Raw genomic sequence first — 57,671 nt, forward strand, 5'->3', positions numbered from 1 at the left:
GCAGAATGCCTACCTACTGGAACAACAATCTTATATAAGTCTCCTAAAGTTATATTTTGTCCATACTTGTGCCATTTAGATTAGCGCTTTATTAAACCGTTTATTCTGTACCTCAGGACTAATTAAAATTTCATTTGACGCTTCTAGTCCATTATATTCTAATTATGGATACAAAAAAATGGTATTTAAGATTTAACAATTCATGAGTGGGAATGCCCAATTCCATTAGAGTTCGATAGAACTTTGTGCCTAAGAATCTTTCACTTCAAACTACCCATGAAGACGTTACGTGGTGAGTTGTTCAGCAATTACAATAAATATTATAATTAAGCAACAAAGAATTATATGATAAAAAACGAATTACTATAAAAAACTTTTCTGTCTAAAACTAAATTATCCTTATCAATTGCCTATTTAAAATTACTATATTAAAATTACTTTATACGTTATCATGGAAAGGCTTTCATTTTTATTGATTCCGTGTTAACATTATATCTATAAAAATCTTAATATAATTTTTTTTTATTGTGAGAGAATAATATTTTTTGTCCGAATTAAATTAATAGCTAAAATATCAATTTAATTTCTTAATAAATAGAGAACTAGAGTATCAGATTGTAATAGAATGGATGATTTTATGTTATGTTGATGGGGAATAATAGGAGGCACAGCGTGCGAAATTTCTTTGAAGACAAGTACATAAATGTTGAACTTAAAAGGCAATTAATAAACTTAATTAGCGAAATTAGTGAGTATAAAGGAAAGTTAGCTTCTTATCAAGAACAGAGGCCAGACATATTTAATAATTTCGAAAAAATTATACCTCTACACTACATGAAAAATTATACTACTATTTATACAGATAAAAAAATTTCAAAAAAAAGAATAAAAGAACTCATTTTTAATAACAAGGTACCTGAATCTGTTCCGGAAGATGCGATATTTTGTTACTATCAGACTCTGGCTGTTGTACATCAAAAATCTTGCACTTTATCTATTAGTCCAGAAACTATACAAGAATTACATTTTCAAGTAATGAATTTTTATACCTCAGATAGTGGAATGTGGCGTCAAAAACCACTTTCTATACCAGAATTTAAAGATAGCGGAATACACATAACCAATTACCATCCGCTCCCTCATGAACTGATTCCACAAACTGTAGACGACTTGTGCTACCAATACAATTTATTATATAAAAATAAAGAGCTACATTCACTTTTACTAATTGCTCGATTTATATTGAGTTTTTATTGCATAGTCCCTTTTAGCCATGGAAATGGTAGACTTACTCAGATATTAATGCATTTATTATTAATAAAAAATGGACATACATTTGTAAAATATGTTTGTTTAGATAAATATATCAATAAAAAACAATCAGAATACTACAATGCTATATGTAAATCTTCAGTTAATTGGTATTGTAATGAACATAATATTAGTTTCTGGTTAAAAAATTTCTTAACTATTATTTTAGAGGCATATAAAGACTTACACAACAGAATACAAGATTCTATATGTAATCAAAGTAAAGTTGAACGCATTCAAAATTTTGTATACAACCAAAAACAGCCATTTACTCAAGAAACTATCAGTAGCATATACCCTGATATAGCTAAGAGTACAATTAGTAAGACATTAAATACCTTACAATTATCCGGCGAAGTTAAACTTGTTTCAAAAGGAAGAAATGCACATTGGATGAAAGTCTCCCCATAAATCAAATAGCCCTTTCCCCATATAAAAAGGCTATAATATTATTTCTCTTCTAATTGTTTTTAAAATCCGATCAGACCAATATACTATGCATGATACTGGTCTGATTAGATACATGTTTTTTCAGTTTTTTCTCTTTTTAGCTAAGTAGGAATGGGAAAAATCACTCTATATTACATTGAGTTTTTGCTTTTCTTTACAAAAAATACTCATTGATCCACTAATTAATAATAGGGCACCTGGCAATAAATAAAAGAGTGTGATACAAATAACACCACCAATAGCGGCAATAATCATTAAAAACCCACCTATTTTAGCATTAAATGTAACAATTAAACAACCAATAATTTCAATAACAGATAATATAATAGGGAGCCAATTTAAAACGATTATCCCATTTGCACCTTCTACTTTGAGAGTCTTACTTAGATTATCAATAAATATAGTAAAAATGAAAAATAAGATACCCATAATTCCACCGGTAAGCCCTAATATGAAATCTGTTATTCTTCTCAAGATTAACACTTCTTAAAATACAATATTATGGGAAGTTATTCTATTGAGAGTAAGATACAAATTATTTACTTTTATAGCTATCTTTACAATGGTGAGATATAATTTTATGCTTTCTCACTCTTAAAACATATTGCAAATAAAGTGTACTAACTACCTCAAGTGAATTCATATGTGCTAGTTTAAGCTAGCCTCTTTCTAAAATTTTATCGGAGTATTTGTTCAGAGAAATATCAAATACTTCTTTAAAGATCCGTTTATACTCTTCTCTATTTATGGTACGTTTATTTTTTTCCTTTTCTAATTTCTGTAAAACTTTATTTAGTAAGTAAAATATGTCCATCTTCAATAAAGTCTTCATGTCTTGAATATAGCCAAGCTGTGTTCTTATCTTCTTCTGAAATAACTTCTTTAAGTTCGCATTCTAATCTTTTGAACTTTGCAAAAAAAGTCCTCGAATTCTTGTCGTTCAATCTTTTTATTAAAGTATAATCTTCGAGATTCTAGATACGTGCTATGAGCATTATTTACAAATTCTAGTGCTGTTATACTTTTTATCGTTTTCTTTCTTAGTTACAACATCATACGCTGTACAAAGATCACTATATATAAGATGCAATAAATGTTTTAACTCAAAAACGCTAAATCTATAACTAGTATCCATAATTATCTCTCCAACTTTAAAAATGATAATTTTCGCATCTTGATTCCATTATAACAAGAGGCACATCGTTCCCCTACTAAATTTATGCTAATGACTATTTATCAACGATTGTTCATGAGATTTTAGTTTATACTTTAATGTCTTTCTATAACGTTATTACTCAATATTAATTTCTTCTAAAACTATAGATGGATTAACAACAAATATAATGAAGTTTAAGTTTGTAGTATGTATCAGTATTCTATTCTTTGAGGAAGATGGAGTTCCAATATAAACAACATGATCGAGCTTGTTATGAGGAACGTCATTTGTAGATATAGTAATTATATCTTTTAAAGGGATGGTAATCTCTGCTGATTGCCATGCAATCATTATACTATCTTGGGACTTTGTTATGCTAATTCTTGACATTTTATATCAATCCTTTATTAGTTTTAGATAAATAATTAACCAATTATCTAAATTACTTTAAAATAAACTTTATATTATTATATATTAATTTAAATAATTTATGCTTATGTATGCAAAATTGCATGTATAAACTTCATATTCCCATAAAAATAAACTATATTAAAACCGATTTGATTACTATTAATCAATTTCATTTCTTTTCAATTTAACAGTAATTAACTAAAAAAAGCTGCTATTCTATTTGTGAATTAAATAAGTCTTGAACTACCCCACTTTCACTTCGTTTAGAAGTGAGGGATTCCTAAGTAAAGAGTTCTATCGAACTCTAATTGATTAGGCTAACCCCGCAGTCCTTGCGGTTAGAAGCCTTATCGCTTCATTTTTTAGATTGATACTTGCGTTAATATCCCTATCATGGTGTGTACAACAAGAAGGACAGTCCCATTCACGTAGGTTTAGATTTTTAACGTCTTTATTTTGATATCCACAACAAGAACATAATTGGCTGGAAGCAAATGTTTTCGATACGACAATAACTTGTTTGCCATACCATTTTGCTTTGTATTCTAACATGGATCGAAATTGCGACCAAGATACCTCACTAATTGCTTTTGCTAACGTATGATTCTTTAACATATTCGATACTTGCAAATCCTCTATACCGATAACATCGTGGTTTTTGATGATTTCAGTTGAAATTTTGTCCAAGTAATCTTTTCTAGTATTTGATATGTATTCATGAATTTTAGATACCTTTACTCGTTGTTTATTCCAGCGAGAAGATCCTTTCATTCTTCTAGAAAGCACACGCTGTGCTTTTGCCAACTTATCTTCTAATGATCGGAAAAACTTCGGATTTTCATAGTGTGTTCCATCTGACAAAATAGCGAAATCTTTTAGTCCTACATCTATTCCAATGTAAGAATGTGTTTTCGGAAGTTCTTGTACTTCTGTTTCAACTAATAGTGACACCAAATATCTACCAGAGGGGTTCCGTCTAACTGTAGCATTTACAATACGCCCCTCTACTTCGCGACTTTTGGCAAATCGAACAAGGCCTAGTTTCGGCAACTTTATTTTGTTCCCTACAACGGCAATGTTTTCATTTGTTTGTTTTGTGGTATAAGATTGTACGTTGTTCTTCTTAGATTTAAAGCGCGGTGCGCTGTTTTGTTTTTTGAAAAAGCGCATATAAGCATCCGCAAGGTTGCGAACAGACGACTGAATCGCAATACTATCCACTTCTTTTAGCCAAACAAGCTCTTTCTTCATGGCAGGTAGTTTGGCAGAGCATGTACCATAGGTCAAGCCTTTTCCTGTCTCTTTGTATGCGCGATCCCATAAGGATAGGAAATGATTGAATACAAAGCGAGAACACCCAATCGTTTTGTTGATTAGAATTGCTTGTGCTTGATTTGGATAGATACGAAACTTATAGGCTTTATTAATCATTATTTAATTCACCTCCATTTTGGTATATGACTATTACACACCGAACGTACATTCGATAGATAGTGGAGCAACACTTTCTGTATGTCGAACAATTAAGATGGCTTCCTTCCATCCCTTGTTCGACGCCAATTCATCTCCCACCTACTCACTGGGCTGTGACCCTTCACGCTCCTTGAGGAAGGAGTCTTCTTGGCTAAAATGATAAATTGATGAAAACAAAATCTTTGTAGACAATAGTGTTGTGATTTTTAACGTATCCCACGAAAGAATACTCCTTCCTCAAGCGTAGCCCAACGATAGGTAGGAGATGAATTTCAGTTTGACGGAGCAAAAGGGCTTTGCTTTTGATATTTCCCCTGATAAAATCAGTCTTATAAATAATAAGGACTGGTATATTAATGAAATTAGATAATATTAATTATTCAGTGTTCTTGTTGTATTATCGTCTTGTATTGGTTGTAAAATACAGAAGAAATGTATTCAATGATGATATATCAGATTATGCAAAAGACATGTTTGTCAGGTTATCCGAGAATTACAACATAACATTGGTAGAGTGGAATCATAATGTTGACCATGCTCATATTTTGTTCAAGGCACATCCGAATACAGAAATGACAAAATTTATTAATGCTTATAAAAGTGCAAGTTCTCGACTAATCAAGAGAGACTTTCCGCAAGTGAAAACAAAACTTTGGAAAGAAATGTTTTGGTCAAGAAGTTTTTGCTTATTCACTACTGGTGGTTCGCCAATAGACGTAGTAAAGAAATATATTGAAAATGGGTGTTTTTGCCCATCCCCTCGAAAAGGGGGAATAAGAAAAAATAGGATGTTTTTGTAGATGGAGCGCCAGAGTTACTGTCGTGGACTGAAAAATATCATTCAATACAATTGTGCAGTACATTTTTTTAAAAATTTGTAGTAAATATTTTGGTAACAGTGATCTGTGTGTAAATGTCAAGATAAACATGTACATTTTCGCTTGTTTAAGCATGTACAAAATCAATCATTTTCTTTGCTAAAATGATCTTTAATTCGATAGGATTGTCCTACAATACTGACCACCGTGGCATGATGTAAGACACGATCTAGTATGGCATTGGCGAGTTTAGGGTCCTGGAATACTTCGTCCCAAGACTTGAAGTTGATATTGGTCGTTAGGATGGTACTACGCTTTTCATAACGCATATCGATTAATTGAAAGAATAATTTTGCATCCTCCGGATCAATAGGCAAGTACCCAATTTCATCAATAATAAGTAATTTGTATTTTGTATAGTGCTTTAAACGAGATTCTAGGCGATTCTCAATCTTGGCACGTTTTAAATTTTGAAGTAAATCATGACATTTAATAAAATAAGTACTTGTTCGCTTTTTAGCTGCTGCTATACCAATAGACGTGGCCAAATGGGTCTTACCAACACCACTAGGTCCTAAAAATACTATGTTTTCTTGTTGCTCTAAGAAACGTAGAGAAATAAAATCTAAGATTTGTTGTTTATTAATACTCGGCTGGAATTCGAAATCAAACTCATCAACCTCCTTTCTATGAGGAAATGCGCCCATTTTCACCATAGAATGAATCATATTTTGTTCTCGTACATCAATCTCATAGTTTGTCAGTTTAACAAGTGTCTCTACGAAGGATAATTCATTATTAATGCTAAAATCGACTACGTCACCTAAATGTTGTGCCATTTGTTTTAATTTTAAATACTCTAGGTTTGTTGTTAATTGTTGATAGCTATTCTTCATTTCTATATACCTCACCAATTACTGATAAATTTTGTTTCGCCAAATTGTCAATGTTCGGATATTTAGGTAGTGACTTAGCCAATGCTTTTTTATAATGTTCTTCTTTATAATTGAGCTTAGATTGGCTGATTTTATGTTGTACAATTAACTTCATGTTATGATAAACATATATTTGATTATCATATACTTGTAAACCGACGGTTTTACCTTGATATTCAGCTGGAACTGAGTATTGATTCGATTTGTAAGATATCATGCCTGATGTATTAACTTTTACAAGTTTATGCTTAATCATATAGGAATCTCTTATCGCGCTCTTCGGGAGTGGTTGTAGGAGATTCTTTTCCTGTTTTAGGGCAAACACTGGAATCTTACCAGTCCCTTGATGAAATGTTTGATTAATTCTTGCACATAATTTTTGCACAAATTCATGTAATTCTTCAAAAGTGAATCTTCCTTGATAAGCATGAATTTCGTCTAGAAGTTTCATTGGCGCTTCTACTTTCCCTTTGGTATTTGGTCGCCCTGCGATACAAGGTTGTACCTTAAATCCAAAATCTTGAGCGAATTGGGCAAACTTATTGTTAATCGTTCCTGTAAAGTGTTCTGTTCGAGCTTCATCCATTACCGTCTTCATATTATCCGTGACAATTACCTTCGGTACACCACCAAACATTTCAAATGCCTCTGTCATAAATGACATTAAAACACTTTGTGATTTTGAAATATTCAAATGAAAAACTTTAAATCTCGAGTAGGACAATAAAAGTACAGCTACATTCACATATACGATTTCGCCACTTTTGGTTTCAAATCGTATGCTTTCTTTCCAATCTAATTGAGCTTGTTCTCCTGGAGGTGTCTCATAACGGACACCCACTGAATGACCTGATAAAATACGCTTCCCCTCATCAAAATATGTTCTAAATTCAGGCTTTCTATTAATATAAGCACGAAATGCAGACTGTGAACATTTTAAACCGTGATTGTCTGTTAGATACTGCCATAACACTCGTTTGTAGTAGAAGATTTGTTTAGAATCACTAGATAAAAGAGCTGCAATCACTTCATAATATGTATCGATTTTCGATGTTTTATTTTTTGTCCCTTTTGGTGTAAAACCATTCAAATACTTATCTATGGTACGCCGATCCACATTCAATTCTCTGGCTAATTGACTTTTATTTATCTTCATTTTTAAGTTCCCCATTAGTTTTTTAAAATTTGGTAAGTCTGAAAGACTTTTAACCTCAAATTCTGTTTGAATATCTAGCTTAATATACATACTAACCACCTCAGAGTCAGTATGGAGAATCCAATTGAAAATGTACATATTTATTCAAGCGTTAATGTACATATTTAAGTTAGCATTTATACTTAAGAACAAAAATAAAATGAACTTTCGTTCAAAGCAACTAAAAAACTCGTAATGTACTTTTGGTATTGAAAAGTACACACACCAAATAAACTCTAACGAGTTTCATTTTAAAAATTATGCAGCTTTCTTTTGTTTTCCAAACCCATTATACTCATAGACAACACCCATAATATCAAAGATAGTTTTCCTCTCATATCGATGAGATTTCCGTCCATTCTTCTGTAGGAGGTCGAACAAACGGATTAAAATCTTTGTTAGATCTTGGGTGTTTCTCTGTATCGCTTGATATAACAGCGATACATGATCTTGAATCATCCCAATAGCTTTATATTCACTTAATTCTCTTTTGTTCTTTTGCAACAGAAGTTTACGCATCTTAAACATCGTAGAAGAACAGATAAAAATGGCAATAAGCCTTCCATACACATGACATTCTAATCGCTCTTGTTTGATATTTTGCCAATGATGAATTTGAAATAAGGATTTCCAAGTTTTAAAAATGATTTCTATTTGCCAGCGAAGGGAGTAAAAGTCATGTATTTGTTCCATCGGAACAATCCCTTCAGGCGTATTTGAGACATATATGTTGATACCCGTTAATCGTTTACTCTTTTCTGAAAACGTAATACCCTTTTTACTTTCCGTATAGGCTTGTTTTTTTCTACGTTCCTGTATCTGTTTTTCTGTTAAACGATAGATAATTACGCGCGTGAATAGTTTTTGATTCTTTCCAATGTAAGCTTCTTTTATTTCATATGTTTGACCGGGTTTTAAATGGTTCATGATATGTTCTAAATCAACTTGAATATACTGTGATTGCTTTTTTACGGTTCCGTTTCGAAAGTATTCTGGAGACGGATTTTTTATATAAACAGTATGGTTTAATTTTAATCTGGATATATAGTAGGCACCTCGTTGATCCATTTGATCTAAGTCTTCTAATGAAAAATAACCTAAATCACGAATGCACAAGTCACCTGGACGTAAGGTATCTAAACATTCCGTTCCAAAGGTCTTATCATTATTTTTCCCTGGACCCACCTGAAAGTTTAAAAATTGACCGCTATGTAAATCATACTCTAATTGAATCTTGATACCCGCTGTTTGTGCGCAACCACCGGATCCAGGATATATACTAGCTAAATGTTTTGGGATTTGAAAAATCGTCGCATCTAAAATACGAATACGTTGAAAGTGGGTAAGCGCCGTGCTTGAAATAGCCGATGTTTTACAAAGTTTACTTTTCCATAATGTAGAAAAAATATATTTCAGAAATTCAACAGCTTTTTTATCAAAGCGTTTATTAAGTCCTTCTGGACTCATAAGAGTACCTGTAGCTGCATGTAATTGGCTACATAATCGAACGAGGGAATCACTCGCTGTCCTTTGACTTATCCAAATAAAAATGGTAGCTAATTCACTTCCTGAAAATTTTCGTTTTCTTTTTACAAAACCTAATTTTTTTGCGAGTTCTTCTAAAAAAGAAGGGGTTAAATGACGGCACAGCTCTTCAGAAAATAGTTGTAATTCATCTTGAATCGAAAGATTCATAAAAAACGTCATCCTTTCTAGTTAGCTTTTTAGAAAGAATAACGTTTTTTTACACTTGGGGGTAGTCTAGATTCTTAAGTTGATGGGCATGTGGAACAATCTATATTTTGATTAATTTTTCGTTGGGGTTACTATATGGATTTTTGATGAGATTCCCTTTATTAGAAACTTTGATTATAGCGGGGGTTATTACAATTTCTTCTAGTGCTATCGTTGCAAAAGTGCTAGTTGATTTAAAAAGAACAGGGAATAACGAAACGGAGCTAATTTTAGGAATTATCATGTTTGAGGATATATTCCTTGCTGTATATTTATCAGTGGTTTCTGGCTTAGTACTTGGTGATCATGCTTCATTTTTAGGTGCTCTTACCTCAATTGGTATAGCTTTGGGATATATGCTCTTATTCTTTATTGTAGCTAGATGGGCTACTCCGTTATTAAATAAATTGTTGAATATTAGTTCAGATGAAATTTTTATTATAGTAGTATTTTCTTCTTTATTCTTTATCGCTGGTTTTTCTGAAACAATTCATGTTGCGGAAGCAATCGGAGCGCTTCTGTTAGGTTTAGTTTTTTCTGAAACAGAGCATAGTGATCGAATTGAACATCTTGTTGTTTCATTTAGAGACTTTTTTGGAGCTATCTTCTTCTTTAGCTTCGGTTTAGGTATAGATCCGTTTTCGTTGGGTGGAGCTATATGGCTAACGTTAGGTGCTGTACTACTGACAATCATCGGGAACTTTGTAGCAGGGATGATTGCAGGAAGGCAAGCTGGATTATCTCATAAAGCATCAACAAATATTGGGTTAACAATAGTGTCAAGAGGGGAGTTTTCAATTATTATGGCTAATATTGGTATAGCGGGTGGTTTAATGTCAGTGTTGAAACCGTTCTCAGCACTATATGTACTTATCCTATCTATTTTAGGACCACTCTTTACTAAAGAATCGAAAAAAATATATAAATTTTTAAATAAAATATTTAGGTGGGATACAAAATCTACTTAAACTTAGGACATTGAACTACTCACCACTTAACGTCCTTACAGACTTTTTGAAGTGGGAGATTCCTGCTAAGATAACCAATGTATCCACCGGTTATCTTAGCAGGCGCTACCCGTAGTCCCTACAGTGAGAACATAAGTATCTTGTACATTGACGCACCACACTCCCTACTTTAGTTTGGTTTTCGCAACTTCGGCAAGCATGGGGCGAAAGAACGTTGAAGATTTTACAGTTGCAACGTTTTTCTGAAACCAACCTCATAACTTCAGTTTTCGAAGAGCAATCTGTATAAGTAAATGATAGCAAATATGTTGGCTTATGCCTATCGATATTCATATCCCACCTAAAATTGGTGTTTCACACCTTGACATTTTTGAGGAAGGAGTCTTCTGTTGGAAAACGATAAAATCTTTTTAATTACTTGAATTCTAAGTGTAGAAACTTTGTAATTTGTATGAATTGAGGGATTGAATTCCTTGTGTTAATTAACATATATATCGATTTGATATAAAGATAGGATCTAAAAGGAGCTAACAAACTGTTAGCTCCTTTTAGATCCTTTTTAAGTATATCGCACAAAAATCAAATCATACATCACGAAAAGTAGCTTTTAAGAACCCCTATTTTAAATGTTTTGTCTAGAAAAGTATGGATAACTTCATGAATGGGTGAAAATATCTATGCTTTTTTATTACAAGACAAAGATATACTGTACTCATAAATGTAGAAATATCTATTTAAGAAAGATTGAAATCATATCCAATAATCTGATAGGAGATGTAGCTATATGACAGTATTCAATACTAAAGAAATTAATAACACACCTTTTGAAAGTAATATCATTCCAAAAGGAAACCGTAACCGTCCTGCATATTCCATGAATCCAAGATATATCACAATTCACACCACCGCGAATCAAAATGCAGGTACTGATGCAAGAGCGCATGCTAGATATGTTAACAATGGTGGTGGATCATCCAGCGTATCTTGGCACTTTACGGTAGACGATAATCGGATTGTACAGCACTTACCACTAAATGAGAATGGTTGGCATGCCGGAGACGGGAATGGAGCGGGTAATCGCTCGTCTATCGGCATTGAAATTTGTGAAAATCGTGATGGTAATTTTGAAAAAGCCTTAACCCATGCTGCGGGTCTCGTTAAGTTTCTCATGGCTCACCTTGGATTAAAGATTGGGAACGTAGTTTCCCATCAACATTGGAGTGGAAAGAACTGTCCACGTCCGATATTTAATCGACCAGGTGGATTTGAGGGTTTCAAGAGGATGATTGAAGATAGTCTAAACGATATGGTTGTAGAGAATCATAACAAGGATGCGGGTACACAAGGATTAGGAATTGCTTACATGGAAGGTGTAAATATTAACCTTCGCAGAGGACCTAGCACGAGTAGTGATGTAATTCGTAAATTGAACAAACCTGAATCTTATATTGTTTGGGAAGAACGTGAGGGCTGGCTGAACCTAGGTAATTCATGGGTGAAATATGACTCTTCCTATATTTACTTTGCCCGTAGACAAACGAGTAATATTGGTAAATTAGTGGTTGTAGATACAAACGAATTATGGGTCTATGGTTCTGCTAATTGGAATGATAAGATTAAGACTGTAAAAAAAGGGGAAGCATTTACAATTCAAGATGAATTGCAGGTAAATGGTTCTAACATGTATAAGTGTAAGTATTTCTACATTACCGCAAATTCTCAATTTGTATATGTAAAATAGGAAAAGTGGATTTTATATATAAGTATAAAAAGTAATAAGACTTTAAAATAAGTTAACGGAATACAAACCCTTAATGCATTGGTTAAACATTGTAAAGTCTAAAGCATGGATAATGGGCGAGAAGTAAGTAGATTGTTAACACCCTGGGTCAAAAATTGATATTTAGTAAAATTAGTTGCACTTTGTGCATTTTTTCATAAGATGAGTCATATGTTTTAAATTGTAGTAATGAAAAACAGTATTATATCATAATGAATTGGTATCTTAATAAAAGAGATGGAGGTAACTTATGGATAACAATCCGAACATCAATGAATGCATTCCTTATAATTGTTTAAGTAACCCTGAAGTAGAAGTATTAGGTGGAGAAAGAATAGAAACTGGTTACACCCCAATCGATATTTCCTTGTCGCTAACGCAATTTCTTTTGAGTGAATTTGTTCCCGGTGCTGGATTTGTGTTAGGACTAGTTGATATAATATGGGGAATTTTTGGTCCCTCTCAATGGGACGCATTTCTTGTACAAATTGAACAGTTAATTAACCAAAGAATAGAAGAATTCGCTAGGAACCAAGCCATTTCTAGATTAGAAGGACTAAGCAATCTTTATCAAATTTACGCAGAATCTTTTAGAGAGTGGGAAGCAGATCCTACTAATCCAGCATTAAGAGAAGAGATGCGTATTCAATTCAATGACATGAACAGTGCCCTTACAACCGCTATTCCTCTTTTGGCAGTTCAAAATTATCAAGTTCCTCTTTTATCAGTATATGTTCAAGCTGCAAATTTACATTTATCAGTTTTGAGAGATGTTTCAGTGTTTGGACAAAGGTGGGGATTTGATGCCGCGACTATCAATAGTCGTTATAATGATTTAACTAGGCTTATTGGCAACTATACAGATTATGCTGTACGCTGGTACAATACGGGATTAGAACGTGTATGGGGACCGGATTCTAGAGATTGGGTAAGGTATAATCAATTTAGAAGAGAATTAACACTAACTGTATTAGATATCGTTGCTCTGTTCCCGAATTATGATAGTAGAAGATATCCAATTCGAACAGTTTCCCAATTAACAAGAGAAATTTATACAAACCCAGTATTAGAAAATTTTGATGGTAGTTTTCGAGGCTCGGCTCAGGGCATAGAAAGAAGTATTAGGAGTCCACATTTGATGGATATACTTAACAGTATAACCATCTATACGGATGCTCATAGGGGTTATTATTATTGGTCAGGGCATCAAATAATGGCTTCTCCTGTCGGTTTTTCGGGGCCAGAATTCACGTTTCCGCTATATGGAACCATGGGAAATGCAGCTCCACAACAACGTATTGTTGCTCAACTAGGTCAGGGCGTGTATAGAACATTATCCTCTACTTTTTATAGAAGACCTTTTAATATAGGGATAAATAATCAACAACTATCTGTTCTTGACGGGACAGAATTTGCTTATGGAACCTCCTCAAATTTGCCATCCGCTGTATACAGAAAAAGCGGAACGGTAGATTCGCTGGATGAAATACCGCCACAGAATAACAACGTGCCACCTAGGCAAGGATTTAGTCATCGATTAAGCCATGTTTCAATGTTTCGTTCAGGCTTTAGTAATAGTAGTGTAAGTATAATAAGAGCTCCTATGTTCTCTTGGATACATCGTAGTGCTGAATTTAATAATATAATTGCATCGGATAGTATTACTCAAATCCCTGCAGTGAAGGGAAACTTTCTTTTTAATGGTTCTGTAATTTCAGGACCAGGATTTACTGGTGGGGACTTAGTTAGATTAAATAGTAGTGGAAATAACATTCAGAATAGAGGGTATATTGAAGTTCCAATTCACTTCCCATCGACATCTACCAGATATCGAGTTCGTGTACGGTATGCTTCTGTAACCCCGATTCACCTCAACGTTAATTGGGGTAATTCATCCATTTTTTCCAATACAGTACCAGCTACAGCTACGTCATTAGATAATCTACAATCAAGTGATTTTGGTTATTTTGAAAGTGCCAATGCTTTTACATCTTCATTAGGTAATATAGTAGGTGTTAGAAATTTTAGTGGGACTGCAGGAGTGATAATAGACAGATTTGAATTTATTCCAGTTACTGCAACACTCGAGGCTGAATATAATCTGGAAAGAGCGCAGAAGGCGGTGAATGCGCTGTTTACGTCTACAAACCAACTAGGGCTAAAAACAAATGTAACGGATTATCATATTGATCAAGTGTCCAATTTAGTTACGTATTTATCGGATGAATTTTGTCTGGATGAAAAGCGAGAATTGTCCGAGAAAGTCAAACATGCGAAGCGACTCAGTGATGAACGCAATTTACTCCAAGATTCAAATTTCAAAGACATTAATAGGCAACCAGAACGTGGGTGGGGCGGAAGTACAGGGATTACCATCCAAGGAGGGGATGACGTATTTAAAGAAAATTACGTCACACTATCAGGTACCTTTGATGAGTGCTATCCAACATATTTGTATCAAAAAATCGATGAATCAAAATTAAAAGCCTTTACCCGTTATCAATTAAGAGGGTATATCGAAGATAGTCAAGACTTAGAAATCTATTTAATTCGCTACAATGCAAAACATGAAACAGTAAATGTGCCAGGTACGGGTTCCTTATGGCCGCTTTCAGCCCAAAGTCCAATCGGAAAGTGTGGAGAGCCGAATCGATGCGCGCCACACCTTGAATGGAATCCTGACTTAGATTGTTCGTGTAGGGATGGAGAAAAGTGTGCCCATCATTCGCATCATTTCTCCTTAGACATTGATGTAGGATGTACAGACTTAAATGAGGACCTAGGTGTATGGGTGATCTTTAAGATTAAGACGCAAGATGGGCACGCAAGACTAGGGAATCTAGAGTTTCTCGAAGAGAAACCATTAGTAGGAGAAGCGCTAGCTCGTGTGAAAAGAGCGGAGAAAAAATGGAGAGACAAACGTGAAAAATTGGAATGGGAAACAAATATCGTTTATAAAGAGGCAAAAGAATCTGTAGATGCTTTATTTGTAAACTCTCAATATGATCAATTACAAGCGGATACGAATATTGCCATGATTCATGCGGCAGATAAACGTGTTCATAGCATTCGAGAAGCTTATCTGCCTGAGCTGTCTGTGATTCCGGGTGTCAATGCGGCTATTTTTGAAGAATTAGAAGGGCGTATTTTCACTGCATTCTCCCTATATGATGCGAGAAATGTCATTAAAAATGGTGATTTTAATAATGGCTTATCCTGCTGGAACGTGAAAGGGCATGTAGATGTAGAAGAACAAAACAACCAACGTTCGGTCCTTGTTGTTCCGGAATGGGAAGCAGAAGTGTCACAAGAAGTTCGTGTCTGTCCGGGTCGTGGCTATATCCTTCGTGTCACAGCGTACAAGGAGGGATATGGAGAAGGTTGCGTAACCATTCATGAGATCGAGAACAATACAGACGAACTGAAGTTTAGCAACTGCGTAGAAGAGGAAATCTATCCAAATAACACGGTAACGTGTAATGATTATACTGTAAATCAAGAAGAATACGGAGGTGCGTACACTTCTCGTAATCGAGGATATAACGAAGCTCCTTCCGTACCAGCTGATTATGCGTCAGTCTATGAAGAAAAATCGTATACAGATGGACGAAGAGAGAATCCTTGTGAATTTAACAGAGGGTATAGGGATTACACGCCACTACCAGTTGGTTATGTGACAAAAGAATTAGAATACTTCCCAGAAACCGATAAGGTATGGATTGAGATTGGAGAAACGGAAGGAACATTTATCGTGGACAGCGTGGAATTACTCCTTATGGAGGAATAGTCTCATGCAAACTCAGGTTTAAATATCGTTTTCAAATCAATTGTCCAAGAGCAGCATTACAAATAGATAAGTAATTTGTTGTAATGAAAAACGGACATCACCTCCATTGAAACGGAGTGATGTCCGTTTTACTATGTTATTTTCTAGTAATACATATGTATAGAGCAACTTAATCAAGCAGAGATATTTTCACCTATCGATGAAAATATCTCTGCTTTTTCTTTTTTTATTTGGTATATGCTTTACTTGTAATCGAAAATAAAGCACTAATAGGGTGTTTTTGCCCATCCCCTCGAAAAGGGGGAATAAGAAAAAATAGGATGTTTTTGTAGATGGAGCGCCAGAGTTACTGTCGTGGACTGAAAAATATCATTCAATACAATTGTGCAGTACATTTTTTTAAAAATTTGTAGTAAATATTTTGGTAACAGTGATCTGTGTGACAATAGAACCGAATCATGAAATAAAGCGTTAGCGGAGATTAACGAGCAATAATAAGAGGCGTTTACTATCTTTTCAAATAAATGTTTTTGTACTTATGGTATACTATATGTACTTTCGTTTTTACGAAATCCCTAGAAAGTATGTAGAAAAGGTTCTGACTTTTTTGTTAGAACCTTTTCTTATTTTTTCGTAACAAATGCTTCTTTTAAATTTCTGATCCAAACAGCTTTATGTAAATCGGTATGAGAAATCCAATTCCCTGATTCATGAGAACCGACAAATTCCTTATAAATGGGATGCCAAATAATAAGATATGTTTCATTTTCATATTGTATCTCATCAAATTGCCGCAGCGATTTTCCTAATATATCGGATTGGCCGATAGGTATGGCCCCTTTTTCTAAAATTTCTTTAAACTGTTTCAAAGGCATCACACTCCTTAGCATAGGTATATGTATATATTTTTTAAAGATGTATTTTTTCCTCTTTTATTATAGTAAATGAAGAGTGGATATTTTAAAAATACATGTAGAAAATGCCCTCTATACATAAGGGGTGAATGTCAGCTTTGTTATATTACTATGTATATAATGAAAGATTTATTGATAGGTTGATAGGTTATTAGATAAGTAAATTAGTTATAATTAATATATAGTTTTAATTATATAAAAAACCATAATAAAGAAAGGAGTTCAATCTTCATTAGAGTGAACTCCTTCCTTTACTATATTTTATATTAAGACATAGAAGAACCTTTAAATCTTTGTTAGGGGTAAAGATTTAAAGAAAAGTTTAGCTTAATGTCATTTTACATCATTGCGTTTCTAATAAAATTGATAATTAATATTCTCATTATTAAGATTATTTAGGTGTATAATACAAAAGCACGTTCTATTGTAGAACGCGCTTTTCCTGAATGAGTCTATACTAATATTTCAAACCATTTTACATGTACATTATCATTATAACACATAACTGACAAAAAATAACGAAAAATCAAATTATTTAAAGGGGATTTATTTGACTTTTAATAATTTCTCTTGAAATAGGGTAGTATGTAAAAAGAAGCTTTTCTATTTAAGAGAGCTTCTTTTCTTCCAAATTATGTTCATATTCTTTAACTCTTCTATAAAATGTATTACTCTTCATGCCTACTCTTTGCATTGCTTCTACTGCAGTAATTTTATGATTTTTCCATTCTTGATAAGCTTCTTTAAAATTATCATCAATTTCAACTTTTTTGCGGCCAAATTTAACTCCTTTTTGAAGTGCAATTGTAATTCCTTCTTTTTGTCGTTCGCGGATTCTTTTTCTTTCATCTTCAGCCATATAGCTTAATAACTGTAAAATTAAATCTGAAATAAGAGTTTCAATTCCATTTAAATCTTTATATTTCATAGTGTTAAGAAGTGGCATATCTAACACAACGATATCAATCTTTTTTTCTTTAATTAATTCTTGCCATTCATCTAAAATCATTTGTTTATTTCTTCCCAAGCGATCTAAGGATTGAATATATAAAACATCGCCGTTTCTCAACATACGTTTCATAAGTTGATATTCAGGACGTTTAAAATCTTTTCCACTTGCTCTTTCTATAAAGATGTATTCTTCAGGAATACTTATCTCTGCTGCGGTTGCGAGTTGTCTCTCGATAGATTGATCTTTACTACTTACTCTAATATAAAAGAATTTCCTCATTATGTATTCCTTCCCCCATTTCAAATCACACACAATCTATATTTATAAAAATTTGTTGGTTATAAGATATAATTATTATATTTTAATGTCAAATTCTATACAACTCTCATGACATATTTCAAAAATAATTATGTTATAATTGTGAAACATTAAAAACTACTCAAACTCACCGTGTCAAAAAGTATACTTTTTGACACGGTGTAATCTATTATAATTATAATTCATAAGGAGATGTAGAAAACGATTAAATATGAATATTCAAAAAAGATTAACTATTTTAACTACAGATGAAATAAATCAACTTTATAGTAGACCTCTTTTTACAACTAAAGAGCGCGTACAATATTTTTCTCTTTCTCAAATGGAAACTGAATTGTTATATACTTTACGTTCAATAAAATCTAAGATTTATTTTATTCTTCAACTTGGATACTTTAAGTCAAAGCACTTATTTTTTCAATTTAACCTATGTGAAGTGGAAGAAGATATTCAATATATTCTTAAAGTTCATTTCAATAATGCTGACTTCTCAGATTTTGGATCTATTGATAAAAAAACTAGGCTAAATCAACAACAACTTATTCTTAAGCGCTTTAATTATTATCTTTGTGATTCACAATCTCGACTAGATTTAAAAGAACAAGCTCGTAGAGCTGCAGCTATAAGTGGGAAACCGATTTTTATTTTTCGCGAACTTATAAATTATTTAACTACTAAACGAATTATTATTCCTGGTTATAGCTTTATACAAGAGGTTATAGGAAATGCTATTACATATGAACAAAACCGCCTTATAAGGGTTATACAAAAACAGCTATCCGAGGCGGATAAACAGCATTTAAAAGAATTATTATATAATCCTTCTGGTTTATATAAGATTACTCGAATCAAACATGAACCTAAAGACTTTAGTATGAATGAAATTAAACGGGAAATTGAATATGGGAAAGAAATGTATCCTCTTTTTCAACTGGCCAATTCAATTTTGCCACAACTAAAAATTTCTAATGAAAGTATTAAATATTACGCTTCTTTAGTAGAATATTATTCCGTATATAAATTAAAAAGGTTTAATGAATCCCTTGTAAATCTTTATTTATTGTGCTTTATTTTTCATCGATACCAAAGAATGAATGATAATTTGATCAATAGTTTTATTTATAAAATGAGAAAATACAACGATGATATTTTATCCTTTGCAAAAGATCAAGTATATAACTATTACACAGAAAACCAGGAAGATTTCAAGAAAGTCGGAAATATTTTACAAGTTATAATAGATGAAAACATTTCCGAACATACAGTATTTAAAGACATACAAAGACGTGTATTTTCTATCCTAGACCGTCCTAAATTAACTGAGCTAGCAAATCAAATCCTGAATACTTCGAAGATAGATGAAAAAGCGTTCCGTTGGGAACGTATTGATACATTAGCTTTACAATTCAAGAGACAAATTCGTCCTATTTTTATGACGATTGATTTTGTTACAACAGATATTGAAGATCCTCTTATGGATGCAATACATTTTTTAAAAGAAGTTTTTATGAAACGAAAAGCTTTACTTAAATATGATATCGAAAATATTCCACAAACCTTTATACAAAATGGGGCCAAACGTTACCTTTACACGAAAGATGATGCGCATTCAAAACGTTTACTAATAGATCGATATGAATTTTTAATTTATCATTCTTTATGGTACCGCTTACAATCAGGAGATGTTTTTTGTAGAGATAGCATACAGTATAGAAGTTTTGAAGATGATTTAGTCGATGAAGATACGTGGGTACATAAAGAGAGTATGATTCAAGATTTCAATTTAACTAAGCTACAACAGCCCATCGAACAACATTTAAAAGAACTTGAAAACAAATTGGAAGCTCGTATCATCTCTATTAATAAAAGGATTACTTCTGGAAAAAACAAATATGTTCAAGTGAAAAAACATAAAAATCATCATTCTTGGACACTTCCATATACTCGATCTTCATCTCTTATTAATCATTCTTTTTTCGATGTATTACCACAAGTTGATATGAGGAGTATCCTGTATTTTGTAAATCAGCAATGCAATTTTCTAGATAACTTTGAACATATTCTGGGACGCTATGCCAATCAAAAAGCAAAGGATTATACTCTCATTCCATGTTTAATAGCTTGGGGAACAAATATGGGGTTATATAGAATGGGAGAAGTCTCTGATATAGATTTTTCAAAATTAGCTACTACATCAGCTAATTTTATTCGATTAGAAACATTAAAAGATGTAAATGATTGTATCAGTAATGCCACAAGTAAGCTTCCTATTTTCCCGTATTTTAACATTGATGATTTCATCCATTCAAGTAGTGATGGCCAAAAATACGAAACACAGATTCATACACTACAGTCTCGTCATTCTTCTAAATATTTTGGAATGAATAAAGGAATCACTTCGTATACAATGGTGGCTAACCACATTCCAATTCAAGCAAGAATTATTGGTGCAAATGAGCATGAAAGCCATTATGTATTTGATATTTTATACAATAATACAACCAATATAAAACCTACTATCCATTCTACAGATACACATGGAACGAATGAAGTTAATTTTGCTATTTTAGATTTGTTTGGTTACCAATTTGCACCTAGATATAAAGATATTCAAGCAACGATATCTCGAAATTTATATGGTTTTCAACATCCAAGCCATTATGAAGAATTGCTGATTAAACCTGTGCGTAAAATTAATACAGATCTCATTGTAAAAGAATGGGACAATATAAAACGAATTATGGTATCTCTTGCTTTAAAGACGACGACTCAAAATGTTATTGTTCGAAAATTAAGTTCTTATGCACGGAAAAATCAAACCAAGCGGGCACTATGGGAGTATGATAACATCATTAAAAGCCTATATTTTTTAGAATATATTGATTCATTATCGTTACGTCAAAATGTTCAAAAATCACTAAATCGTGGAGAAAGCTATCATAAATTACGTCGATCAGTATCCTATGCAAACTTTGGGAAACTTCGTTTCAAGACTGAACAAGATCAGCACATCTGGAATGAATGTAGTAGGCTGCTCAGCAACTGTGTTGTTTATTACAATGCGAGTATATTATCGAATTTATTAATAAAATCCAAAGATACAGGGTTTGAGATGAAAATGTTACAGTATATTTCACCAATTGCATGGCAACATATTAATTTTTATGGTCGTTATGAATTTAGTAAATCCCCAACAGTAGTAAATATAGAGGAAATTCTTGAGAGTATCAATAAAGATGATATTCTCACCAGCTTAACACGAGAAGACTCCTTGGAAGAATAAAGTATTGTTGTCCTTATTCCCCCTTTTCGGGGGGATGGGCAAAAACACCCAAAATCAAGGTGAAAAGTGAGGTAAAATGATATGATAAAGCATATAAATTCCGTTTGTATCCAACAGAAGAACAAGCATATCTTATGCGTAAAACCTTCGGTTGTGTACGTTTTGTGTATAATAGAATGTTAGCTGAACGAAAAGAAGCGTACGAAAAATACAAAGATGATAAGGAACAACTAAAGAAACAAAAGCCTCCAACTCCCGCGAAATATAAAGCAGAATTTGAGTGGTTAAAAGAAGTGGATTCATTAGCTTTGGCAAATACTCAACTTGCAAACTGCCTATAAAATTTCTTTAGTAGTCATAATGATTTTCCAACATTCAAAAGTAAAAAAGACAGAAAGTCTTATACAACGAATGTAGTAAACGGAAATATTATGTTGCTTCATAGTCATATCAAATTGCCAAAACTGAAAATGGTACATATCAAACAACATAGAGAGATACCACAAGACTATAGGGTCAAGTCATGTACGATTTCTATGACACCCACTGGGAAATATTATGTATCCATCTTGACTGAATATGAAAAAGAAATTGTACAAAAAGAAGTAGAAACAGTTGTTGGATTAGACTTTGCGATGGATGGATTATACGTTAGTTCTGAGGATGAGAAAGCCAATTACCCTAAGTTCTATCGTAACATGTTAGACCAATTAACAACGGCACAACGAGTATTATCAAGGCGCAATGATAATGAACTTGTATTAGATACGATTGAAATGTTGGCACAAAAAAAGATATGTGTGGAACCATTCTCCATTCAGATCAGGGATTCCAGTACACATCTCATGCCTACAACAAACGACTTTCCGATTTAGGTATCATTGGTAGCCACACTCGCAAAGGAAACTGCTATAATAACGCTTGCATCGAGTCATTTTTCTCCCATTTTAAATCGGAGATGTTGTATTTGAATCATTTTAAAACAGAAGAAGATTTAATACAAGCAATTAAAGAGTATATTTACTTTTATAACTATAAACGGTTCCAAAAACGACTCAACCATCGAGCTCTGATAGAATATCGAATCTCGATGGCTGTTTATTCTTTTTCATACCGTTTACTTGACAGGGGTAAGATCAACACTAGTCTTTTTTATTAATAAATATCATCATATTTGATATTTATTAATTCTCTTTTCCTTTTTTCTTAATAATAAATTTTGAAATTAATTTCGATAAAGCTTCTATTTTTTATTATATTTTGTTAGATTGATTCAATATTTCCACATTTAATGCTGTTTGTGATTGAATTGACTTTACAGTTTGAGTTGTTTTTTTATCCATAAATTATTCTATATTACAGTTAAATTTGGCTTTTCTTTACGAAAAAGACTCATTAATCCACTAATTAATAATAAAGTACCTGGTAATAAATTAAAAAATGAGATACAAATAAAACCACCAATAGCGGATATAATCATTAAAATCCCACCAATTTTAGCTTTAAATGTAACAATTAAACAACCAATAATTCCAATAACAGATAATGTAATAGGGAGCCAATTTAAGCCTATTATTACATTTATACCTTCTACTTTAAGAGTCTTACTTAGATTATCAATAAACATAGCATAAATGGAAAATAAGATACCCATAATTCCACCGGTAAGCCCTAATATGTATTCTGTTGTTCTTCTCAAGATTAACACTCCTTAAAATACATAATTATTTGAAATTATTCTATTAAAAATAAAATACAAATCATTTACTTTTATAGCTATATTAATTTATATTTTATGAACAAAAAGCACTCTTTCGAGTGCTTTTTCTAATATTGCATAAAAAATCATGCTTTTTCACTCTTAAAATATATTGTAGATAAAGTATACTAACTATCTCAATTGAAATTATATAAAGGTATAAAAATGTAATTTTATTTAAACAAATCTATTTTAAACGACAAAGAAATTTTATAAGAGTTAGTGTTAGCTAGCCTCTTTCTAAAATTTTATCAGGGTATTTATTTAGAGAAATATTGAATACTTCTTTAAGGATCTGTTGATATTCTTTTTCATTTATAGTTCGTTTACTTTTTTGACATTTTCGTGTTTCTGTAAAACTTTTTTTAGTAAGTGAAATATGTCCATCTTCAATTAATTTACAGATAATGTATCCTTTATTAAAAGGTGATTCGGGGTGCTCTACAATAATATTTTGTATAGCATTTACTTTGTTTGTATCTATTTCATCTAATGAAAACGCAAACCCAGTGCACCATGCATTAGTAGGTTCAGAATTAAGGAATTGGGCACTCTCCCCATTATCTCCTTTTTTCATTTCTAATAGGTGAGTTCCTTTCTCCGTATTTTGTTTACGAATACGATATTTTCCTGTTTGAGATGAAATTACTTCACCGCTAAATGGAACTGGGCGTAATGGAAGATGTGAGGCAAGTCCCCCATCTATAATATATTTCTGATTATTATAATTTAAAATAATAATCACATGTCCATCGTCAGGTTTCCACTTATCACCACCTAAATCGTAAACTGTACCAGATATGCGATAAACATCAAATCCACAATCATGTAAAAAATAATATAATAGTGTATTAAGCTCGTAACATAGCCCTCCGCGCTGATTTAATAGTAATTTTTCTTGAACGTTCATTCTAGTAATTCTTCGGATATTTTTGTCCATCACGTCTAAATTTTCATAAGGTATTACATATGCCATTTGCTGAAGAATTTCATGTAAATTTTCAAATCTTACCTCTTCTTTCGGAGGTATCTGTAACCGTGAGAAAAAATTTTTTTGTAATTCAGTCAACATTATATACCACCTTCCATTTATAGAAAATTTAACCATATAATTTAATGATACACTAAATAAAAATATAATCAAGTGTAATAAAATCAAATCAAGTTATTTTATGGCTTGTTTTTATATAAGAAGTCTCACAATATTAAAAAAGTAAATTGTAAGCTTAGACATAATTCGGGCAAACTTTCATCTTCTATTGATGTTCTTCTTATTCACAGGGCAATTAACTTTTGTTGGCTACTTTTTTATTTTCTGGATAAATATACTTATTTATCCCTTTTCTTATATAGTATTTCTAATAATCATTTATGAAAAAGGCGAAAACAATACTATTGGTTTTATCTACCCTTGTTGTTCAATACAGCAATGGTATCCTTAATAGTGTCTTATACTACTTAAATATGAAGTTGAAAAATTCAATTTTATAAGAAAAGAGAACCATATAGGCTCTCTTTCCTTGGCATAATTACAACATAGGGAATGTTGAGACAACTTTTTCAAAACTTTATTAGGGGAAAGTTTTAAAAAATGTACTCACAATTATTTTTACATAAATGGAATATAAAGTAAATTGATATAAAATTTTCTAATGATTGGTAATTTTCTGTTAGTTATTACAACCCTTGTGCTACAAGAAGGTACTAACGTATTGCTATTAAGTTTAAAAAATACCCCAAAACAAAAAAAACGGTCTTCCTTCTATCTAAATGGAGATGAAATACAGACCATGTCCTATTTTTTAGGGGTAAAATGAGGAATAAATTTGTACATAACAAGTACGTTAATGATAGTAAGAGCTTTCTCATTTACAGTACCTGTAGCATGTGGAGATAATGGTGACCCAAAAGAATATACTGAAGGGGTAGCACCACACATCCATCAACTTAAGAAAAGTAATCACCTCCAAAACGAAAAAAAGAGCTGACTTCTCAAAGTTACTAACTGTAGAGAAAGAAAATTTTCATTTTGGGGTGCAGTTCAATGTATGGTGACCCCTATAAGGTATAAGTATTTTTTTATTTAATATTTAGTGCTGTATCCATTTTATTTCAAGGATAGTTCATGGAAATATTCCCTTGTTAAGATTCCTCTATAAAAATAGTGAAAAATATAAAATTAGACTAATGTTGAACATCTTTTTTTGTGTTCTATTATTTTTTCATCTTAGGTTCTCTGTACCTAAGAATCATATATAGAAATTATTATCTACTAATAGTTTTTCATATACATAAAATTATTCCTTTAATTAGTTTCGAGAAATTATGTATATCTACCATCACTCCCAATCAATATGTAATTATTTTGTATAAATATCAAAAAAATTAACGAATAATGACTTTAATTCTCGTGAATATTCCTTATTATTTAAGTTAAATTTTGGAGCTATCGATTACTTCAGTCTTCAATCATTATATATAAATTATCCCTATGTTATAAAAACATATAAGGTCAGACGTCTATTGAAAAACATTTAATAACATTCCGAAATTTACAAAAAAGGAGTACGTTTGTAATGTAAATAAATTTTAAGGAGTGTTAAAATGAAAAAACAAAGCTTAGCTACAGCTATCACCCTATCTTTAGGTTTATCTGTATTCGGTGGTGTTACGTCTACATTTGCTATGACGGAAAAGAGTAATAGCATTACAAATCAACCTATTCAAATGGAAAAAGGGAAAATACACCAATTTAATATGATCAATGCTACACAACCTATAGATTTCGGGTATGATACGAAGAAAAATAAAGATGCAGCCAAAGAATGGGGAGCGAAACATTATAAGAAGTGGATAGATGATTTGCTAAAAGATGATACAGATGACAAAGAAAGTAAAGAAAGTAAACTAGAAAGAAAAAATGAAAGAGAAGCAATAAAAAGATATACAGGTAATGATTATACGAAGATTAATACACACCTTAGAAATGATCGAAAACCTGCAAATAAAGAGTTTGATAAAGAAATTCAGTACATAGATCGAGCGCTTGCAAAAGTAACAACTCCCGAAGCAGTAAATGTTTATAGACGAGTCTCAGAAGATGCATTTCTTGAAAAAGGTAAAAAAGGTGAAAAAATTTAAAGAAGCGTTTAATCATACAGAACAATCGGAAAAAGCATATATGAGCACCTCATTAGTTAACCAGACAACAGGAAATTTTCCTAAACTGCCGATTCTTATTCACTTAACAATTCCAAAGGGAAAACATGCAGCATACTTAGGAAATCTAGCGAAATTACCTGAAAGTGAATTGTTAATAGCTCATGGATCTTCTTATAAGATCAATTCAATTGAACAGCAAGTAGATAGTAAAGAAAGAGAATATTTACTAATAGAAGCAACATTAAACTAACTAAATTTTTGAAAACCCTTAAATTAGCGGGTGTCTCTTTTAACTTAAAGTTTATCAATATTATTATATCTACTTAAGTTGAATGGATTTAATACTTTGTGCAGACTCAAAATAAGGTTAAAAGAGATTTAGTAGGGAGAACGTCACATCGCCATCAAGTTAAGTAATTTATTAACCCACAAAATAGAAAAATGAGCTTAAACCTCAAATATATCTGCAAAGATATAAAATTTTCGTTTTGGGGTTGATTTGTTTTCTTAAGTTGATGGCGATGAGGTAGCATCACGTTACTATTAAGCCGACAATATAAAATTTCTCTAAAATGAAAAAATACGCTATTCTTTCTGTAGAATCATAGGAAAGGATGGCGTTTTTATGTCTGTTTCTGTGTCTGACGAATTACAACTATTTGCCCAAGAGATTCAAAGTTTTTTATCTCCAAATACCTTACGAGATCTTGCTAGAGATGTTGGTTTTGTACAACGAACCAGTAAGTATCAAGCAAAAGATTTAGTAGCTTTATGTGTATGGGTGAACCAAAATGTAGCTATGACTTCTTTAACTCAGTTATCTAGCTGTTTAGAAGCATCAACAGAAGTACTTATCAGTCCTGAGGGACTGAATCAACGATTTAATAAGGCTGCTGTCCAACTTTTACAACACCTACTAGCCGAACTACTAAGCAAAAAATTGGCCGCATCTATGCCGATTTCTTCTCCATACACTTCTGTTTTCAAGCGTATTCGTATTTTAGATTCAACTGCATTTCAACTCCCGGATGTATTTTCATCTGTTTATCCAGGTGCAGGAGGGTGCAGCCATACTGCTGGGATAAAAATTCAACTTGAGTATGATTTGTTAAGTGGACAGTTCCTACATATTCATACAGGTCCAGGTAAACAACATGATCGCACTTACGGCTCTCTGTGTGCCCCAACTGTGACAGCAAATGATTTATGTATCCGAGATTTAGGTTATTTTCATTTAAAAGACCTTCAATATATACAAGATAAAGAGGCCTACTATATCTCTCGTATCAAGTTGAATACACGTATTTATCAAAAAAATCCTAACCCTGATTATTTCCAAGACGGAAGAATTAAGAAAGGTACAGAGTATATACAGATAGATATGGAGACGTTAATGAACTCCCTTCAACCAGGACAAACATGTGAAATAGCTGATGCTTATGTAGGAATGATTGATAAAGTGCCAGCTCGTGTAATTGTTCATCGATTAACAAAACAACAGCAACAAAAACGATTACAAGATCAAGCTGTAAGAGAAAAAAAGAAAGGAATGAAGTATTCTCCTCGTAGTAAACGACTCAGTGGTATCAATGTATATATGACAAACACCCCTACAGATATTGTCCCGATGGGACAGGTACATGACTGGTATTCTTTGCGTTGGCAAATCGAAATCTTATTTAAAACGTGGAAGTCATTCTTTCAAATTCATCATTGTAAAAAGATAAAATCAGAACGATTGGAGTGCCATTTATATGGTCAATTGATTGCCATTCTACTCTGTTCTTCTATCATGTTTCAAATGTGCCAATTGCTCCTCATAAAGAAAAAACGAGAGCTTAGTGAGTATAAAGCCATATATATGATTAAAGATTACTTTCTTCTTCTATTCCAAACTATACAAAAAAACACCCAAGAGCTATCAAAGGTGTTACTTCGCCTGTTCAATCTCCTACAGCAAAACGGGCGGAAATCTCATCGATATGAGAAAAAAACGGTCTTTGATATATTAGGTATCGTTTACAATTGTACCATGTCTGATAATCAAGCCGCTTAATTCAAAAAAGTGAAACCCGTTAGGGTTTATTTCGTATGCAAATCTTTCAATCACCTACACTTGCCCTTTAGAAAAAAGAAACAATCTCGTCTAAAATTGACTTTGCATAAGCTTAGCTTGATAGCGATGGGGTCTCACCAACAAAACGCGAATTTCGTACGCTAAGCAATTTCGACAAAGAAAAAGCCGATTTCCTGTACGTTAAGGGACCGGCTGTATTGTTGGTTTGGAATAAGGTTCGATCAAAATTATGCTGTGAACATTGATTTTATAATAGAAAAAACCCACGCGTTTTGAACAAAAATTAATCAAAATACATGGGTTTGATTTTGCTATGGAGTCGGCGATTCATATTCCCTCCTGATGGTGTGCCAAGTTCTAAACTATTTCTGGTTATTCTAGAACTTACGCTTTTACTCTTCCGTATTAAATTTTGCCTGCGCTCTATTGAATAATGAAGCATTCACCTTATTTCGCGATAATTCACGAAATAAATACTTACACCTACTAATAACAGCCCTACGACAAGGCGGTAAGTTACCGGTTCATCTAAAAACACCGTACCAATGAATACTGCAATGATCGGTACAAGAAACGTGAATGTACCGACTTTGCTTGCCTCTCCCGCATTAATAAGTTTATAGTAAATGATATATGCCAGTGGAATGCCAAAAGTGGAGCCATATCCGAGTCCAAAAAGGTATTTACCATTCCATTCAATAGCTGACCAGTTTTCAAAAATTGTTCCAGTACCTATTAGAATAGCTCCACCAATAATACACTGCAAAGACACCATCCAGAAAGCATCTACTTCGTTGCTCACTTTCTTCACATAAACCACACCAAGTGCCCAGCTAAATGCCATAAGCAACCCTAAAACAACACCAATGATCGATACATGAACGGTTAATCCGTCCACACTGACAACTACAATTCCAAGAAATCCGATAATCAAACCCATAATTTTAAACGGCGACATGTACTCTCCAAGCCAAATCCAAGCAAACAATCCAAGTAGCACTGGCTGAAAATAGACAAGCACTGAAAACAGTCCTCCTGGCAAATAAATGAGCCCTACTGTCTGTAACCCAAAAAAGAGAATCGTATTAAAGAATGCTGAAATACAATATTTCGACCAATTTTCACGCCATTTGATCCTGTTCCGCATTTTATATATGAAAGCTGCTAGTATAAGGCCCCCAATCACTGCACGCATACCTGCAAATAATAACGGGGGCGTATAAGGCACAGCCATTTTATAGATTGGCCAACTTCCACCCCAAAGAAAGATTAACAATAGTAATGCACACGTCGATTTTGTAAAGACTTTCCCCAATTGTATATCCTCCCTTCAATAGTTGAATAGTAAACTAAGTCTATATTTCGAATTAGGCTTGAACGCTCCTCCACCAATAGATTCTAGCCTATGTTAAGGGAAGATATCTGCACCCTTTTATTTATCCTTATCCATATCGAAAAAATTATCTTACCTCAGAACCCCTATTTGTCCATTCTCCAACAAATTCAGCCTCATTATAAGAATAGAAGTTTTTCAGAATCTCCTCACGATTATCAGAGAACAGCTGGTCTGCCACAGCTGAAACTAGTCTAGGTATCCCATATCTCATTCCCGGAAGCGAAGAGGCTGAGATACCACAGCTAACTACAGCTGAATAGTTAAAAGCAAAAAGTCCATGAAGAAGCTTTGTATCCTTTTTGTCCCGGCATGTGAAAGTAAAGCCAGGGCCAAGGTAAGGATATGCATCAAGCTTACGGTTGGCGATATCAGCAGGTGCATTATAATAGTCGTCCCAACGTGCAATATGGCGTTCGAAAAGCTTTAGCTCTGGACGTAAAGAATGATCAGTCACAAGACCAGTGGAAATGATTAGAAAATCAAAAGTAAAATTACCTTGTGGAGTAGTGACAACAGCCTTCTCAGCTTCATGCTGTACCTCAAGCCATGGTGCACCTCAAGCCATGGTGCACCTAAGTGTAATTTAAAGCCGGGATGTGAAACTGCACGTTCAAATGTGTCATTTGTAGGGGGTTGATGCTTAAAGTAATGGGCCATAACGGAATATTTATCAGCATCAGATAGAACATTAAAACGTTCAATTAGACCTGACACCCCCATTTGTCGCATTGGGTTAATGCGTGGCATCTCCGTGCGGCGAACAAACACATGAGCTGAACCCACACCTTCAGATAATGCAAAATTGGCATTATCAAAAGCTGAGGCCCCACCGCCTAAAATTGCCACCTTCTTGTCTTTAAGGGCCTCAAAGTCAATGTCTTCTGAGGTGTGTGCATAGAGGTGACGAGGTAATGTTTCGGAAATCATAGATGGTACGTGCCATTCCCCTCCACCTTGAATACCAGTGGCTAAGATAACCTTGCGGGCCAGTAATGTATTAGAAGATGCTCCTGCTCCTTCAATATGCAGTCGATAAACATCTTCCCCTGCAGGCTCAATAAGCTTCATCTTTACCTCATTAAAAACAGGTAAATTAAGAACCTTTCGATACCAACGTAGATAGTTCATCCAATCGTTCCGTGGAATCTTATCGATGTCCTCCCAACTTTTTGGTCCAAATTGCGCTTCCCACCAGGAGCGAAAAGTCAGAGAAGGCACTCCAAGATCAATGGATATCAAATGTTTAGGCGTACGCAATGTCATCATACGAGCGTAAGTTACCCATGGCCCTTCATATCCTTCAACGTTTTCGTCGATGATAAGGATATTAGATATTCTTTCACGCAAAAGTCCAAAGGCCACACCTAAGCCACACTGGCCGCCTCCTATAATAACTGTATCGTAGACATGCCCCTCAGGATGGTGGGTTGGGCATACCCAATCCTCTCCCCCAAATGCAAGATAAGAAAGATCCCTTTTTACTTGTTCATTTAAAGCTTCCAAACTCATAATTTTTCATTCCTTTCAATATATGACTTATTAACTTCTGAACTAATCGTTAAGTTATTCTTTACTTTATCTGAATGGCGGCTTTTTCTTATACCGTCTTATGAGCAGCATTGATCGATTTCAACAATTTTATTAAGATTTTCTGAAATCATCGAAATTTCCTCACCTCCATAATTTCACAATACTATACCCCTCTATGGTATGTAAAGGACTTTTAATAAAAAGTTTAAAAATAGGTGTTTGACGAAGAATTTTTTTACTTAGAATTTCCCCTTTACTGAAGTGCATCCTTCTATTGTGGGGGTACCACCACATGTCCATCAAGCTAAGAAAAAATTAATACCCCTAAAACAAAAAAAGACTGAATTCAGTCTTTTAAATCTGGCATACCGCCTACATTTTAACGAAAATATACGCTAAGCAAATTTGAATAAGAAAAGAGCCGGACTTTCCCCGTTAAGGGTAAATTGGCTCTTTAATCTTTAAAGGACGTAAGGAATGTGCACTCCCTCAAACTTATATTCTCCTAAGAAATCTAAATTTTAGAGAATATTCACAGCTGTAATTTTGCAAGTTGAAATAGCAAACCTAACGATTGTATTTGGACTTATAGGTAAAGTACCTAGCACTATACCAAGACCTGTTTGTTCCACATTAAAATCTGCTGCAGTAGAACCAGTATTTGCTAAAAGATTCACTGTAGAACCAATAAGCGTATCTAGTAATTCCCTAATTGGTCGTTCACGACAATCACATTCGCATCCTAAATCTACAGGTGGAAGTAATGTTATAGATGGTCCTGGCGGTAAAAAACCTACCCCTGTTACATCAGAAATATTGACCACAAAGGATGTGGTACCATCTGTAACTGTAACTAAAAAATCACTTACGGAAGTAATAGTAAATAAAAAGAAAAGAGGGGGGACGTTTGGCGCGTCTGCAATAGTGCCAAGAAGCACAGTTTCTCCAATAAGTTGTTGTAAAACATTCTGCATTGGTAAAACACAGCAATCACACAGACAACCTTCAGTCTCTCCTGTTGCTCCGGTAACTCCAGTAGGTCCAGTATCCCCGGTAGGTCCAGTATCCCCGGTAGGTCCAGTAACTCCGGTAGGTCCAGTATCCCCGGTAGGTCCAGTATCCCCCGTAGGTCCAGTTGCTCCGGTAGGTCCAGTATCTCCGGTAGGTCCAGTATCTCCGGTAGGTCCAGTATCTCCGGTAGGTCCAGTATCTCCGGTAGGTCCAGTAACTCCGGTAGGTCCAGTTGCTCCGGTAGGTCCAGTATCTCCGGTAGGTCCAGGATCTCCGGTAGGTCCAGTTGCTCCGGTAGGTCCAGTTGCTCCGGTATCTCCGGTAGGTCCAGTAACTCCCGTAGGACCAGTAACTCCCGTAGGACCAGTATCCCCGGTAGGTCCAGTTACTCCCGTAGGACCTGTTGGTAATGTAAATGGTGGAATCGGTGATAAGGTAGGTCCTACAAGGCTAGGATCAAATGCTCCAGCAGATAAAAAATCATATGAATCTAACCATTTTGAATACTTTTCACTTTTATTTGACATGTATCCTCCCCCTCCTTAAAAATCTATTCATCATATAGCTAGTACATGCTATCGATAATAAGCTTAGATATATCTATTAAGTTTTGCTGAGAGTATACATATGTTACTAATACAATTGTATTTAGAATAACAGATAAAAGATGTCACCATATATGTCCATCAATCTAACATTATGAATTGAACCCAAAGCGATAATTTTATCTTTTCATAGGTGCTCATGGGAATTTAGTCCATTTTTTCGTTTTTGGAGGGTGATTGATTTCTTAAGTTGATGGGCATGGGGTACCACCCCACATCCATCAACTTAAGGATTTAGACTATTTATGAGGTAAAAACACGTTACTATTTTCTTGTTTTAACGAGAAAGGGTACCGTGGTTGTTATGAATATGTTGTAAAGTTTTTACGATGCGTTACATTCTATAACATACGCTTTAAAATCTTTAATACGTTAAACAAGGACTATAATTATAGAAATTTTACTATAACGTTTTTATGTTTTTTATAAAATAAAAAATAGGTGAATAGTAATCCCTGTTTGGGTGTACATCCACCTATTTTTTCAATTTAATTAGCATGACCTAGTATTTGTATGATTTTATCAGCTTTGGAGTTTTGAATATGATAGTAAATCTCTAACCCTTTTCTTTCAGCTTTCAGTGCTTTCCCTTTCATTTTGGATAAATGTTGCGATACTGTTGATTGTGGAATATCCAAAATATTAGTTAATTGTGTTACATTTAATTTCTTGCTCTTAGCCAATTCACTAACAATTTGTAGACGTATTGGATGAGCCATAACTTTTAATAGTTCAACGTTTTCTTCAGAAACTAAACCTGGTATATTATCATTATTAAATTTGTTCATAATACAACCTCGCATTCAATTTATATTTTATTATAATCAATAAATGTATATTCTTAATATTATTATATTAAAATTATTAGTTTGTTTTACTATAAATTAATTATATAATTTTAACTTGTGCGATGAGTGGAGCTAAAATGTGTTTGTCGTGAAGTTTTTTAAATGTTTTTAGTAATTAAAAAAACACAAAGAAATTTTATCACTTTGAATTAATGCAGTATAAAAATACTAATGTCATCAATATACCCATTTATACTATAGATAAACTAGCTTAGGATATCAAAGGTAATTATTCCCTGAATAAAATTCATTACATTTAAGGGGTAGCACCAATTTTACAAAGTATCCACTTTGGTGTCTCCGTTTAAAAAAGTACCCATTCTCTTGTCTCGATATGCGGACAGAAAAATGGGTACTAAATGAACTTTTTCTATAGATAATTCAGGATTTTACACTATAAAATTAGTTCCTACTTTCATGTCTTTGTACATAAAAGGACATGAATGACCATACCCTGTAGATTTAACATAGTTATACTGAATCGTCATAGTCTTAGAATCTCCAATAATTTGAGATTTTGTCGTTTAGTCCCCATATCTCCTTGCTCCTAACCTGTATAATTGTATTATTATCTTTTAAATTAAGCATTAATTCTATTGGTGTTAGTGTTACTGATTCATTAGCTCCAATAATATGTAGTATTGTTTTTTGTGTAGTTGTTTTTCCAACAACTACGGGTTTGAACCCTTCTTCGGTTTTCAAATACCTACTGTCGCCTTCTTCCTAATTTGGCTTCGAAGATTCACATCGAATACTTCTAGCCTCTTCAAAGTTGCGTTTGATTTTATAAACGCCTGTGGTTCACCATTTGCGTCTAGATGGCCCGCTAAAATGACATCTATGGTGTCTTTCTATGAACTGCTGTAACAATTCCTTTCAAGCCTTCTTCTGTTTCTACAAGTAACCCAGGGAAACTTGTTTCCATAGTTAATGCATCTGCGTCATTAATAGAATATTTAATGTGGGGGAAAAGATTTTTTGATACTTGCTCAACGAATGCTTTCTTTGCATTCGCAAGCATTTCTCCCTTTGTATCTCCTGTTACAACAAAAGTAGTTGGTGTTAATGATAAAGTTACTGACTTCAAAATAATTACCCTTGTTTTATAGTAGTTTTTAATGGTATTTCTATTGTCAACTGCTCGTTAAATTTCTATTTAACGAATAGTTTTAAGCTCGCGAGTTAAACTACACTTGCTATTTTAGAAAATAGTAAAAATCCTGAAAGTGGGCGGTCTAAAAATTTGCTAAATCATATAAAACATTTAAATTATGTAAGTATTATTTTTTTATGCTATACTTTTATTGAGTCTTTAATTAACTGAATTTTCTGTATTTATTTGAGAAATGGTATATGATGGATTTAGTCTTATCTAATTTCTGTTATGATATTTATTAAGATATAACATATAGATGGGATGAGGAGGATACTATGAACGTTTCAGTTAAGGGGAACGAGAAGATTACACAACTTTTAAATGAATGGTATATAGAAATCCGTGCAAGAAGGATTGGTCAAGCGCATAGGTTAAAGGAAGAGATTGATAAGAAGATTAATAACATAACAGAAGATCAAAACCTACTATTATATTATTCCCTTCTAGACTTCCGCTTCCAATACATTGTAGATAATTTAGGTGTCTCTGCAAGTAGCTTTGATAAGGTTGAAGCGTTTGAGATTCCAACAAACAACTTTTTAACTTATTACTACCATTTCTTTAAAGCTATTCATGCTTCTGGTATTGGTAACTACACAATTGCAAAAGAGCATTTTGACAAGGCTGAATCTCTTCTCGAATTAGTCCCAGATGAGATTGAAAAAGCTGAGTTTTACTACAAATTAGGTGCTTTCCATTATGACATATACGAAGCACTTAACTCGGTTAAATATACTGCAAAGGCAAAAGAGATTTTTGAGAAACATGAAAGTTACGAACGAAACGTTGGATTCTGCGAGAACCTTCTTGGAACTGCGTGTACAAAGCTAAGAGAATGGGCTTTATCAGAAGAACATCTTATTAAAGCTATGGATATTTTCAAGAAGCTTGATGAAGAAAAGTATGCCCTAATGGTTAGACATAACTTAGGATATATGTATTCTAGTCAGAACTTATCTCCATTAGCAATCAGATATTTATCAGAAGTGACTACTTATAATCCTAGACACCATAAAGCTTTATTCCTGCAAGCTAGAGAGCATTACAAGTTAGATGAACTTGATATTGCAAAAGATTTAGCTGATAAAGGGTATAGTATTTGTGTTGAATTAGGAAATAGCGAATATAAACACCTATTTGCTATTTTAAAATGTCTTATCTCCAATGTCTCTGGAGAGGATTTGGAAAAGACTGCACTTGAAGGAATATCTTACTTTGAAGGCGAATCACTATATGAATACATAGAAGAAAGCCAAGAGTATCTGGCTATTAAATTCTATGAAGAAGGAAGCCACATTAAATCAAGTGAATACTTCTATCTAGCCTCGAAGACACGACAAAAAATCAAAGAAAGGGAGTCCTTAAAATGAAAAAACTAGTATTAGGATTAATGGGTGTTTTAACGGCCTTAACTTTGACAACAGGCATTTCCTCTGACAAGGGTAACAATGAATCTGTGACACCTGTTATTATGATGATGGAACATGGAGATCATGGTGGTTGAAAACTAATGTACACAAAATAAATACTAACTTAAAGGGAAGAAATCACTCTTCCCTTTTTATATTGTTTGAATTTTTATATGCTATCATTTCTTTTTAGTAAAAAATAATTAAATTAATATATTTTAATAATTCGTTATAATTATATATAATTTTTCAGTAAGGTCACTCATTTTTAATTCCTTCACAGATCCATCTATGTAAATACCTACTGGTATGTAATTTTTTTCCTTGATTCCAATTGCAATTCTAAACAATACTGTCTGATTTGATAATAGATCCATCATCATGTAATAATCACCTCCAATACTACTTGATATTGCACATTATATTAATTGTCATGTGATATTTTAATGGTAATTTTTTCCTTTTATTAAAAAATTAATTTCAGTTTATTAAAGAATGTCTTTTTTTTATAAAAAGTTTCATGTAATGTCTTGAGTTCAAAACAACCAAATACTGTTTCATCTATTAAAGAAATTACAATTTCCACCAACTCTTGGTATCCTTGATTTTTATAAATCGTTACCTTGCCATCATACATATTGCATAAATCTGGTGAATTTGCCACAAAATACGTCCTACATGTAAATGGTCTATCATCATATACAGTGCATTTTTTATTTTCTACATCCAGCATAGGGCATGGTTCAGCATATTTCGCTCTACTACTATTTTTATTAATTTGAGACATAGGAATTTTTCTTCTCTTTTTCGTTTCTTGATGATTCTTATTAATATTTTTCTCTATATCTTTTGTAAGCTTATTTCTTATCTTACTTTCCTCAATTGTTGCTAAATTAATTGGTTGAAAACAGCAGGCTATACATCCTTTTCTACAAGGAGCATTTTTTTGCAGTTGCTTAAATACTTCATCAAGTGATTTAAATAAATCACCTATTAATTCTAGACCTTTCTCTTCGCTAATTCTAATGTTCTCTTTTAAATACAATACTATATCTAGCATGGTATTTAATAACCCTTTCTTCAACTCTATATTTTCATATAGGGTTTTACCGTCATGAAACATACCATCAACTTTTCGCCACTTTATCTGCGAATTCATATGACACTTCTTATATTTTAACCCTGATCCGCAAGGACATTCATCATTACGCGTAGGGTTATATAAGTCTTCATATTCAAATATCAGGTCCCTTTTTATGGTTTGTATTAACCAATCCATATTTTTTCTATATTCCATCATATGTACCTCCAATTGTTTTTTTATATACATTTATTTATTAATCAATTATACTCTTTCTCTTTTTAAGGTTACATATTTTCCCTATTAAAATTTAATTTTATTAGCTACTCATTTCTTAAAAGATATCTATGGAAACATCATGCTATATTTAGCTTTACGAGGAAGGAGTTTTCGATTTGTCTAATATAATTAATAGTTATAAAAAAGAACTAAGTTCAATTTCAGACTCGCTAGTACCTAGTCAATTGCTAGATTCCAAATATGAAGTATATATTAATAATCTTATAACAGAAGCAGAAAAAGAAGGAAAAGATTCTAGTGTCCATTTTAATGATTTAGATATGATTTATCATTTTATTCATCTTAAAGAGACTAAAAATTTCTTATTCAAAAATCATTAAATCTTAATATTTTTATTTATAAATCAAAAAAATATTTTCCTGTTTTTTCTATTTTTAAAAAGTATCCACTTTGGTGTCTCTGTTTAAAAAAGTACCCATTCTCTTGTCTCAATATGCGGACAAGAAAATGGGTACTAAATGAACTCCCCCCGTTGATAATTCAGCATTTTAAACTATGAAATAAGTTACTACTTTCATGTCTTTTTACACCTATCTTAGAAAGTGTACAAGGACATATTAACTAGACTTATAATGTATATTTTGAGGAAAAGGACTCTTTAAATTAATTAAGAGTCCTTTTTGTTATTTAGGAGTGAAATTTGAGTTGAAATGTATTCATTCATTTTAGATTGGTGATATTTAATCCACTCTTCAGTTGTCATATTAGAATTTTTAGCAAACTTTTTTGCATATTTATATACAGTTCTATTTGTTTCTTTAAAGCCGTATAGGTTAATGCCACCGGTGGTTTCACCGATAAAATTAAACTCTTTGTGTTCACCAGGATAAAAATTAAAAGCGACTTGATGGATAGTAGTGTCAATTACGTAATCTTCAAAGAGAATATAAGAATGAAGTCCGAAGGCTCCGTTTTGATACATGTTTTTAAGGATATGTTGATCATGGAATTCATGATGATAATAGCCTTGCATAAAGGATAATCTATTCTTAGATATTTCATTGGATTCCAATAACAAATAGTAAAGTAAAACACTTGCGTAAATACATAAACCACCGTTTTGGTTGTATTTTAAAACTTCTTTCCAAGCTGTATCACCTTTTTTAAGAAAAGAGGATACTAGGTTGTGATCTTCATATAAAGCAGCGTGAGTTAATTTTGTTAGATAAAGAATTGGTTTTATAGTTTGTGAGGTAAAGAGATGCCCTGGTGCTTGTTGACTTTGATAGTGAATAGGTTTCTGTTTTTGGTAATCATAACTTGTAAGCCATTCTTTTTTAAATACGGAAGAAATGTTTTTAATAGCTACATTATGAGGGTTTTGAGTGTTGTTTATTTTCAAGGATATATCATTCATGAGAATCCTCCTTTTTCACATGATTTCACATGTAATATTGGTAGTGTTTTATAAGATGATATTTATATTATAAGAGAAATATTGAGCTTTTCATAGATAGTGCCTATATTTATAATGGATTTGAATACTAGCATTATTAACAGATGCCAATAATTCATACATGAGAATTTGAGTTATACAAAAAAAGTCGAGGCTCTTTTAGGCTATTCATTGTAATATTTCAATATCAAAAAACACATAATAATTCAGCTATATTCTAGAAAAAATAAGAACCCTCCTAATTGTAGGAGGGTTCTTACCTTTCATATAAGTGAATCCGATTTTATGATTTGAAAAATGAATGTTGTCTGTTATACCCCTATAACGCTGACTGTTCAGAGCATGCTCTGACGTTATTATTATACTAATGTATATAACGGAAATCAATACTATAATAATAGGTATATTTACCCTACTCTTTTTCGTTTTTACGACCTTAATATCATAAAAATAATATCTAAAAATATATAGTTTTATAGTTTTAAATATTATATACTTATACAAGTAATTTAGCTCTTTTTACGAGTTGAAATTAATTTATATAAGACCTGCGGTAGTATGTCAACTGAAAAACAAAAGAATTTTTAGTTATCAAAGGCCTATTTACTAAAAAAAGACATCACGAAACTAAACCAGTAACGTATGTAATTTACTGGAAATTAATTGAAAGGTAGCGATGACAAGTTTTATGTCACACTTTCACGCACCTTTCTGGCGTAAAGAGTTGGTGACTACGTAGTAGCGCATCCACCAATCGCACAAGTTTTCTTGCGGTTAGAACGAGTGCACGTTTGTGTTGATGTTTTGGTACTTCATTATATTTTTTTACGTAATATTCTTGATAATCAGATACGTGCCTTCTTACTGAGTTGGCGGCTTCAACTAAGTAATACCGCAAGTAATGATTTCCATTACGGGATAACGAAGTGTTTTCTGCGGTGAATCGACCAGACTGGTGCGTACGCCAATATAATCCGGCATATTTTGCTACCTTGGTTTCATCATCAAATCTTTCGATTTGACCAATCTCAGCGATAATACCGGCGGCGAATACAGGACCAATTCCAGGAATGGACTCAAGTGTTTGCGTTAATCCAGCCATGATTCGCTTAATGGATTTTTCTAGTTCTTTGATTTGCTGTTGATAGGTACGAATCACCGCAATTGATGTTCCTAGAAGAACATCGATTGAGTCTTCTACGACCTTATCCAAACGATAGGAAGAGCGAACAGCCTTTTGAATGGTCGATGCGATACATTTTGGGTCACCGAATCGGTTTTTCCCTTTCTTTTGTAGGAACTCAGCGAGTTCCTCTAAAGGCATGTCAGCTAATTCTTCTAGACTGAATTTTTCAAGAAACAGTTCCATCATGGCGTTGCCAAAGATAGAAGAATCCACTTCTTGTGAGAACGTATTACATTTATAACTTAGGTGTTGGAGAAAATGTTGTTTTTCCTTTGTCAACATTCTAACGAGCTGATAACGAGATCTTGTTAATTGCTGGAGTGCCACATACTGACTTTCTTTTACGATGGACATTTGATTCCGTCCAAATCGTAAGTAATCAGCGATGACAAAGGCATCAATCTCATCTGTTTTATCCATGTCAGAATAGCTTTTCTTGAAATTTGCAATTTGTTTTGGATTCATCAGAAATACCTTTGCCCCAAACCGTTGTAAGTCTTCATCATAATGAAGAAACATAGATGGATGAAAACTATAAACAGATGTGGATTCTAGACCGATTTTAAAAGTTTCAATTTCTTGGTTGGCTATACACTGTAACACTCGCTCTTTGAGCGCTGTGGCACCTGGCAAGTCGTTGTTGACCGAAAAGGAATCTAGCTTTTTCCCTTCACCATTTAAAATACAAGCTTTTATATCAAACGAACTTACATCTAAACCAACAAATAATCTCATGTAAGAGACCTCCCTTCTATTTAGAATCATTCCTCGGACGTCTCGAGATATCTCTAGTGTGCACGCCGACCAACAACCTCGTGTATGAGAGCTAGTCCTGAATCGAAAGCCGCCCTAGAGCTACTAACATCTAGGTTCGAGGGTCAGGCTGCTCAGCCTGCGAGTAGGGAGTCCCGCACGTTCACTGAGAAACACTCTTAATTATGTGGTAAGTCCACAGGAGCGGTAAGAATTGTCCCAAATGATCCTAAGACCATTATCTAGAAATATCTTGAGACGTCCAAGAGTTATTTTACAGGTCTCTCATGAAAGTAAAAAAATTAAGTTTAAACATACTATACGAGGAGCGGTTTGAATGAAGAACAAGTTTACGCGTATGATCATGTTAATGGTGGTAATGGCTTTATCAGTTACAGCACTTGCAGCATGTGGAGATAATCGTGATCCTGAAGAAGTTGCTACAGCATATTTTGAAGATGCTAAAGACGGAAATGCAAAAGATTTTGGAAAGTTATTTACACCAGAAGCAAAAAAAATAGTTGGTTTTATTGGCGGAAATGCAGAATTAATGAAATCAATTAATGAAGATCTTAAAAGCTATAAGATTAGAAAAGTTGAAGAGAAAAACGAAATCGCTACAGTAACTGTTGATGCTGTGTATAAAAAAGATTCTAAAAACGATTATAAAAAAGTAATCGTAATTGAATTAGAGAAAACTGAAGAAGGTTGGAAAATTAGTAAATCATAAAAAAAACGGTCTAGAATTCTAGGCCGTTTTTTATTTTTGAACATTTTAACTCATAGTTATTTTACATCTTATCCTATTTTTTTTCTTCTTTGTAATTCCATGCTATTTCTACTACTTCTTCAGGAGTCAATTCTTCATCATTCCAAAAAATTAAATCACTTGGAGCAGGGTGAGGTACAGCAGAGTTATTAAATTGATGAACATAGTTACTGTGTTCATCTTCAGGTAAATCAAGATCATAAATTTTTTTTACAAGCTCAAGCAGTTCTGTTTTCGTCATTTTACATGTCATATTTTTCATCCTTCCGTTTAATTTATAGCCCTTTGGTCCCGAAATGGTATGCGGGATCTAAAACGTTTTGATGCATTTTAGGAGATACAATTATTAGATTATCAAGATTATAGACATCTCCACCTTTATCAATAGGCTGTTTATGATGTAGTATATATTTATTATGGTTCCCATAATGTTCTGCTCGTGGTGAGTAAGGTGCCTTACCCTGCTTCATAAGTTTTATATTCATAGGACTAAATTCTTTAGCATAGCTCGAATCAGAAAGTGTTTTCCAAAATTCTTCTCTAAAATCGTCAAAAGATTTGAATTCTCTTCCTACTAATTTTTCTCGAACTTCTTGCGGAATAATACCAATAGCACCATCATTATACATTAACTTCTTTTGGGTACCTAAACTTCGTTCGAGGTTAAAACTTGAGGTCACTGTACCTGGGGTCTTTCTTTTTACCGCACTTGAAGTTTTTGCAAACATATATGTATCTGATGGTTTAATAGTATCAACTTTATAATCTATCTTACCATAAGCGAAAGCTGGTTCTAAACGATTTTCTAACTGAAGCTTGGATATAGATGATAAATTTTTTCCCCATCTTGCACCATTACCTACGGCACTGGCACCTCTTGTGACAAGTCCAAAGAAAGCTAAATTAGTCGCTCCGTATGCTACTGATTCCGTGATACTTTCTGCATCTCCATATTTTATGTTCTCCACATACCAATCTGATAAAACATTTCGTATAGCATACATCTCTTGGACTTCCTCGTCCAACTCATGTTTTAATGTTCCAATAGGATTATTCCACATATCTTTCATAAATTCGTATTTATCTCTAAATTCCTCTTTCGTATCATCAATAGAACTCTCCACAAAGTCCGTAAGTCCATATTTTGCATCTTCCAATGCGTCCATTGGATTATCCACCAAGTTTCCGAAAAAGTCGGATGTTTGGTTCCACCCTTTTTTTAATGGATCAAAAATAGTGTCCCCTGCAGCCTTCCCGCTTCCTCGCTGAAAGGCGTCCCATAGCTTGCCCATCTGATTAAAATCCCCAAACGCTTTCTCATCCGCTTCACGGAATGTTTTCGCAGCTTTCTTTAGTTCGAGTTCAGTATGATGTAAATGCTTAACTAAATCATCCATACTCCTCTTTTTTGAGAAAAATTCATCGAAAAACCGTTGATATGCCATCCCTTCCCAAGACATCTGTAATTCGAACGTGACTTGTAAAAGCTCTCGAATTATACTTTCCATAGACTCTCTATTTCGTGACATGGAATTTGCAGCTGATTCTAATTTATCTGGGTCAACACGTACTTGTCCCAATTAATTTCCTCCCTTCACCTATATGTATAAAACTTCTAGTACAAGTATAGAAAATTCATAGGGGGGTACAGACACATGCCCATCAACTTAAGAATTTGCACTACCCCCAAGTGTCAAAAAACGTTATTCTTTCTAAAAAGCTAGCTAGAAAGGATGACATTTTTTATGAATCTTTCAATTCAAGATGAATTACAACTATTTTCTGAAGAGCTGTATCGTCATTTAACCCCTTCTCTTTTGGAAGAACTCGCTAAAGAATTAGGTTTTGTAAAAAGAAAACGAAAGTTTTCAGGAAATGAATTAGCTACCATATGTATCTGGGTCAGTCAACGTACAGCGAGTGATTCTCTCGTTCGACTATGCAGTCAATTACACGCCGCCACAGGCACTCTTATGAGTCCAGAAGGACTCAATAAACGCTTTGATAAAAAAGCGGTTGAATTTTTGAAATATATTTTTTCTGCATTATGGAAAAGTAAACTTTGTAAAACATCAGCCATTTCAAGTGCAGCACTCACGTATTTTCAACGAATCCGTATTTTAGATGCGACGATTTTCCAAGTACCGAAACATTTAGCACATGTATATCCTGGGTCAGGTGGTTGTGCACAAACTGCAGGTATCAAGATTCAATTAGAATATGACTTACACAGCGGACAGTTTTTAAACTTCCAGGTAGGTCCTGGAAAAAATAATGATAAAACATTTGGAACAGATTGCTTAGATACCTTACGGCCGGGTGATCTGTGTATTCGTGATTTAGGATATTTTTCATTGGAAGACTTAGATCAAATGGATCAACGTGGCGTGTGCTATATATCAAGACTTAAGTTAAACCATACCGTCTATACGAAAAATCCATTTCCAGAATACTTTCGAAATGGGACAATCAAAAAACAGTCACAGTATATCCAAGTTGATTTAGAGAACATTATGCACACGTTAAAACCAGGACAAACGTATGAAATAAAAGAGTCGTATATTGGCAAGAATCAAAGATTATTTACAAGAGTAATTATCTACCGATTAACAGAGGAACAAATACTGGAACGTAGAAAAAAACAAAGCTATACCGAAAGTAAAAAGGGGATTACATTTTCAGAAAAGAGTAAACGATTAACGGGTATCAACATATATGTTACGAATACGCCTTGGGAAGTGGTTCCGATGGAACAAATTCATGATTTTTACTCCCTCCGCTGGCAGATCGAAATCATATTTAAAACGTGGAAATCTCTATTTCAAATTCATCATTGGCAAACTATCAAACAAGAGCGATTAGAATGCCATGTGTATGGAAAACTCATTGCCATTTTTATATGTTCTTCCACGATGTTTAAGATGCGCCAACTTCTGTTGCAAAAGCACAAAAGAGAACTAAGCGAATATAAAGCAATTGGGATGATTCAAGATCATCTATCCCTGTTATATCAAGCGATACAGAGAAACACCCGTATAATAACAAAGGTTTTAATCCGCCTGTTTACCCTACTAAAGAAAAATGGCCGGAAATCCCATCGATATGAGAAGAAAACTATCTTTGATATTATGGGTGTTGTCTATGAGTATAATGGATTGAGAAAACAAAAGAAAGCTGCATAAGAAAAAAATGAAACCCGTTAGGGTTTATTTCGTATGCTCATTTTTAAGAGGATTATACTGTTTAAAAGTTTGTTCATTTCAATTAATGGAAAACCGTAGAGTTTCTATCCTTAAGTTGATGGGCATGGGGTACAGACATGATTCGTAAATGTGTACTTTTTACATGATGTATAAATTTCTAATGAATTCTATACTATAAACATCGCTATATCGGTTCTGAATTTTCTTTCTATTCACAGTATACTAAAATAAGGGAGACTTATCTCATTATTTTAGTATACTGTGAATAGAATTAGGCTTTTGTAATTTACTCCACATATACTTTGAATGAAATCATGATTGCTTGTTTATTGACCAAAAAATAAATATATGGTATGTTTACTGTAGATTAGATATATATTGAATGCATATTTAATGTATATAAAGTATAGCACTTAACTTAATTGCATAAACTAAAAAGACAGGATGCTGGAAACATCCCGTCCAATATGTAACTGCCGCTGTAAGGTGGTTGGTTGCAAGTTTTTAGTTATTTTCTTTTTGAACCACCTTTTGTCTTGCCGGACGCGGTGGTTCTTTTACGTTTATTATTACTTTTAACTAACTTATTTGCATAAGCAGTTGCATAAGTTGTTACGAATACTGTAATGAATAGCTTCGTAGCATCTTGTAATAATTGAAGTAAAAAATCCATATCGGTTACACCTCCTTTCCCTCTTTAATTAAGAGAAAGAAAGGGTGCAACCTCCCACCGCACGTCTTCAGTTACTATCTACATTATACCATAACCCCTACTGTATTAGGATATTATTAAATTAACCCTTTTAATTTTGATAGTAGCTTTAAAGCTTTAAATTTGAAAAAGAAGTTTCTTAGTATGTAGACTAATATCAAATATTAGTTAGTTTACTATAATATAAATATGTAAATTTAAAGTTTTCTTTTTCGTAATGTATTTTCTATGTTTTATATCAAATTACTTTCTTCTATTGAACGCCTCTCATACTATTAAGTAAACAATACCTTATTTTCCAAAAATATCAATATTATAGATTGTGAAACTTTTTCTCTTATAATCAGTTCCTTTTTTTGTAATAACAGCAATTTTGACTGAACAAAAAAAAAAAAAAAACGACCTCTCAAATTCGCTTGTAAACGTCATTGGCGTTTCAGGCAATGCAATTAGACCTGATGGTTTATAAATTTATTAAAAACAAAAATAGACCCCTTATAACGTTTTTTGTTTTTTTAGGGGTCTATTCTCTCTGGAATTTCTATTCTTCTATGTCTTCTTTTACTTCTGCGGTTAAAATGTCTTCAGCAAACTTCTTGTAGCCATTATACCCTTTCTTTTCGGCCTTTTTCTTTATTGCTTCTAATACCTTTTCATCAAGGTATAAACTTAAATGCTGCTTTTTTTCTTTCGACTCCTCTTTTGATCTATTTTCAATTCTTTCTTTGAAAATCTCCAAATCCGATTTTAAGTATAATCGTTCAGTAGATTTCCCTTTAGCAATCTCTTTAAAAGGCAATATCCCATCTTTTGCTGCATTATGAACGTATGTCTTAGATTTGTTTAGAAATTCAGCAGCTTCTTTTAATGTTAAACAATCTTTGTATAATTCCTCTAGCTTTTTTACATCCTCTTTTTCAAAGCAATATCCCCCATCTGCTTTCCAGGTATCTAGATTGATAGGTTCGATGTGTTTATACTTAATTAAATAACCTAATTGATTTTTTGTTAAACCTACCCGATCGCATACCTCTTCTAAAGATAAATAGCTCATATCTCACCTCATCCGAAACTTTCATTCTAGCTGTTCTTTAAATTTTCTTAGTTGATACTTTGTTAAACCTGTTTCTTTTACTACATCTTTGATTGAGTACTCCTTATACTGCAGATATTTAAATGGATTTTCCATATAACGTTCTCGTACCTTATTAAATGTACTCTTTTTCGACAAAGAATTCAATTGATCTCCTTTCTCTCGGATGGAATCGAAAATGGGACAACCTTTGCAATGTTTGTAGTTTCTTTGTTTTGCCTGTTCTTGCTCATCTGTACAATTCACTGATAGATTGTTCAGAGGGCAAATTGAACAATGTGTATCTTCTAAATTATGGATTTCTTGTAAAATTTTTCGACGAAGATGAGTCAAAAAAATCTCCTCCTACCGCATTTGGATTGAAATGTACAAAAAAACGAGTTTAACATTTCCATTATATATCTTCTAAACAGAAACATTAAATTTTAAGGTAAAAATATTATTTTAATCATTTAAGTTTATACCACGGTAAATAATCTGTTTATTGTGGTATAATTAGAATCATAAAAATATATATGAAAACATTTGTTTACTATTTCATTCTATAAAAGGTTGTGTTTAAATTTGAATATTATAAATTACGAACATAATAACCAAATTGTAAAATCAAAATCAGATTTTTTTGATAGCTCTCATTTTGAAAACATTATGGGTTTAGGTATCCGTAATATTGACTATTCGCAATTAAGCGAAGAATCATTGGTTTATCTATTTTTACACGATGAGCCATCTTTAACGAAAAAAAGAAGTGAGCGAACCAAACAACAGTATCTGCACGATCTTTCTCATTTTCTTCGTTACATAAAAGAATCAATTGGAACCATCCAGGAATTATCCCATAATGAGATGGAAATCTACTTCTATGAATTAAGTAAGAAATATGCTGCCACTACATTACGTAAAAAGAAAACAATAGTTCAGCAGTTTTTAAAATATGTGTACGATAACAACGGACTCTCAGACAACTTTAGTAGTCGCCTTAAAAAAGTATCCGTAAAAAAAGAAGAGCTGGTCAATCGTGACCTTTATCCAGAAGAAGTTAACCAGATCTTAGATGAACTAAAAAAATCCAACTATTTTGTTTACACTGCATTTTTCCTGTTAACTACAACAGGACTACGAATTGAAGAAATCGCAACTGCTAAATGGGCAGATTTGGTCTTTCATTCATCTTTAAATGCCTATCTACTTCGTGTAGTTGGTAAAGGGAATAAAAGTAGGGAAGTTCGCATCTTTGAAGATACATTGGATGCTTTATGCCATGTTCGAAGTTTACGTAAACAAACAACAGAACTAGACACATCGAGTACTTCTGCTTTTCTCCCTAAAGCTGATGGATCAAATTATCGAGCGGACTATCTCTCTTCTCTTGTGGCCAAAAAAATAGAAGAAATAAATTTAGATTTTCTGCGTTACCGACAGGATAGAATCACTCCTCACACTTGTAGGCATTTCATGGCTAATTACTTAATGGAAAAGGGTATTGAACTAAAAAAAATAAGGGACTATTTAGGGCATGAATCTATCATGACTACAGAACGTTATTTAAGAGAGCGTACAAGACGTCAAAACTTGGCCACAATAGATATAGGAAATTCATTATTTTAGTTAGTATATATAATAGGAAGAAACTCGATTTAATGTTTCGATTTCTTCCTGTTTTTTTTGCTCATAGAACTCTAAATATTTCTCTATCATCATAACATTTAAACTAATTATTACAAATTAATTTAAAATATGACTTATTATTAGTCATTAGGACACAATTTACCTTTTCTGTTTTACACTAACTTTATAAATCAGAAAGGAAAAGGTGATGATATGTCCCATCTAAGCAAACGACTTGCTGAATTGAGAAAAAAACAAGGATATACCCAATCCGATATATCACATCGCCTAAACATTGCCCGCACTACTTATGCAAATTGGGAATATGGGAAAGCTGATCCTGATGCAGATTCCATCATGAATCTTGCTGAAATACATAATGTCTCCATAGATGAACTATTCGGGCGAAATGCACCCCTCGAAAGTAAATTAGAATTAATTAAAGTAGCAATATCCGATTTGCCTCCACAAAAACAGCAAGAAGTGTTAGAGGTTCTTATTGACTACACCTACTTCATAAAAAAGCATTTTGCCAAATGAATGTAAAATTATTTTTCAGTATTTTTTTATGATACGTGAGTTAAATGCACTTGCTTAATATTAGCCTGTATAAAGGGGCTACGCATTTTCAGTGCCCCGCCCTCGCGGAATAATCTTTGGAAACCCTTGTGTTATCAGTAGATTTGATAACACAAGGGTTTTTGCAACCTTACTAACAATATAGTTTAAAAATTTGATTTCGTATCAGCTATCAGTTTGTGAATGATTCACAAACTTTTCTTGTATTTCGAATTTGATATTTAGGAAATATCCCTAAAAACAACGAATGCGATTGCCTCCTATGAGACAATCGCATTCTAATTATTTAAAGGTTAACCCATTCCACCACCGGGATCTCCCATTCTAGCTAATAAATTTTCTGAATCTTTTTCAACTAAATTGTTTGGTTGCTCTTTACTACCAGCAGTATAAATAATTCCTGCTGCCAAAATAATACTTGTTACTACAAATAATAATTTCTTCATATAGCACCACCCTCATATATTATACCATTTTTATTAAATTCTACTACTATTTTTTTAGGGAATTTGCTGTAGAACCTATTACCAACACACTCATATAGCGCAATTGACTTTTCAATTAAAGTAATATCATTCTTTGCTATACCTAAAATACAATATTGCATTGGACTTAAAAATCTATTCTTCTTCTCTAGTTTATTAAGAATATCAATTGCATTTTGATAGTTCCCCTTAACAATCTCTAAAAATGATTCTTCAGCAGGATGATATATTTTTATATTCTCCAACTCTTTCCTATTAACTAGCTTAATAAAAGCATATGTATTAAGAATCGACTGCTTTCTTTGAAGTTCCCTTTCAAAATTACATGGCTCTAATTGTTCTAGAGATTTATTTATATACCTGGATGCACGCTCATAGCATTCGAAGGTATAAGACTCTGCTAAATATACAAGTGCCGATGCTCTTAAAAGATGAAAACACCCTTCAGGATCTTCTAAATCTAGAATCTCCTGACATAAACGCCTAGACTTTTCGAGATCATCTTGCACCAGGTACGCATATGCTAAACCTTCTTTAATCCTACCTAAATAAGATGTTCTAATAAAACTATCAGTTATCGCATTAACGTCTGGTGATAATACCTCAGCATACTCGAATAAAGAATTATATTTTTCTAAATCATACATAGTATAGTAAGTTAATATGCCGTATAAAACCTTCATCTCTTTTGTCTTAATTACTTTTTTACCCTTACGATCTTCCAGTTTAGCTAACAATTCTTGCTTTTTAATACTGCCACTATTTCTAAGCCATACTAGTTCATATACATAGGCCCATTCTCTATTCATTGCGAGTGAAGACTTGCTTTCTTGATCCACTACTTGCTTAAGAAGTGATAAATCACCTTTTGAATTTGCATATTCCATGGCAATCCTCAAGTTCTTCTTGCTTGTTGTGACAGAACAGAAGGTGTGTAACATCTTTCTTTGTTTATTAATATCACCCGCATACAATAGCTTCAATAATCTAATTAAATTCCAAAATCCAAATTGATTTTTCCCTGTTAAATTCTTCGAAAGCGTTCCTGAAGAAATGCCAATTATTTTAGCGATATCCTCTTGATTTTTCCTTTGGAAATCAATTTCATCAATAATTTTACTCAAGAATTTGTTTAATGTTTTTTCTGAAACTTTATCTTCTCTCTTAAGTGCTTCATTCATAATATTTTCCCTTCTAAAAAAACAAGAATTCCCTAATATCCCTCAGTATATTTGTAACATCCAATATCGTTATATTCGATTCTAATATAATCGTATTGAAAAAAATGTCGATTTTTGTCGATATAACAAGATAATTAAATATGTAATTGTGCATAATTACTATGCAAACTAAAAGGAATCGAATTAATTCGATTCCTTTTTTTCGCTTATTTTTTCACTTCAGCCCATTTATAGTTAAATTCCCCACCAAAATCATTCGTCACAATACCTTTTATAGAAGAACGCTGTAAATACGATCTACCTGGTTGATAAAATGGTGCGACTGCTCCATCTTCTAATAATATTTTCTCTGCTCGTTTCATTGTCTCCCAACGAGCATTTTCATCACCAGCTAAGTCTGTTTTCACTTGATGAATTAGTTCATCATATTGTTTATTGGAATACTTATCAAAGTTATATGTACTATCTGTCGTAAACAAATCTAAAAATGTAATCGAATCAGGAATATCTGGTCCCCATACATCAACACCTAAATCATAATCACTATTTAGAAGCAACTGAATTTGCTGTTTGCGTGGCTGTGGTTTAACATAGACCGTTAGCCCCTCTAAATTCTTTTCTAGTTCACCTTTCAAATACTCCGCATTTTTCTTGGCTATTGCATTATCACTCGTGAGCAATTCGAGTGTTACTTGTTCTTTCCCAAGTTCTTGTTTTGCCTTCTTCCAGTTTTCCTTGGCTGCCTTCACATCATCTTTTACTAATGCTCCATTCTCTTTCCTGAAGTCTTTTCCATCCGATCCTTTAGCAAACTCAGCGGGTATAAAACCATCTGCAGGAAGAGAGCCATTATTTAACACTGTATCTACAAAGGCTTTCTTATTCATTGCCTGACTAATTGCCAAACGGACATGTTTATTTTTTAATACTTCATTTTTTTGATTCATACGTAAAAACTGCATAGTTACTTCAGGTCGCTCTTTGAAATCAGAACTATTTCTATATTTATCTACAAACTCACCTGTTAGTCCTACACGGTCAATTTGACCTGCTTCATATAAATTAATTTCTGTTGACTTATCTTTCACAATATCAAAGTTAATTTCGTCTAATTTCACTGTTTTAGTATCCCAATAATTCGGATTTTTTTTCAACTGAAAACCTTGTTCGTGCTTCCAATTATCCAATGTAAATGCGCCGTTATAGACCAATTGCTTTGCTTCTAAACCATACTGCTTTCCTTGTGATTCAAAATACTTCTCGTTAATAGGTAAAAATGTTGCAAACGTTGTTAAATCAATGAAATAAGGGACAGGCTGCTCTAATTGCACCTCAAATGTTTTATCATCAATTGTTTTTACCCCTAGCTGATCTACAGGTAGCTCTTTACTATTAATTCGCTTTGCATTCTTTATATCAAAGAATAGAAATGCATATTCCGCAGCTGTATTAGGGTTCACAGCACGTTTCCAGGAGAATACAAAGTCTGCAGCTGTTACAGGTGTTCCATTTGACCATTTGGAATCTTTTAGATGGAATGTGTATGTTTTTTTATCTTCACTCACTTCATACGATTTTGCCACACCAGGAATTACTTTGTTATCTTTTCCTAGTGTATACAGACCTTCAAACACATTCCGCATTACATTCATTGATTCACTATCGGTTGCCTTTGTTACATCCATTGTTGGGATCTCCGCTATATACGGTAAATTAATGGATTGTTTTGTTTCATTCTTGTCAGTTGCCTTTGCTGTATTTTTAGTCTCTTTCTCTTCACTACTACAAGCTGTTAGTAGCAGGCTGGCTCCTATAATAGAAGCTACAACCGATGTAACTTTTTTAAACATCTTACTTTCTTCCTCTCTATATGTACGGTTTAATTAATCAAATTATCTGTATATCTAATTTTAGGGGATATGCGAATATAGATTCCCTGTCACTAATAGTATTCAGGCGTTTTTTAGCATCATATACGTAATATCTCTATACATTAAACCTCTTATTACTTTACCATTAAAACCGTAGCATTCTAGGGATTATTGTGTCAATCACTAAAATTAATTTCAAATTAGGTATCATTCTATTAAAAAATAGTTTGATTATAATAATTCCTTTCAACTCACAGGAAAAGTTTTCCGTAAAAAAGAACCATAACCTTGTCGTAATGTTTTGAAAAAATTATAGTTCATATTACACTCATATTTCTAAGCGTGCTGTCTACTTTCTACAGGGAGATTGAATAGCAGCAACAATACCTCCGATAGTTCTTTATTCCCATCATACCATTTTTATTAACTATGTATGATACACTCTACAATAGCATCTAAGTACAGTGAATTGTTAAAAAGGAATTATGTATTTTCCTTGAATTATATTTATATATATAGAATACGTGATGTTATTTGTGCTAAAATGAATGTGATATGAAGTATTGTTAATATATTTGCCATTGTAAAAGTAGTGTTTTTAAAATTATGTTGGTTTAAGTCAAAGAAAAAGACATCTATATAGATGTCTTTTTCTTTGTAATGTACTAAGAAGAATATTCTTATTTAACTAATTGCTGCTGGATTTCCTTAATTAAAAGTTCAGCGCCTTCTGGACTAAGAACAATTTTACCATGTGCTAATGATATATTTTTTTCTGAAATATCACCAGTTATTGCACAAGCATCATAAGATTTATATTTTTGTAAAATAATCTTTTCATCTTCTACGAATATTTCTATAGGATCTTTTTCTGCAATTCCTAACGTTCTTCTTAACTCTTTCGGAAGAACAATTCGCCCTAATTCATCTATTTTTCTAGTAACACCTGTTGATTTCATGTTTATACCACCTTTTATTTTTTATATTTCTAGCTACTTTCTGCATGTCATACCACAATTATATATCTAAATTCCTTTATCGTCTTTTACCTTGTTTTCTCTTTTTTTAGCTTCTAAGCTAAATTTAGCGTAAGTCATTATCTTTTCTAGTTCATTTTTGGAAGCATTATAATCTTTAATATAACGCTCTTTTCTTCCTGGACTCATATATTTATTTTTTCATTTCGTTTATTGTTTCTATATTCATGACTTTTCGTTTTCCCTTTTTAAGGCTAATACATCACTGATTAGAAATAATAGTGAAACCAATGGAACTATTCCTTTGATATTGCTAGAAATTCCATAGCAATGCTATTATATATCTATGAATAAGTAAAAGGATATTCAATATGACTAGGTGCAGCTACTTCTATTTTAATTGAAATTTCAACTATATACAGTAACACTTTTAATATAAGTAAGGGAGCGATTACTGTTGAAAATGACAAAAGGAGATGCAATACTCCGTTTGCTGACAGAAATTAAATTAGAGCTGAAGGAAACAAAAGAAGCTATTGAAAAATTAGATGAGAGATTAGATAAAATAGAAAAGCAAACACTTTCTACAAATTCATCTAAACCTGCTCTAAATACTCGAAAAGAAAAAGATTGGAAATATCCTTCTAAGATGAAATGAATTAGAGGGATATTTTTCATTATAGAATATGTGGAAACAAGTAGAACATCTAGAATAAGTACTTTTCATCATTTAATATAGATGTTACAATTTAGACTGTACGATGAACATGTTTTTCTTTCTTACTACCACACAGAAATTGTCCCCTAGCTCTTGCTAGGGCTTTTTCTATGCACAATATTAATTGCATCATAAGTATACACACGTTATAATAGTCACCTAATTACATATGAAGAGGTGCAAAAAATGAATAAGACAGAATTAACAAAAGTAATAGCAGAAAAAGCAGAACTTACACAAAAGGATGCAGCTGCAGCAACACAAGCTGTTTTAGATACAATAACAAATGCGCTAGCAAATGGAGAAAAAGTACAGATTCTTGGTTTTGGTACATTTGAAGTACGTGAAAGATCTGCACGTACAGGACGTAACCCACAAACAGGTGAAGAAATGCAAATCGCCGCTTCAAAGGCACCTGCTTTTAAAGCTGGAAAAGAATTAAAAGAAGCAGTGAAATAATTATATATAGTCAAAAGGGTTTGATATTTATCTCAAACCCTTTTTTAATAGCCTTTTTTTCATAAAACAAAAAATATCATCCAAAGTTTATATAAATAATATAGATTCCCCAAAGAATGTAACTAACTTGTGTTATGATATACATTGTAAATTCGAAACCAGTGAGCTTTCTTTCTCTTTTTATTTTTCGTAAATACAGATAAAAACAAAAAGTAGATAAAAGCATTAAGAATACAGAAACATTATATATATTCTCTATACTAGTAATAACCGATCAACTCCTCACCTGAAAATTAGTTAGTATAGAATAAGCATATCATATGAAAGTTTAACTTACTTCAAATCTACTTTTTTTCAACAGAATATACTTAATATTTTCATATTTAACAGAAATACTTCTTTAAAAAGATAAAAGAATCTCTTTTGCATCAATAGATTTACAAAAGAGATTCTAATTTTAGTTCATTTACTTATAAGATATCAGGCTTATTATTCATGAGGGTTAGGTGCAATATAAGCTGGAGCTGGCCCGCAAGTTACTGCAAAAGCAAATAACAACGCAGGCTTATATGGTAGCCCAAGCAACGAAAGCATTCCCAATGCTCCCCAGTAATCCTCTTTCTTAAGATACGATTTTATTTGATTAAAATATGATTTACTAATACCTAATGCATCCTGCCAACATCTTTCCCAAACGTTACTAGAGTACATATTAGATGGAATTTCTTCATCATTCATTACATAAACACCAGCTATAATAGCTGCTTTTTCTTCATTGTTATATGAAGATTTCGCTAATTCTTCTTTATTAAGAACATATTTACCTGTTTTATCATCCTTTACCATAAGTACCGAAAAAATATATTCTAATTCTTTAACTTGAGCTTCTAATTCCTCCTGTGTTGCGTTGTATTTCTTTCCATCCTCTATAGTTGCAGCTGAAGCGAGAGTTGGTACAAAAACTAGAGTAAGAGCCATTAACATAAACATCATTTTCTTTAACATAGTGAATTAACCCCATGCCCATCAACTTAAGGATAGAAACTCTACGGTTTTCCATTAATTGAAATGAACAAACTTTTAAACAGTATAATCCTCTTAAAAATGAGCATACGAAATAAACCCTAACGGGTTTCATTTTTTTCTTATGCAGCTTTCTTTTGTTTTCTCAATCCATTATACTCATAGACAACACCCATAATATCAAAGATAGTTTTCTTCTCATATCGATGGGATTTCCGGCCATTTTTCTTTAGTAGGGTAAACAGGCGGATTAAAACCTTTGTTATTATACGGGTGTTTCTCTGTATCGCTTGATATAACAGGGATAGATGATCTTGAATCATCCCAATTGCTTTATATTCGCTTAGTTCTCTTTTGTGCTTTTGCAACAGAAGTTGGCGCATCTTAAACATCGTGGAAGAACATATAAAAATGGCAATGAGTTTTCCATACACATGGCATTCTAATCGCTCTTGTTTGATAGTTTGCCAATGATGAATTTGAAATAGAGATTTCCACGTTTTAAATATGATTTCGATCTGCCAGCGGAGGGAGTAAAAATCATGAATTTGTTCCATCGGAACCACTTCCCAAGGCGTATTCGTAACATATATGTTGATACCCGTTAATCGTTTACTCTTTTCTGAAAATGTAATCCCCTTTTTACTTTCGGTATAGCTTTGTTTTTTTCTACGTTCCAGTATTTGTTCCTCTGTTAATCGGTAGATAATTACTCTTGTAAATAATCTTTGATTCTTGCCAATATACGACTCTTTTATTTCATACGTTTGTCCTGGTTTTAACGTGTGCATAATGTTCTCTAAATCAACTTGGATATACTGTGACTGTTTTTTGATTGTCCCATTTCGAAAGTATTCTGGAAATGGATTTTTCGTATAGACGGTATGGTTTAACTTAAGTCTTGATATATAGCACACGCCACGTTGATCCATTTGATCTAAGTCTTCCAATGAAAAATATCCTAAATCACGAATACACAGATCACCCGGCCGTAAGGTATCTAAGCAATCTGTTCCAAATGTTTTATCATTATTTTTTCCAGGACCTACCTGGAAGTTTAAAAACTGTCCGCTGTGTAAGTCATATTCTAATTGAATCTTGATACCTGCAGTTTGTGCACAACCACCTGACCCAGGATATACATGTGCTAAATGTTTCGGTACTTGGAAAATCGTCGCATCTAAAATACGGATTCGTTGAAAATACGTGAGTGCTGCACTTGAAATGGCTGATGTTTTACAAAGTTTACTTTTCCATAATGCAGAAAAAATATATTTCAAAAATTCAACCGCTTTTTTATCAAAGCGTTTATTGAGTCCTTCTGGACTCATAAGAGTGCCTGTGGCGGCGTGTAATTGACTGCATAGTCGAACGAGAGAATCACTCGCTGTACGTTGACTGACCCAGATACATATGGTAGCTAATTCATTTCCTGAAAACTTTCGTTTTCTTTTTACAAAACCTAATTCTTTAGCGAGTTCTTCCAAAAGAGAAGGGGTTAAATGACGATACAGCTCTTCAGAAAATAGTTGTAATTCATCTTGAATTGAAAGATTCATAAAAAATGTCATCCTTTCTAGCTAGCTTTTTAGAAAGAATAACGTTTTTTGACACTTGGGGGTAGTGCAAATTCTTAAGTTGATGGGCATGTGAATTAACCCCCAGAATTTAATTTTTTCTTCTCCTCCCAAAACTATAAACTTACTATTTGAAGTTCCGATTTTCACTTAAAGCATTTACATGTATCACCCTCTATTTCCAATATTTATAATAATAGTAATATAACCGACTATAATTGTATATATTTTACAATCAATTCACCTATTACGATCATTTGAA

At 32.9% G+C, this 57,671-nt stretch carries 50 protein-coding genes and 3 pseudogenes; 21 read left to right on the top strand and 32 right to left on the bottom strand.

All coding sequences use genetic code 11. The features are described from left to right. The first annotated feature begins 672 nt into the window (after positions 1 to 672). Positions 673 to 1,722: a Fic family protein gene (locus tag ACXKY9_RS29765; protein WP_001243454.1), complete on the top strand. Its 1,050-nt coding sequence runs from the start codon at positions 673 to 675 to the stop codon at positions 1,720 to 1,722. A gap of 165 nt (positions 1,723 to 1,887) precedes the next feature. Here ACXKY9_RS29765 and ACXKY9_RS29770 read toward each other — a convergent pair whose 3' ends face one another. The 3 genes from ACXKY9_RS29770 to tnpB form a co-directional block, all read right to left on the bottom strand. Beyond that, the gene (locus ACXKY9_RS29770; RefSeq protein ID WP_001252813.1) at positions 1,888 to 2,235 is read right to left on the bottom strand and encodes a DUF4064 domain-containing protein; all 348 of its coding nucleotides are present in this window, start codon (positions 2,233 to 2,235) and stop codon (positions 1,888 to 1,890) included. Between the two features lie 817 nt (positions 2,236 to 3,052). Further along, positions 3,053 to 3,307, bottom strand: coding sequence for a SunI/YnzG family protein (locus ACXKY9_RS29775; protein WP_000086972.1), 255 nt, complete (start codon positions 3,305 to 3,307; stop codon positions 3,053 to 3,055). Positions 3,308 to 3,640: 333 nt separating this feature from the next. After that, positions 3,641 to 4,759, bottom strand: coding sequence for an IS200/IS605 family element RNA-guided endonuclease TnpB (gene tnpB, locus ACXKY9_RS29780; protein WP_015406602.1), 1,119 nt, complete (start codon positions 4,757 to 4,759; stop codon positions 3,641 to 3,643). 398 nt (positions 4,760 to 5,157) lie between these two features. Between tnpB and tnpA the strand changes: the two genes are divergently transcribed. Next, the gene (gene tnpA / locus ACXKY9_RS29785; protein WP_016090469.1) at positions 5,158 to 5,601 is read left to right on the top strand and encodes an IS200/IS605 family transposase; all 444 of its coding nucleotides are present in this window, start codon (positions 5,158 to 5,160) and stop codon (positions 5,599 to 5,601) included. Between the two features lie 161 nt (positions 5,602 to 5,762). Here the strand turns inward: tnpA and istB are convergent, their stop codons facing one another. The 3 genes from istB to ACXKY9_RS29800 form a co-directional block, all read right to left on the bottom strand. Continuing rightward, a complete protein-coding gene (istB, locus tag ACXKY9_RS29790) occupies positions 5,763 to 6,515 on the bottom strand; it encodes an IS21-like element IS232 family helper ATPase IstB (protein ID WP_000798699.1) in 753 nt (250 codons plus the stop codon). Beyond that, on the bottom strand, positions 6,505 to 7,800 hold the full coding sequence (gene istA, locus ACXKY9_RS29795; RefSeq protein WP_000275580.1) for an IS21-like element IS232 family transposase: 1,296 nt from the start codon (positions 7,798 to 7,800) through the stop codon (positions 6,505 to 6,507). Before istA ends, istB begins: the two co-directional genes overlap by 11 nt. Positions 7,801 to 8,007: 207 nt before the next feature. After that, positions 8,008 to 9,444: an IS4-like element IS231B family transposase gene (locus tag ACXKY9_RS29800; protein ID WP_001053956.1), complete on the bottom strand. Its 1,437-nt coding sequence runs from the start codon at positions 9,442 to 9,444 to the stop codon at positions 8,008 to 8,010. A 92-nt stretch (positions 9,445 to 9,536) separates the two neighbouring features. On the opposite strand from ACXKY9_RS29800, the pseudogene ACXKY9_RS29805 reads away from it, so the two are divergent. The 3 genes and pseudogenes from ACXKY9_RS29805 to cry1Ac all read left to right on the top strand — a co-directional run. Next, positions 9,537 to 10,451 (top strand): annotated as a pseudogene (locus ACXKY9_RS29805) (cation:proton antiporter); the annotation flags it as partial. 784 nt (positions 10,452 to 11,235) lie between these two features. Further along, positions 11,236 to 12,192: an N-acetylmuramoyl-L-alanine amidase gene (locus ACXKY9_RS29810; RefSeq protein ID WP_021728132.1), complete on the top strand. Its 957-nt coding sequence runs from the start codon at positions 11,236 to 11,238 to the stop codon at positions 12,190 to 12,192. A 289-nt stretch (positions 12,193 to 12,481) separates the two neighbouring features. After that, complete coding sequence (gene cry1Ac, locus ACXKY9_RS29815) at positions 12,482 to 16,018, top strand: pesticidal crystal protein Cry1Ac (RefSeq protein ID WP_176887186.1); 3,537 nt, start codon at positions 12,482 to 12,484, stop codon at positions 16,016 to 16,018. Between the two features lie 623 nt (positions 16,019 to 16,641). Here cry1Ac and ACXKY9_RS29820 read toward each other — a convergent pair. Next, entirely contained in the window at positions 16,642 to 16,893 is a 252-nt protein-coding gene (locus ACXKY9_RS29820; RefSeq protein WP_002133690.1) for a hypothetical protein, read from the bottom strand. A 646-nt stretch (positions 16,894 to 17,539) separates the two neighbouring features. Further along, complete coding sequence (locus ACXKY9_RS29825) at positions 17,540 to 18,163, bottom strand: recombinase family protein (protein ID WP_001224533.1); 624 nt, start codon at positions 18,161 to 18,163, stop codon at positions 17,540 to 17,542. A 250-nt stretch (positions 18,164 to 18,413) separates the two neighbouring features. On the opposite strand from ACXKY9_RS29825, the gene ACXKY9_RS29830 reads away from it, so the two are divergent. The 3 genes and pseudogenes from ACXKY9_RS29830 to ACXKY9_RS29840 all read left to right on the top strand — a co-directional run bounded on the left by ACXKY9_RS29830 (position 18,414) and on the right by ACXKY9_RS29840 (position 22,644). Next, entirely contained in the window at positions 18,414 to 21,485 is a 3,072-nt protein-coding gene (locus ACXKY9_RS29830; RefSeq protein WP_001025593.1) for a Tn3 family transposase, read from the top strand. Between the two features lie 104 nt (positions 21,486 to 21,589). After that, positions 21,590 to 22,231: pseudogene (locus ACXKY9_RS29835) on the top strand (RNA-guided endonuclease TnpB family protein); the annotation flags it as partial. A 50-nt stretch (positions 22,232 to 22,281) separates the two neighbouring features. Continuing rightward, entirely contained in the window at positions 22,282 to 22,644 is a 363-nt protein-coding gene (locus ACXKY9_RS29840) for an IS3 family transposase (protein WP_003319651.1), read from the top strand. Between the two features lie 192 nt (positions 22,645 to 22,836). Here ACXKY9_RS29840 and ACXKY9_RS29845 read toward each other — a convergent pair whose 3' ends face one another. Beyond that, positions 22,837 to 23,184, bottom strand: a complete 348-nt coding sequence (locus ACXKY9_RS29845; protein WP_001255046.1) for a DUF4064 domain-containing protein — start codon at positions 23,182 to 23,184, stop codon at positions 22,837 to 22,839. 289 nt (positions 23,185 to 23,473) lie between these two features. Then, positions 23,474 to 24,316 (bottom strand): arylamine N-acetyltransferase family protein, encoded by an 843-nt coding sequence (locus tag ACXKY9_RS29850; protein WP_000954716.1) that lies wholly within the window; start codon positions 24,314 to 24,316, stop codon positions 23,474 to 23,476. A gap of 775 nt (positions 24,317 to 25,091) precedes the next feature. Between ACXKY9_RS29850 and ACXKY9_RS29855 the strand changes: the two genes are divergently transcribed. The 4 genes from ACXKY9_RS29855 to ACXKY9_RS29870 all read left to right on the top strand — a co-directional run bounded on the left by ACXKY9_RS29855 (position 25,092) and on the right by ACXKY9_RS29870 (position 28,462). Further along, positions 25,092 to 25,232, top strand: a complete 141-nt coding sequence (locus ACXKY9_RS29855) for a hypothetical protein (protein ID WP_176887135.1) — start codon at positions 25,092 to 25,094, stop codon at positions 25,230 to 25,232. 616 nt (positions 25,233 to 25,848) lie between these two features. Further along, entirely contained in the window at positions 25,849 to 26,385 is a 537-nt protein-coding gene (locus ACXKY9_RS29860) for an ADP-ribosyltransferase (protein ID WP_014481859.1), read from the top strand. Further along, positions 26,345 to 26,656 (top strand): ADP-ribosyltransferase, encoded by a 312-nt coding sequence (locus ACXKY9_RS29865; protein ID WP_014481860.1) that lies wholly within the window; start codon positions 26,345 to 26,347, stop codon positions 26,654 to 26,656. Before ACXKY9_RS29860 ends, ACXKY9_RS29865 begins: the two co-directional genes overlap by 41 nt. A 375-nt stretch (positions 26,657 to 27,031) precedes the next feature. Beyond that, the gene (locus tag ACXKY9_RS29870) at positions 27,032 to 28,462 is read left to right on the top strand and encodes an IS4 family transposase (protein WP_000116994.1); all 1,431 of its coding nucleotides are present in this window, start codon (positions 27,032 to 27,034) and stop codon (positions 28,460 to 28,462) included. Positions 28,463 to 28,925: 463 nt separating this feature from the next. Here ACXKY9_RS29870 and ACXKY9_RS29875 read toward each other — a convergent pair whose 3' ends face one another. The 6 genes and pseudogenes from ACXKY9_RS29875 to ACXKY9_RS29900 all read right to left on the bottom strand — a co-directional run bounded on the left by ACXKY9_RS29875 (position 28,926) and on the right by ACXKY9_RS29900 (position 34,960). Beyond that, positions 28,926 to 29,798: a DMT family transporter gene (locus tag ACXKY9_RS29875; protein WP_000520933.1), complete on the bottom strand. Its 873-nt coding sequence runs from the start codon at positions 29,796 to 29,798 to the stop codon at positions 28,926 to 28,928. A 145-nt stretch (positions 29,799 to 29,943) separates the two neighbouring features. Beyond that, positions 29,944 to 31,388 (bottom strand): annotated as a pseudogene (locus ACXKY9_RS29880) (NAD(P)-binding domain-containing protein). A gap of 542 nt (positions 31,389 to 31,930) precedes the next feature. Beyond that, positions 31,931 to 32,947, bottom strand: a complete 1,017-nt coding sequence (locus tag ACXKY9_RS29885; RefSeq protein ID WP_016099974.1) for an exosporium leader peptide-containing protein — start codon at positions 32,945 to 32,947, stop codon at positions 31,931 to 31,933. Between the two features lie 566 nt (positions 32,948 to 33,513). Further along, entirely contained in the window at positions 33,514 to 33,813 is a 300-nt protein-coding gene (locus ACXKY9_RS29890; RefSeq protein WP_001032039.1) for an ArsR/SmtB family transcription factor, read from the bottom strand. 552 nt (positions 33,814 to 34,365) lie between these two features. Beyond that, the gene (locus tag ACXKY9_RS29895; protein WP_000845491.1) at positions 34,366 to 34,575 is read right to left on the bottom strand and encodes a hypothetical protein; all 210 of its coding nucleotides are present in this window, start codon (positions 34,573 to 34,575) and stop codon (positions 34,366 to 34,368) included. 136 nt (positions 34,576 to 34,711) lie between these two features. Further along, a complete protein-coding gene (locus ACXKY9_RS29900) occupies positions 34,712 to 34,960 on the bottom strand; it encodes a hypothetical protein (RefSeq protein WP_000844156.1) in 249 nt (82 codons plus the stop codon). A gap of 344 nt (positions 34,961 to 35,304) precedes the next feature. Here ACXKY9_RS29900 and ACXKY9_RS29905 point away from each other — a divergent pair, with 344 nt between their 5' ends. Together ACXKY9_RS29905 and ACXKY9_RS29910 are read left to right on the top strand one after the other, a co-directional pair. Beyond that, a complete protein-coding gene (locus ACXKY9_RS29905; protein ID WP_001103226.1) occupies positions 35,305 to 36,399 on the top strand; it encodes a Rap family tetratricopeptide repeat protein in 1,095 nt (364 codons plus the stop codon). After that, a complete protein-coding gene (locus tag ACXKY9_RS29910; RefSeq protein WP_000737575.1) occupies positions 36,396 to 36,533 on the top strand; it encodes a hypothetical protein in 138 nt (45 codons plus the stop codon). The genes ACXKY9_RS29905 and ACXKY9_RS29910 overlap by 4 nt, the downstream gene beginning before the upstream one ends. A gap of 123 nt (positions 36,534 to 36,656) precedes the next feature. Here the strand turns inward: ACXKY9_RS29910 and ACXKY9_RS29915 are convergent, their stop codons facing one another. After that, the gene (locus tag ACXKY9_RS29915) at positions 36,657 to 36,821 is read right to left on the bottom strand and encodes a hypothetical protein (RefSeq protein ID WP_014481861.1); all 165 of its coding nucleotides are present in this window, start codon (positions 36,819 to 36,821) and stop codon (positions 36,657 to 36,659) included. Positions 36,822 to 36,904: 83 nt separating this feature from the next. Continuing rightward, positions 36,905 to 37,735 carry an SEC-C motif-containing protein gene (locus ACXKY9_RS29920; RefSeq protein ID WP_033679476.1) on the bottom strand — a complete coding sequence of 277 codons (831 nt, stop codon included), beginning with the start codon at positions 37,733 to 37,735 and terminating at the stop codon, positions 36,905 to 36,907. 179 nt (positions 37,736 to 37,914) lie between these two features. Here ACXKY9_RS29920 and ACXKY9_RS29925 point away from each other — a divergent pair, with 179 nt between their 5' ends. Continuing rightward, a complete protein-coding gene (locus ACXKY9_RS29925) occupies positions 37,915 to 38,139 on the top strand; it encodes a hypothetical protein (RefSeq protein ID WP_000065268.1) in 225 nt (74 codons plus the stop codon). A gap of 287 nt (positions 38,140 to 38,426) precedes the next feature. Here the strand turns inward: ACXKY9_RS29925 and ACXKY9_RS29930 are convergent, their stop codons facing one another. Next, positions 38,427 to 39,176, bottom strand: coding sequence for a hypothetical protein (locus ACXKY9_RS29930; protein WP_000997955.1), 750 nt, complete (start codon positions 39,174 to 39,176; stop codon positions 38,427 to 38,429). Positions 39,177 to 39,906: 730 nt separating this feature from the next. Continuing rightward, the gene (locus ACXKY9_RS29935; protein ID WP_001236345.1) at positions 39,907 to 41,136 is read right to left on the bottom strand and encodes an IS110-like element ISBth166 family transposase; all 1,230 of its coding nucleotides are present in this window, start codon (positions 41,134 to 41,136) and stop codon (positions 39,907 to 39,909) included. 355 nt (positions 41,137 to 41,491) lie between these two features. Here ACXKY9_RS29935 and ACXKY9_RS29940 point away from each other — a divergent pair, with 355 nt between their 5' ends. After that, positions 41,492 to 41,884 carry a nuclear transport factor 2 family protein gene (locus ACXKY9_RS29940; RefSeq protein WP_000790837.1) on the top strand — a complete coding sequence of 131 codons (393 nt, stop codon included), beginning with the start codon at positions 41,492 to 41,494 and terminating at the stop codon, positions 41,882 to 41,884. 73 nt (positions 41,885 to 41,957) lie between these two features. Here ACXKY9_RS29940 and ACXKY9_RS29945 read toward each other — a convergent pair whose 3' ends face one another. Both ACXKY9_RS29945 and ACXKY9_RS29950 read right to left on the bottom strand, forming a co-directional pair. Continuing rightward, the gene (locus ACXKY9_RS29945) at positions 41,958 to 42,176 is read right to left on the bottom strand and encodes a bacteriocin immunity protein (RefSeq protein ID WP_000128275.1); all 219 of its coding nucleotides are present in this window, start codon (positions 42,174 to 42,176) and stop codon (positions 41,958 to 41,960) included. Between the two features lie 22 nt (positions 42,177 to 42,198). Continuing rightward, a complete protein-coding gene (locus ACXKY9_RS29950; RefSeq protein WP_000532004.1) occupies positions 42,199 to 43,503 on the bottom strand; it encodes a WXG100 family type VII secretion target in 1,305 nt (434 codons plus the stop codon). A 165-nt stretch (positions 43,504 to 43,668) separates the two neighbouring features. On the opposite strand from ACXKY9_RS29950, the gene ACXKY9_RS29955 reads away from it, so the two are divergent. After that, positions 43,669 to 45,105 carry an IS4-like element IS231C family transposase gene (locus ACXKY9_RS29955; RefSeq protein ID WP_001053969.1) on the top strand — a complete coding sequence of 479 codons (1,437 nt, stop codon included), beginning with the start codon at positions 43,669 to 43,671 and terminating at the stop codon, positions 45,103 to 45,105. Between the two features lie 529 nt (positions 45,106 to 45,634). Here the strand turns inward: ACXKY9_RS29955 and ACXKY9_RS29960 are convergent. From ACXKY9_RS29960 to ACXKY9_RS29970, 3 genes are all read right to left on the bottom strand, one after another. Beyond that, the gene (locus tag ACXKY9_RS29960) at positions 45,635 to 45,799 is read right to left on the bottom strand and encodes a hypothetical protein (protein ID WP_000346798.1); all 165 of its coding nucleotides are present in this window, start codon (positions 45,797 to 45,799) and stop codon (positions 45,635 to 45,637) included. A gap of 580 nt (positions 45,800 to 46,379) precedes the next feature. Continuing rightward, positions 46,380 to 46,892, bottom strand: coding sequence for a helix-turn-helix domain-containing protein (locus ACXKY9_RS29965; protein ID WP_000121085.1), 513 nt, complete (start codon positions 46,890 to 46,892; stop codon positions 46,380 to 46,382). Between the two features lie 21 nt (positions 46,893 to 46,913). Further along, positions 46,914 to 47,264 (bottom strand): zinc-finger domain-containing protein, encoded by a 351-nt coding sequence (locus ACXKY9_RS29970; RefSeq protein WP_000149389.1) that lies wholly within the window; start codon positions 47,262 to 47,264, stop codon positions 46,914 to 46,916. A 231-nt stretch (positions 47,265 to 47,495) separates the two neighbouring features. On the opposite strand from ACXKY9_RS29970, the gene ACXKY9_RS29975 reads away from it, so the two are divergent. Further along, the gene (locus tag ACXKY9_RS29975) at positions 47,496 to 48,539 is read left to right on the top strand and encodes a tyrosine-type recombinase/integrase (protein WP_001021539.1); all 1,044 of its coding nucleotides are present in this window, start codon (positions 47,496 to 47,498) and stop codon (positions 48,537 to 48,539) included. A gap of 213 nt (positions 48,540 to 48,752) precedes the next feature. After that, complete coding sequence (locus ACXKY9_RS29980; RefSeq protein WP_000019020.1) at positions 48,753 to 49,079, top strand: helix-turn-helix domain-containing protein; 327 nt, start codon at positions 48,753 to 48,755, stop codon at positions 49,077 to 49,079. 332 nt (positions 49,080 to 49,411) lie between these two features. On the opposite strand, the gene ACXKY9_RS29985 is transcribed toward ACXKY9_RS29980, so the two are convergent. From ACXKY9_RS29985 to ACXKY9_RS30005, 5 genes are all read right to left on the bottom strand, one after another. Further along, complete coding sequence (locus tag ACXKY9_RS29985; RefSeq protein WP_000734601.1) at positions 49,412 to 49,564, bottom strand: hypothetical protein; 153 nt, start codon at positions 49,562 to 49,564, stop codon at positions 49,412 to 49,414. Beyond that, entirely contained in the window at positions 49,561 to 50,784 is a 1,224-nt protein-coding gene (locus ACXKY9_RS29990) for an AimR family lysis-lysogeny pheromone receptor (RefSeq protein WP_001001083.1), read from the bottom strand. The genes ACXKY9_RS29985 and ACXKY9_RS29990 overlap by 4 nt, the downstream gene beginning before the upstream one ends. Positions 50,785 to 50,990: 206 nt before the next feature. After that, on the bottom strand, positions 50,991 to 52,634 hold the full coding sequence (locus ACXKY9_RS29995) for a peptide ABC transporter substrate-binding protein (RefSeq protein ID WP_016090374.1): 1,644 nt from the start codon (positions 52,632 to 52,634) through the stop codon (positions 50,991 to 50,993). Positions 52,635 to 53,335: 701 nt separating this feature from the next. Further along, positions 53,336 to 53,614, bottom strand: coding sequence for an AbrB/MazE/SpoVT family DNA-binding domain-containing protein (locus ACXKY9_RS30000; RefSeq protein ID WP_000843046.1), 279 nt, complete (start codon positions 53,612 to 53,614; stop codon positions 53,336 to 53,338). A 66-nt stretch (positions 53,615 to 53,680) separates the two neighbouring features. Then, positions 53,681 to 53,821 carry a hypothetical protein gene (locus ACXKY9_RS30005; protein ID WP_014481865.1) on the bottom strand — a complete coding sequence of 47 codons (141 nt, stop codon included), beginning with the start codon at positions 53,819 to 53,821 and terminating at the stop codon, positions 53,681 to 53,683. A gap of 274 nt (positions 53,822 to 54,095) precedes the next feature. Here ACXKY9_RS30005 and ACXKY9_RS30010 point away from each other — a divergent pair, with 274 nt between their 5' ends. Then, positions 54,096 to 54,290 carry a hypothetical protein gene (locus ACXKY9_RS30010; protein ID WP_031303430.1) on the top strand — a complete coding sequence of 65 codons (195 nt, stop codon included), beginning with the start codon at positions 54,096 to 54,098 and terminating at the stop codon, positions 54,288 to 54,290. A 246-nt stretch (positions 54,291 to 54,536) separates the two neighbouring features. Continuing rightward, a complete protein-coding gene (locus ACXKY9_RS30015) occupies positions 54,537 to 54,809 on the top strand; it encodes an HU family DNA-binding protein (protein WP_001043935.1) in 273 nt (90 codons plus the stop codon). 489 nt (positions 54,810 to 55,298) lie between these two features. On the opposite strand, the gene ACXKY9_RS30020 is transcribed toward ACXKY9_RS30015, so the two are convergent. Together ACXKY9_RS30020 and ACXKY9_RS30025 are read right to left on the bottom strand one after the other, a co-directional pair. Beyond that, positions 55,299 to 55,814, bottom strand: coding sequence for a hypothetical protein (locus tag ACXKY9_RS30020; RefSeq protein ID WP_000914524.1), 516 nt, complete (start codon positions 55,812 to 55,814; stop codon positions 55,299 to 55,301). 140 nt (positions 55,815 to 55,954) lie between these two features. Continuing rightward, the gene (locus ACXKY9_RS30025; RefSeq protein ID WP_001053969.1) at positions 55,955 to 57,391 is read right to left on the bottom strand and encodes an IS4-like element IS231C family transposase; all 1,437 of its coding nucleotides are present in this window, start codon (positions 57,389 to 57,391) and stop codon (positions 55,955 to 55,957) included. Positions 57,392 to 57,671 lie beyond the last annotated feature (280 nt).

It is taken from the genome of Bacillus sp. 2175 (genome assembly GCF_057812155.1).

Coding starts and splice junctions, on each gene's coding strand:
- ACXKY9_RS29775 (WP_000086972.1), bottom strand. CDS start 3,307: ATGTCAAGAATTAGCATAACAAAGTCCCAAGATAGTATAATGATTGCA.
- tnpB (WP_015406602.1), bottom strand. CDS start 4,759: ATGATTAATAAAGCCTATAAGTTTCGTATCTATCCAAATCAAGCACAA.
- tnpA (WP_016090469.1), top strand. CDS start 5,158: ATGAAATTAGATAATATTAATTATTCAGTGTTCTTGTTGTATTATCGT.
- istB (WP_000798699.1), bottom strand. CDS start 6,515: ATGAAGAATAGCTATCAACAATTAACAACAAACCTAGAGTATTTAAAA.
- istA (WP_000275580.1), bottom strand. CDS start 7,800: ATGTATATTAAGCTAGATATTCAAACAGAATTTGAGGTTAAAAGTCTT.
- ACXKY9_RS29800 (WP_001053956.1), bottom strand. CDS start 9,444: ATGAATCTTTCGATTCAAGATGAATTACAACTATTTTCTGAAGAGCTG.
- ACXKY9_RS29810 (WP_021728132.1), top strand. CDS start 11,236: ATGACAGTATTCAATACTAAAGAAATTAATAACACACCTTTTGAAAGT.
- cry1Ac (WP_176887186.1), top strand. CDS start 12,482: ATGGATAACAATCCGAACATCAATGAATGCATTCCTTATAATTGTTTA.
- ACXKY9_RS29820 (WP_002133690.1), bottom strand. CDS start 16,893: ATGCCTTTGAAACAGTTTAAAGAAATTTTAGAAAAAGGGGCCATACCT.
- ACXKY9_RS29825 (WP_001224533.1), bottom strand. CDS start 18,163: ATGAGGAAATTCTTTTATATTAGAGTAAGTAGTAAAGATCAATCTATC.
- ACXKY9_RS29830 (WP_001025593.1), top strand. CDS start 18,414: ATGAATATTCAAAAAAGATTAACTATTTTAACTACAGATGAAATAAAT.
- ACXKY9_RS29840 (WP_003319651.1), top strand. CDS start 22,282: ATGTGTGGAACCATTCTCCATTCAGATCAGGGATTCCAGTACACATCT.
- ACXKY9_RS29850 (WP_000954716.1), bottom strand. CDS start 24,316: ATGTTGACTGAATTACAAAAAAATTTTTTCTCACGGTTACAGATACCT.
- ACXKY9_RS29855 (WP_176887135.1), top strand. CDS start 25,092: ATGATAGTAAGAGCTTTCTCATTTACAGTACCTGTAGCATGTGGAGAT.
- ACXKY9_RS29860 (WP_014481859.1), top strand. CDS start 25,849: ATGAAAAAACAAAGCTTAGCTACAGCTATCACCCTATCTTTAGGTTTA.
- ACXKY9_RS29865 (WP_014481860.1), top strand. CDS start 26,345: ATGCATTTCTTGAAAAAGGTAAAAAAGGTGAAAAAATTTAAAGAAGCG.
- ACXKY9_RS29870 (WP_000116994.1), top strand. CDS start 27,032: ATGTCTGTTTCTGTGTCTGACGAATTACAACTATTTGCCCAAGAGATT.
- ACXKY9_RS29885 (WP_016099974.1), bottom strand. CDS start 32,947: ATGTCAAATAAAAGTGAAAAGTATTCAAAATGGTTAGATTCATATGAT.
- ACXKY9_RS29890 (WP_001032039.1), bottom strand. CDS start 33,813: ATGAACAAATTTAATAATGATAATATACCAGGTTTAGTTTCTGAAGAA.
- ACXKY9_RS29905 (WP_001103226.1), top strand. CDS start 35,305: ATGAACGTTTCAGTTAAGGGGAACGAGAAGATTACACAACTTTTAAAT.
- ACXKY9_RS29910 (WP_000737575.1), top strand. CDS start 36,396: ATGAAAAAACTAGTATTAGGATTAATGGGTGTTTTAACGGCCTTAACT.
- ACXKY9_RS29915 (WP_014481861.1), bottom strand. CDS start 36,821: ATGATGATGGATCTATTATCAAATCAGACAGTATTGTTTAGAATTGCA.
- ACXKY9_RS29920 (WP_033679476.1), bottom strand. CDS start 37,735: ATGGAATATAGAAAAAATATGGATTGGTTAATACAAACCATAAAAAGG.
- ACXKY9_RS29930 (WP_000997955.1), bottom strand. CDS start 39,176: ATGAATGATATATCCTTGAAAATAAACAACACTCAAAACCCTCATAAT.
- ACXKY9_RS29935 (WP_001236345.1), bottom strand. CDS start 41,136: ATGAGATTATTTGTTGGTTTAGATGTAAGTTCGTTTGATATAAAAGCT.
- ACXKY9_RS29940 (WP_000790837.1), top strand. CDS start 41,492: ATGAAGAACAAGTTTACGCGTATGATCATGTTAATGGTGGTAATGGCT.
- ACXKY9_RS29945 (WP_000128275.1), bottom strand. CDS start 42,176: ATGACATGTAAAATGACGAAAACAGAACTGCTTGAGCTTGTAAAAAAA.
- ACXKY9_RS29955 (WP_001053969.1), top strand. CDS start 43,669: ATGAATCTTTCAATTCAAGATGAATTACAACTATTTTCTGAAGAGCTG.
- ACXKY9_RS29960 (WP_000346798.1), bottom strand. CDS start 45,799: ATGGATTTTTTACTTCAATTATTACAAGATGCTACGAAGCTATTCATT.
- ACXKY9_RS29965 (WP_000121085.1), bottom strand. CDS start 46,892: ATGAGCTATTTATCTTTAGAAGAGGTATGCGATCGGGTAGGTTTAACA.
- ACXKY9_RS29980 (WP_000019020.1), top strand. CDS start 48,753: ATGTCCCATCTAAGCAAACGACTTGCTGAATTGAGAAAAAAACAAGGA.
- ACXKY9_RS29985 (WP_000734601.1), bottom strand. CDS start 49,564: ATGAAGAAATTATTATTTGTAGTAACAAGTATTATTTTGGCAGCAGGA.
- ACXKY9_RS29990 (WP_001001083.1), bottom strand. CDS start 50,784: ATGAATGAAGCACTTAAGAGAGAAGATAAAGTTTCAGAAAAAACATTA.
- ACXKY9_RS29995 (WP_016090374.1), bottom strand. CDS start 52,634: ATGTTTAAAAAAGTTACATCGGTTGTAGCTTCTATTATAGGAGCCAGC.
- ACXKY9_RS30000 (WP_000843046.1), bottom strand. CDS start 53,614: ATGAAATCAACAGGTGTTACTAGAAAAATAGATGAATTAGGGCGAATT.
- ACXKY9_RS30005 (WP_014481865.1), bottom strand. CDS start 53,821: ATGAGTCCAGGAAGAAAAGAGCGTTATATTAAAGATTATAATGCTTCC.
- ACXKY9_RS30010 (WP_031303430.1), top strand. CDS start 54,096: ATGACAAAAGGAGATGCAATACTCCGTTTGCTGACAGAAATTAAATTA.
- ACXKY9_RS30015 (WP_001043935.1), top strand. CDS start 54,537: ATGAATAAGACAGAATTAACAAAAGTAATAGCAGAAAAAGCAGAACTT.
- ACXKY9_RS30020 (WP_000914524.1), bottom strand. CDS start 55,814: ATGTTAAAGAAAATGATGTTTATGTTAATGGCTCTTACTCTAGTTTTT.
- ACXKY9_RS30025 (WP_001053969.1), bottom strand. CDS start 57,391: ATGAATCTTTCAATTCAAGATGAATTACAACTATTTTCTGAAGAGCTG.